This window comes from Spiroplasma endosymbiont of Dromius quadrimaculatus, assembly GCF_964031155.1.
In the GTDB taxonomy this organism is placed as follows: Bacteria; Bacillota_I; Bacilli_A; order Mycoplasmatales; family Nriv7; genus Nriv7.
In genome coordinates this window covers 865,072-922,742 of sequence record NZ_OZ035010.1, presented here as the reverse complement: position 1 = coordinate 922,742, position 57,671 = coordinate 865,072, and the positions used below count along the sequence as shown (strand labels likewise).

General features: G+C 24.9%; 70 protein-coding genes (2 of these 70 only partly in view). 42 read left to right on the top strand and 28 right to left on the bottom strand.

All coding sequences use genetic code 4. The annotated features are described in order from the left end of the window. The 31 genes from AAHM88_RS05185 to AAHM88_RS05035 form a co-directional block, all read left to right on the top strand. On the top strand, positions 1–862 hold the 3' portion of the coding sequence (locus AAHM88_RS05185; RefSeq protein WP_342262461.1) for a DNA (cytosine-5-)-methyltransferase. 266 nt of this gene lie to the left of the window's left edge; the window shows 862 of its 1,128 coding nt (coding positions 267–1,128); its start codon lies off the left edge, out of view; it ends in the stop codon at positions 860–862. Further along, the gene (locus tag AAHM88_RS05180) at positions 852–995 is read left to right on the top strand and encodes a DNA cytosine methyltransferase (RefSeq protein ID WP_342262460.1); all 144 of its coding nucleotides are present in this window, start codon (positions 852–854) and stop codon (positions 993–995) included. Before AAHM88_RS05185 ends, AAHM88_RS05180 begins: the two co-directional genes overlap by 11 nt. Before the next feature lie 322 nt (positions 996–1,317). Beyond that, the gene (locus AAHM88_RS05175; protein ID WP_342262459.1) at positions 1,318–1,608 is read left to right on the top strand and encodes an Mbov_0395 family pilin-like conjugal transfer protein; all 291 of its coding nucleotides are present in this window, start codon (positions 1,318–1,320) and stop codon (positions 1,606–1,608) included. Positions 1,609–1,650: 42 nt separating this feature from the next. Continuing rightward, positions 1,651–3,480 carry an Mbov_0396 family ICE element transmembrane protein gene (locus tag AAHM88_RS05170; protein ID WP_342262458.1) on the top strand — a complete coding sequence of 610 codons (1,830 nt, stop codon included), beginning with the start codon at positions 1,651–1,653 and terminating at the stop codon, positions 3,478–3,480. A gap of 68 nt (positions 3,481–3,548) precedes the next feature. Further along, on the top strand, positions 3,549–4,271 hold the full coding sequence (locus tag AAHM88_RS05165; protein ID WP_342262457.1) for a hypothetical protein: 723 nt from the start codon (positions 3,549–3,551) through the stop codon (positions 4,269–4,271). Between the two features lie 246 nt (positions 4,272–4,517). Beyond that, the gene (locus AAHM88_RS05160; RefSeq protein WP_342262456.1) at positions 4,518–6,740 is read left to right on the top strand and encodes a PQQ-binding-like beta-propeller repeat protein; all 2,223 of its coding nucleotides are present in this window, start codon (positions 4,518–4,520) and stop codon (positions 6,738–6,740) included. Between the two features lie 94 nt (positions 6,741–6,834). After that, complete coding sequence (locus AAHM88_RS05155) at positions 6,835–7,821, top strand: hypothetical protein (protein ID WP_342262455.1); 987 nt, start codon at positions 6,835–6,837, stop codon at positions 7,819–7,821. Beyond that, complete coding sequence (locus AAHM88_RS05150; protein WP_342262454.1) at positions 7,812–8,042, top strand: hypothetical protein; 231 nt, start codon at positions 7,812–7,814, stop codon at positions 8,040–8,042. The genes AAHM88_RS05155 and AAHM88_RS05150 overlap by 10 nt, the downstream gene beginning before the upstream one ends. 238 nt (positions 8,043–8,280) lie before the next feature. Further along, positions 8,281–8,517 carry a hypothetical protein gene (locus AAHM88_RS05145; protein ID WP_342262453.1) on the top strand — a complete coding sequence of 79 codons (237 nt, stop codon included), beginning with the start codon at positions 8,281–8,283 and terminating at the stop codon, positions 8,515–8,517. Positions 8,518–8,634: 117 nt separating this feature from the next. After that, on the top strand, positions 8,635–11,715 hold the full coding sequence (locus tag AAHM88_RS05140; protein WP_342262452.1) for an Mbov_0399 family ICE element protein: 3,081 nt from the start codon (positions 8,635–8,637) through the stop codon (positions 11,713–11,715). 160 nt (positions 11,716–11,875) lie between these two features. Continuing rightward, on the top strand, positions 11,876–14,539 hold the full coding sequence (locus AAHM88_RS05135) for an Mbov_0397 family ICE element conjugal transfer ATPase (protein WP_342262451.1): 2,664 nt from the start codon (positions 11,876–11,878) through the stop codon (positions 14,537–14,539). A gap of 147 nt (positions 14,540–14,686) precedes the next feature. Continuing rightward, complete coding sequence (locus tag AAHM88_RS05130) at positions 14,687–14,842, top strand: hypothetical protein (protein ID WP_342262450.1); 156 nt, start codon at positions 14,687–14,689, stop codon at positions 14,840–14,842. Positions 14,843–14,919: 77 nt separating this feature from the next. Continuing rightward, entirely contained in the window at positions 14,920–15,324 is a 405-nt protein-coding gene (locus AAHM88_RS05125; RefSeq protein ID WP_342262449.1) for a site-specific DNA-methyltransferase, read from the top strand. Positions 15,325–15,327: 3 nt separating this feature from the next. Then, on the top strand, positions 15,328–15,831 hold the full coding sequence (locus tag AAHM88_RS05120; protein ID WP_342262448.1) for an ECF transporter S component: 504 nt from the start codon (positions 15,328–15,330) through the stop codon (positions 15,829–15,831). Between the two features lie 447 nt (positions 15,832–16,278). Beyond that, positions 16,279–16,551, top strand: coding sequence for a hypothetical protein (locus AAHM88_RS05115; RefSeq protein ID WP_342262447.1), 273 nt, complete (start codon positions 16,279–16,281; stop codon positions 16,549–16,551). Positions 16,552–16,680: 129 nt separating this feature from the next. Next, complete coding sequence (locus tag AAHM88_RS05110; protein ID WP_342262446.1) at positions 16,681–17,427, top strand: plasmid recombination protein; 747 nt, start codon at positions 16,681–16,683, stop codon at positions 17,425–17,427. Positions 17,428–17,494: 67 nt separating this feature from the next. Then, complete coding sequence (locus AAHM88_RS05105; protein WP_342262445.1) at positions 17,495–17,893, top strand: hypothetical protein; 399 nt, start codon at positions 17,495–17,497, stop codon at positions 17,891–17,893. A 4-nt stretch (positions 17,894–17,897) separates the two neighbouring features. Further along, positions 17,898–19,463, top strand: coding sequence for a type IV secretory system conjugative DNA transfer family protein (locus tag AAHM88_RS05100; protein ID WP_342262444.1), 1,566 nt, complete (start codon positions 17,898–17,900; stop codon positions 19,461–19,463). A 248-nt stretch (positions 19,464–19,711) separates the two neighbouring features. Next, entirely contained in the window at positions 19,712–20,041 is a 330-nt protein-coding gene (locus tag AAHM88_RS05095; protein WP_342262305.1) for a hypothetical protein, read from the top strand. A 59-nt stretch (positions 20,042–20,100) separates the two neighbouring features. Next, positions 20,101–20,400 (top strand): hypothetical protein, encoded by a 300-nt coding sequence (locus AAHM88_RS05090; protein ID WP_342262443.1) that lies wholly within the window; start codon positions 20,101–20,103, stop codon positions 20,398–20,400. Between the two features lie 13 nt (positions 20,401–20,413). After that, complete coding sequence (locus AAHM88_RS05085; protein ID WP_342262442.1) at positions 20,414–20,626, top strand: hypothetical protein; 213 nt, start codon at positions 20,414–20,416, stop codon at positions 20,624–20,626. 168 nt (positions 20,627–20,794) lie between these two features. Next, the gene (locus AAHM88_RS05080) at positions 20,795–21,007 is read left to right on the top strand and encodes a hypothetical protein (RefSeq protein ID WP_342262441.1); all 213 of its coding nucleotides are present in this window, start codon (positions 20,795–20,797) and stop codon (positions 21,005–21,007) included. 155 nt (positions 21,008–21,162) lie between these two features. After that, positions 21,163–21,396: a hypothetical protein gene (locus tag AAHM88_RS05075; RefSeq protein ID WP_342262440.1), complete on the top strand. Its 234-nt coding sequence runs from the start codon at positions 21,163–21,165 to the stop codon at positions 21,394–21,396. Positions 21,397–21,438: 42 nt separating this feature from the next. Further along, entirely contained in the window at positions 21,439–21,678 is a 240-nt protein-coding gene (locus AAHM88_RS05070; RefSeq protein ID WP_342262439.1) for a hypothetical protein, read from the top strand. A 31-nt stretch (positions 21,679–21,709) separates the two neighbouring features. Continuing rightward, positions 21,710–22,699 carry a hypothetical protein gene (locus AAHM88_RS05065; protein ID WP_342262438.1) on the top strand — a complete coding sequence of 330 codons (990 nt, stop codon included), beginning with the start codon at positions 21,710–21,712 and terminating at the stop codon, positions 22,697–22,699. Positions 22,700–22,712: 13 nt separating this feature from the next. Further along, entirely contained in the window at positions 22,713–23,039 is a 327-nt protein-coding gene (locus tag AAHM88_RS05060) for a hypothetical protein (protein WP_342262437.1), read from the top strand. 2 nt (positions 23,040–23,041) lie between these two features. Continuing rightward, on the top strand, positions 23,042–23,296 hold the full coding sequence (locus AAHM88_RS05055; RefSeq protein WP_215825736.1) for a hypothetical protein: 255 nt from the start codon (positions 23,042–23,044) through the stop codon (positions 23,294–23,296). 26 nt (positions 23,297–23,322) lie between these two features. Then, positions 23,323–23,709: a hypothetical protein gene (locus tag AAHM88_RS05050; protein ID WP_342262436.1), complete on the top strand. Its 387-nt coding sequence runs from the start codon at positions 23,323–23,325 to the stop codon at positions 23,707–23,709. Continuing rightward, positions 23,702–25,582, top strand: a complete 1,881-nt coding sequence (locus AAHM88_RS05045) for a hypothetical protein (protein WP_342262435.1) — start codon at positions 23,702–23,704, stop codon at positions 25,580–25,582. Before AAHM88_RS05050 ends, AAHM88_RS05045 begins: the two co-directional genes overlap by 8 nt. Before the next feature lie 56 nt (positions 25,583–25,638). Then, positions 25,639–26,067, top strand: a complete 429-nt coding sequence (locus tag AAHM88_RS05040) for a hypothetical protein (protein ID WP_342262434.1) — start codon at positions 25,639–25,641, stop codon at positions 26,065–26,067. Positions 26,068–26,143: 76 nt separating this feature from the next. Continuing rightward, positions 26,144–27,232: a DDE-type integrase/transposase/recombinase gene (locus tag AAHM88_RS05035; protein WP_342262433.1), complete on the top strand. Its 1,089-nt coding sequence runs from the start codon at positions 26,144–26,146 to the stop codon at positions 27,230–27,232. 63 nt (positions 27,233–27,295) lie between these two features. Here AAHM88_RS05035 and AAHM88_RS05030 read toward each other — a convergent pair whose 3' ends face one another. Continuing rightward, positions 27,296–27,772 (bottom strand): hypothetical protein, encoded by a 477-nt coding sequence (locus tag AAHM88_RS05030; RefSeq protein ID WP_342262432.1) that lies wholly within the window; start codon positions 27,770–27,772, stop codon positions 27,296–27,298. 226 nt (positions 27,773–27,998) lie between these two features. Here AAHM88_RS05030 and AAHM88_RS05025 point away from each other — a divergent pair, with 226 nt between their 5' ends. From AAHM88_RS05025 to AAHM88_RS04990, 8 genes are all read left to right on the top strand, one after another. Next, positions 27,999–28,562 (top strand): type IV secretory system conjugative DNA transfer family protein, encoded by a 564-nt coding sequence (locus AAHM88_RS05025; protein WP_342262431.1) that lies wholly within the window; start codon positions 27,999–28,001, stop codon positions 28,560–28,562. A 358-nt stretch (positions 28,563–28,920) separates the two neighbouring features. Then, on the top strand, positions 28,921–29,469 hold the full coding sequence (locus AAHM88_RS05020; protein ID WP_342262430.1) for a hypothetical protein: 549 nt from the start codon (positions 28,921–28,923) through the stop codon (positions 29,467–29,469). Continuing rightward, on the top strand, positions 29,438–30,304 hold the full coding sequence (locus AAHM88_RS05015; RefSeq protein ID WP_342262429.1) for an Mbov_0401 family ICE element transposase-like protein: 867 nt from the start codon (positions 29,438–29,440) through the stop codon (positions 30,302–30,304). Before AAHM88_RS05020 ends, AAHM88_RS05015 begins: the two co-directional genes overlap by 32 nt. 243 nt (positions 30,305–30,547) lie before the next feature. Then, a complete protein-coding gene (locus AAHM88_RS05010; RefSeq protein WP_342262428.1) occupies positions 30,548–31,270 on the top strand; it encodes a hypothetical protein in 723 nt (240 codons plus the stop codon). Beyond that, positions 31,270–31,395 (top strand): hypothetical protein, encoded by a 126-nt coding sequence (locus AAHM88_RS05005; RefSeq protein WP_338968747.1) that lies wholly within the window; start codon positions 31,270–31,272, stop codon positions 31,393–31,395. The genes AAHM88_RS05010 and AAHM88_RS05005 overlap by 1 nt, the downstream gene beginning before the upstream one ends. A gap of 104 nt (positions 31,396–31,499) precedes the next feature. Then, complete coding sequence (locus AAHM88_RS05000; protein ID WP_342262427.1) at positions 31,500–32,285, top strand: hypothetical protein; 786 nt, start codon at positions 31,500–31,502, stop codon at positions 32,283–32,285. Between the two features lie 292 nt (positions 32,286–32,577). Continuing rightward, positions 32,578–33,399, top strand: coding sequence for a lipoprotein (locus AAHM88_RS04995; RefSeq protein ID WP_342262426.1), 822 nt, complete (start codon positions 32,578–32,580; stop codon positions 33,397–33,399). A 316-nt stretch (positions 33,400–33,715) separates the two neighbouring features. Then, positions 33,716–34,555: a hypothetical protein gene (locus tag AAHM88_RS04990; RefSeq protein ID WP_342262425.1), complete on the top strand. Its 840-nt coding sequence runs from the start codon at positions 33,716–33,718 to the stop codon at positions 34,553–34,555. 533 nt (positions 34,556–35,088) lie between these two features. On the opposite strand, the gene AAHM88_RS04985 is transcribed toward AAHM88_RS04990, so the two are convergent. Beyond that, positions 35,089–36,477, bottom strand: coding sequence for an Mbov_0401 family ICE element transposase-like protein (locus AAHM88_RS04985; protein WP_342262249.1), 1,389 nt, complete (start codon positions 36,475–36,477; stop codon positions 35,089–35,091). 330 nt (positions 36,478–36,807) lie between these two features. Between AAHM88_RS04985 and AAHM88_RS04980 the strand changes: the two genes are divergently transcribed. Together AAHM88_RS04980 and AAHM88_RS04975 are read left to right on the top strand one after the other, a co-directional pair. Next, positions 36,808–39,033, top strand: coding sequence for a hypothetical protein (locus AAHM88_RS04980; protein ID WP_342262424.1), 2,226 nt, complete (start codon positions 36,808–36,810; stop codon positions 39,031–39,033). A 12-nt stretch (positions 39,034–39,045) separates the two neighbouring features. After that, entirely contained in the window at positions 39,046–40,023 is a 978-nt protein-coding gene (locus AAHM88_RS04975; RefSeq protein WP_342262423.1) for a ribosome-inactivating family protein, read from the top strand. A 335-nt stretch (positions 40,024–40,358) separates the two neighbouring features. Here AAHM88_RS04975 and AAHM88_RS04970 read toward each other — a convergent pair whose 3' ends face one another. The 13 genes from AAHM88_RS04970 to AAHM88_RS04910 form a co-directional block, all read right to left on the bottom strand. Then, positions 40,359–40,805 carry a hypothetical protein gene (locus AAHM88_RS04970; protein WP_342262246.1) on the bottom strand — a complete coding sequence of 149 codons (447 nt, stop codon included), beginning with the start codon at positions 40,803–40,805 and terminating at the stop codon, positions 40,359–40,361. A 48-nt stretch (positions 40,806–40,853) separates the two neighbouring features. Next, the gene (locus tag AAHM88_RS04965) at positions 40,854–42,950 is read right to left on the bottom strand and encodes a hypothetical protein (RefSeq protein WP_342262422.1); all 2,097 of its coding nucleotides are present in this window, start codon (positions 42,948–42,950) and stop codon (positions 40,854–40,856) included. 15 nt (positions 42,951–42,965) lie between these two features. Then, a complete protein-coding gene (locus tag AAHM88_RS04960; RefSeq protein ID WP_342262244.1) occupies positions 42,966–43,172 on the bottom strand; it encodes a hypothetical protein in 207 nt (68 codons plus the stop codon). Positions 43,173–43,215: 43 nt separating this feature from the next. Then, positions 43,216–43,836 carry a hypothetical protein gene (locus AAHM88_RS04955; protein WP_342262243.1) on the bottom strand — a complete coding sequence of 207 codons (621 nt, stop codon included), beginning with the start codon at positions 43,834–43,836 and terminating at the stop codon, positions 43,216–43,218. A gap of 3 nt (positions 43,837–43,839) precedes the next feature. Then, a complete protein-coding gene (locus tag AAHM88_RS04950) occupies positions 43,840–44,088 on the bottom strand; it encodes a hypothetical protein (protein ID WP_215826579.1) in 249 nt (82 codons plus the stop codon). A 2-nt stretch (positions 44,089–44,090) separates the two neighbouring features. Continuing rightward, positions 44,091–44,411: a hypothetical protein gene (locus AAHM88_RS04945; protein WP_342262421.1), complete on the bottom strand. Its 321-nt coding sequence runs from the start codon at positions 44,409–44,411 to the stop codon at positions 44,091–44,093. Positions 44,412–44,479: 68 nt separating this feature from the next. Next, positions 44,480–45,466 carry a hypothetical protein gene (locus AAHM88_RS04940; RefSeq protein ID WP_342262241.1) on the bottom strand — a complete coding sequence of 329 codons (987 nt, stop codon included), beginning with the start codon at positions 45,464–45,466 and terminating at the stop codon, positions 44,480–44,482. 24 nt (positions 45,467–45,490) lie between these two features. Then, complete coding sequence (locus tag AAHM88_RS04935; RefSeq protein ID WP_342223597.1) at positions 45,491–45,673, bottom strand: hypothetical protein; 183 nt, start codon at positions 45,671–45,673, stop codon at positions 45,491–45,493. An 84-nt stretch (positions 45,674–45,757) separates the two neighbouring features. Beyond that, positions 45,758–45,892, bottom strand: a complete 135-nt coding sequence (locus tag AAHM88_RS04930) for a hypothetical protein (protein ID WP_338968593.1) — start codon at positions 45,890–45,892, stop codon at positions 45,758–45,760. An 11-nt stretch (positions 45,893–45,903) separates the two neighbouring features. After that, entirely contained in the window at positions 45,904–46,134 is a 231-nt protein-coding gene (locus AAHM88_RS04925; RefSeq protein WP_339024456.1) for a hypothetical protein, read from the bottom strand. 3 nt (positions 46,135–46,137) lie between these two features. Beyond that, positions 46,138–46,299, bottom strand: a complete 162-nt coding sequence (locus AAHM88_RS04920; RefSeq protein WP_339024447.1) for a hypothetical protein — start codon at positions 46,297–46,299, stop codon at positions 46,138–46,140. Further along, positions 46,299–46,520: a hypothetical protein gene (locus AAHM88_RS04915; protein WP_342262239.1), complete on the bottom strand. Its 222-nt coding sequence runs from the start codon at positions 46,518–46,520 to the stop codon at positions 46,299–46,301. The genes AAHM88_RS04920 and AAHM88_RS04915 overlap by 1 nt, the downstream gene beginning before the upstream one ends. Positions 46,521–46,522: 2 nt before the next feature. Further along, positions 46,523–46,849, bottom strand: coding sequence for a hypothetical protein (locus tag AAHM88_RS04910; protein ID WP_342262238.1), 327 nt, complete (start codon positions 46,847–46,849; stop codon positions 46,523–46,525). A 661-nt stretch (positions 46,850–47,510) separates the two neighbouring features. On the opposite strand from AAHM88_RS04910, the gene AAHM88_RS04905 reads away from it, so the two are divergent. Continuing rightward, positions 47,511–49,907, top strand: coding sequence for a hypothetical protein (locus tag AAHM88_RS04905; RefSeq protein ID WP_342262420.1), 2,397 nt, complete (start codon positions 47,511–47,513; stop codon positions 49,905–49,907). A gap of 108 nt (positions 49,908–50,015) precedes the next feature. Here the strand turns inward: AAHM88_RS04905 and AAHM88_RS04900 are convergent, their stop codons facing one another. The 13 genes from AAHM88_RS04900 to AAHM88_RS04840 all read right to left on the bottom strand — a co-directional run. Beyond that, the gene (locus AAHM88_RS04900) at positions 50,016–51,098 is read right to left on the bottom strand and encodes an integrase core domain-containing protein (protein ID WP_342262419.1); all 1,083 of its coding nucleotides are present in this window, start codon (positions 51,096–51,098) and stop codon (positions 50,016–50,018) included. 69 nt (positions 51,099–51,167) lie between these two features. Next, complete coding sequence (locus tag AAHM88_RS04895; protein ID WP_342262418.1) at positions 51,168–51,590, bottom strand: hypothetical protein; 423 nt, start codon at positions 51,588–51,590, stop codon at positions 51,168–51,170. A 201-nt stretch (positions 51,591–51,791) separates the two neighbouring features. Continuing rightward, on the bottom strand, positions 51,792–53,657 hold the full coding sequence (locus AAHM88_RS04890) for a hypothetical protein (protein WP_342262417.1): 1,866 nt from the start codon (positions 53,655–53,657) through the stop codon (positions 51,792–51,794). After that, entirely contained in the window at positions 53,650–54,033 is a 384-nt protein-coding gene (locus AAHM88_RS04885) for a hypothetical protein (protein ID WP_342262416.1), read from the bottom strand. The genes AAHM88_RS04890 and AAHM88_RS04885 overlap by 8 nt, the downstream gene beginning before the upstream one ends. A gap of 3 nt (positions 54,034–54,036) precedes the next feature. Then, the gene (locus AAHM88_RS04880) at positions 54,037–54,282 is read right to left on the bottom strand and encodes a hypothetical protein (protein WP_338967003.1); all 246 of its coding nucleotides are present in this window, start codon (positions 54,280–54,282) and stop codon (positions 54,037–54,039) included. Between the two features lie 9 nt (positions 54,283–54,291). After that, on the bottom strand, positions 54,292–54,618 hold the full coding sequence (locus AAHM88_RS04875; protein WP_342262415.1) for a hypothetical protein: 327 nt from the start codon (positions 54,616–54,618) through the stop codon (positions 54,292–54,294). Positions 54,619–54,631: 13 nt separating this feature from the next. Further along, a complete protein-coding gene (locus AAHM88_RS04870) occupies positions 54,632–55,615 on the bottom strand; it encodes a hypothetical protein (RefSeq protein ID WP_342262414.1) in 984 nt (327 codons plus the stop codon). Then, positions 55,600–55,896 carry a hypothetical protein gene (locus tag AAHM88_RS04865; protein ID WP_342262413.1) on the bottom strand — a complete coding sequence of 99 codons (297 nt, stop codon included), beginning with the start codon at positions 55,894–55,896 and terminating at the stop codon, positions 55,600–55,602. The genes AAHM88_RS04870 and AAHM88_RS04865 overlap by 16 nt, the downstream gene beginning before the upstream one ends. A gap of 15 nt (positions 55,897–55,911) precedes the next feature. Beyond that, positions 55,912–56,142, bottom strand: a complete 231-nt coding sequence (locus AAHM88_RS04860) for a hypothetical protein (protein WP_342262412.1) — start codon at positions 56,140–56,142, stop codon at positions 55,912–55,914. 164 nt (positions 56,143–56,306) lie between these two features. Beyond that, a complete protein-coding gene (locus AAHM88_RS04855; protein WP_215825617.1) occupies positions 56,307–56,519 on the bottom strand; it encodes a hypothetical protein in 213 nt (70 codons plus the stop codon). 30 nt (positions 56,520–56,549) lie between these two features. Beyond that, positions 56,550–56,876 (bottom strand): hypothetical protein, encoded by a 327-nt coding sequence (locus tag AAHM88_RS04850; RefSeq protein ID WP_342262411.1) that lies wholly within the window; start codon positions 56,874–56,876, stop codon positions 56,550–56,552. Between the two features lie 69 nt (positions 56,877–56,945). Beyond that, positions 56,946–57,269, bottom strand: coding sequence for a hypothetical protein (locus AAHM88_RS04845; RefSeq protein ID WP_342262410.1), 324 nt, complete (start codon positions 57,267–57,269; stop codon positions 56,946–56,948). Positions 57,270–57,612: 343 nt separating this feature from the next. Next, positions 57,613–57,671 carry the final stretch of a DDE-type integrase/transposase/recombinase gene (locus AAHM88_RS04840; protein WP_342262409.1) on the bottom strand. 1,033 nt of this gene lie beyond the right edge of the window, so 59 of the gene's 1,092 nt are visible here — the last part of the coding sequence; the start codon falls outside the window, past its right edge — the gene reads right to left on this strand; its stop codon occupies positions 57,613–57,615.

Here is a 57,671-nt window from a genome sequence, read left to right as displayed (position 1 = left end):
CAAGCGAAGTGGTTTAGCGTACAAAGTTGTTGATTTAATAAGCACAATGCCAACAAAACCAAAATATCTTTTAATGGAAAATGTACCAAATTTATTAAGTAAAAAGTTTTTTGTCGGATTTCAAAATCTCCAAAATCAACTTAGTGAATTAGGATATTATAACCAATATTTTACAATGAATGCCAAGGATTATGGAATTCCCCAAAATCGGAAAAGATTGTTTATGATTTCAACATTAAAGCAAGATTTTAAATTTCAATATCCCCAACCTTGTAATTTAAAATTTTTGATAAAGGATATTTTAGAAAATAATATAAATGAAAAATATTTTATTAGACAAGAATCAATGAAAAAAGCAATTGAAAACAATAAACTTAAAATCATTCAACAATGTGCTTATACAATTACAACAAAACAAATGCGATGAGGAAATGCTGGAATTATTGCAATTCCAAATGATATAAAATTTAATGCTCGCGGCAAAACGGAAATAGACTTTAATTCTTATAAACAAGAAAGTAGAGTATATGATGCTAGTAATGAAAATATATATCTAGATACATTAACTATAAATTCAAAATCAGCAAAAATAGCAATTCCAATTAAAAATTATAGAAATTTTATTGTTTTGCCACGAACAAAAGACGGTTTACTAGTTAACGGTTCATATAATCGGTTTTGAAAAACAGAAAATAACCATATGGGAACAATCGCAGCAAGTAATGTCAATAAAATCATCGTTGATAACCATAAATTACAACAACAAGATAGTAGTAAAATACTATCTTTTTTAATTGATGAAAAAAAAATACTTTTTACGAGTATTAACTCCAAGAGAATGTTGATTATTAATGGGATTTAGAAATAAAGACTTTGATAAAGCACGAAAAGTTGTTTCAGAAACCCAACTTTATAAACAAGCTGGCAATAGTATTGTTGTTGATGTGTTAGAAAGAATTTTTACAGCAATGTTTCAAATAGAAAGGAAAAATTAAAGATGCAAAACAAGAGAAAAGTTTGATGAAAATGACTTTTATATCCTTTAACAATTATTATTGGAATTTTGTTGCTAGTAATTCCCCTATCTTATTTTTAATTGTCCTTGGAATTGATTGTGATTTTATGCTTGGTAATTTATTATTGCATTTATTTTGCCTGCCTTTTGAAAGGAAAGATAGCAATGGCTAAGAAAAACAATATTAAAAATTACTTTAATAATCAACAACAATACTATTAAAAAAAGAAAAATATTTATTATCAAAAAAGAAACAAATTTAACAAAAGCAAATTTTTAAAATAACAAAGGAGGAAGAAAATATGAAAGCAAATAACACAGTCGATTTAAGTGGAATAATTGATGTTGCCATAATGTGAACTAATATTGTTTTAGGAGTTATTCTAACATTGGAGGTTATATTTGCAGGTTGAAAATTAATTATTATTTTAATCTCAATTATGCGAAATGCTGATAATCCAGAGGCAAGAGCAAATGATCTAGGCGCTTTGAAATGACCAATTATAGTAATTATTGGAACGTTGGTAGTAATTGCGGTAATTAATGTTTTTCTGCAAGCTTATAAAGGATATAATCCCGCGATCGGTGGATAGTTTTATAGTTTATATAAAAACTAAAAAAGGAGGTGAATATATATGATAATGAATGCATTATATAGGTTAATATGATCGATTTTTGTACAAGGGCCATTACAATTAATTGGATCATTTAACAACGTATTAAATTATTTAACAGGTGGGGTTGTTGGCGATTTAATGTTTGGATCAAAGCAAGAGTTTAGTTTTCAAAATATCCCAACGGCATTCTGATATTTCGTTATTACGGCTCTGTGCTTATTTTCCTTAATTTTTACAATTACCATGATTAAAATTTTGTTTCAAGATGCCACCGAAGCAAAAACAAAATTTATTGTTGCCTTACAAAATGGTAGTAAAGCGTTTGTTTTTATCTTTTTAATTCCAATCTTTTTCTTTTTGGCAAATTTTGCAATTGCTAACATTGCCAAAATGATTACATCAGGATTTGGCGGCGAAAACGGAAATATTGCAAATTACCTATACAATATTGGAAACAAATATTGAGATGGAAGTGGTGATAATATACCAAGCAATTATGCGTATCCTGATAATATTGGTGATTTTAATATGATTGCCGAAGTTTTTGGGGTGTGATTTATGCTGTTTGCAATGTTTATGATTGGAATTGCTTTGGTGCAAAAAATAATTGAATTGTTTTTCTTATTTATTATTTCACCATGAGTAATGGTCGCGATGACCATTGACAATGGTAAAGGAGCATTTATTTGAAAAGATATGGTAATTGCGAAATTTCTAGCATCGACCGCTACTTTAACAGGATACTTTATATTTATGACCACAATTCAAACGATTTTAAGTACTAATTTAGCAGGTTTAGGTATTGAAGGATATGGTAAATCATTGTTTATTATTCTGATGATGTGTGGTGGCGGAATAGCGGTGATGGAATTTTCCAATGTTGTTGCCAACTTAATTGGTGAAGCAGCTGGTGTTCACGAAGGAATGAGTTCAATGCGATCAACTGTGGCCGGCGGAATGATGGCACTTGGTGCTGCTAAAATGGCAGGAAAAGCATTCGGATTTGCCAAAAGCAAAAGAGCGAAAAGAGCGATGGCAATGGGTGGTTCTGGAATGGGTGAAAAAACCATGAACGCGATGGGTTTTAGCGGTGATGATGATTGGGGTGATGGTGAAACATCAAGCAGTAAATCTCGCCAAGAAAAACCACTTGATTATCGCCATTTCTGACACGCCACCGAGGGAATGAGTTCGCGTGCTGGCATTACTGGTTTAGCAGGCTTTGGACTTGGGGTTGCAACCCTTGCAACAAGTAAACTAGTGGGGGCTGCTCGCGGAGGTGGAGCAAAAGGATTCTGAAAACAATTTGGAACCGGCATTGCCACACCATTTGTAGCAATTGGTAAAAAAATCAATCCACAACTAGTCAAAAGTGGTAATGAAACAAATCAAGGACACACAAAAAGACATACTTGTAATAAAACTGAATCTTTAAATAAAAAACTCGGGAAAGTGAGGGGTAATTTAAATGTTAAACCAATTACAAATCCACAAACTAAAAAAGAAATAAGATTAAACAAGAAAATTAGTATCAACGAAAACAACAATGATAATGGTTTTGTTTTTATTAATCCGCAAAACAAAATGCAACAAGAACATAATAAAAATATTAAGAAATCAGTAAATTATCAAACCAAACAAAAGAATTTTGAAACTAAGATTACAAATAAAATTGATAATTTTGGTGAAAAACAAAAGTATCTTAATAAAAAACAAGATATAAAAACCAATATCAAAGATTTAAATAAAACAAAAAATATAGCAAATAGAGTTAATATTCATAATTTCAAAAATGATTTAAAAAATGCGAAAAAAGACTTTAAATCAAAAACAAAAAACAAAAAATAGTTGCAGTCAAAAAACACCTGACAAATTTTATAAATAAGGTATAATGAAAGTAAAAAGGAGTGATAAACATGGGATTATGACGATTATTGGGTGGCGAAGTCAACTGAGAACGCGTTGCCAAAATGCAAAACAGAGAACAATTAAATGCTATTTTAAATTCGATTGTTGATGCTTTGGGTGGCGGTTCTAATAACGTTTCTTTATCAATTGACAGATTAAATGATGATGACAAAAATAATGTCATGTGAGTGTTAGAAAAGTTTGGACGAAATGTTCCAACAACCGCTAAATACCCATTTTTTAAACAAGTTGATGATGTTGGTAATTTACGAGATGCTAAATATAATCAACCAAGATGAGATCAAGCCTGAGAATGATACGATGCCTACAAAAGCGGAGCAATTCCTTTTCTCGAATATCGGATTAAGATTAGAGAAAAAGACTTAGTTCGTTATCCTGATGCATATTGGAAAAAAGAACTTGATAAATTAAAAAAGGAATTGGAACCATTAAAAAAACAAGAAGAACAAAAAAATCGATTGTTAGATTTGCAAGAACAAGCCACACATTATGGGGTTCCAACACGAGAAATTAAAGAAACAATTAAAGATAAAATATTTGATAAATCAAGTGTTGATGTAATTGTCCAAAAAATTACTAAATTAATTGAGACGGAAAAACATAATAATATAAACAATAATGATTTGACCCTTGAAAATGAAAATTTACTCTTGAAAAAAGAAATTTTAGAAATGGAACTAAAATTAAAAGACGCAAATAAAGAAAGATAAAATATGCAACATCTATCATATTTTATCTTTTATGATAGTATTAACTTACTAAACAGATAATGTTTAGGTTGTTATGAATTAAATTAAAAAGAAAATATCAACCTAGTAAAAAAGCATAATATTTCTACAATTAAGTAGATCAAACAATTCTAACAATTTTATATATTTGTGGAAATAAAGGCGAATAAAAAATAAGTTATTTTTTACAATTTAATAAAATAACAAAAAGAAAGGAAGTTATACAAAATGAAAAAACTTTTAAGTTTATTAAGTACAATAACAATAGCAAGTAGTGGAATATCAGGCATTGTTGCCAATAGTCCTTATCAAAAACAACAAATTAAATTAGAAAACATAAATTATAAAAGACAAAAACGAAACGATAACGAAAATAATAAAATAAATATAGCAAAAATTGTTATCCATTCCAAAGGTGGGATTCGTTGTCCAGGTATTGTTTTAAATAATAAACTTTATTTTTGTTCAATAGATAATAATATTTATGAGTATGATCCAGCAACAGAACAACAAAAAATTGTTATTACTACAGGCGGTGTTGTTACTTCTTCAGGGGTGGTGCTCAAAAACAAAGTGTATTTTGGTTCTCGTGATCATAACTTCTATGAATATGATCCAGCAACCAACCAACAAAAAATTGTTATTAAAACAAATGGGTGAATTGGTTCTTCTGGTATAGTTTTAAACAACAAATTATATGTTGGTTCATGAGATGGCAATGTTTATGAATATGATCCAGCAACAGAACAACAAAAAAATGTTATTAAAACAAATGGGTGAATTTTTTCTTCTGGTGTTATTTTAAATAATAAATTATATATTGGTTCGTATGATAATAATGTCTATGAATATGATCCAGCAACCAACCAACAAAAAATTGTTATTACATCAGATGAAAGATTTAGCGAATCTGGTGTAGTTTTAAACAATAAAGTTTATTTTGGTTCATTAAATTATAATTTTTATGAATATGATCCTACGACAGGACAACAAAAAATTATTATTAGAGCAAATTTTAATTTTTCTGATGGGGTTATTTTAAATAATAAATTATATGTTGGTTCATGAGATGGCAATGTGTATGAATATGATCCAATAACAGAACAACAAAAAATTGTTATTAGAGCAAATAATAAGATTAATGTTAAAGGTGTAATTTTAAACAACAAATTATATGTTGGTTCATGAGATGGCAATGTGTATGAATATGATCCAGCAACCAACCAACAAAAAATTGTTATTAAAACAAATGGGTGAATTGGTTCTTCTGGGGTGACTTTAAATAATAAAGTTTATTTTGGTTCATGAGATAATAATGTCTATGAATATAACCCCGCAACAGGACAACAAAAAATTATTATTAAAACAAATGGGTTAATTTATTCTCCGGGTGTAGTTTTTAATAATAAAATTTACTTTGGTTCTGATGATCATAATGTATATGAGTATAATGATTACTATTGAGATTTAGGACAAATTAATGTTAATTCTGATACCACAATTTTAAATGAATTAAATTTTTTAGATCCTTATTTAGATATATCAAAATTAGAAATTATTGACAAAACAAATAATTCAGCTACAATAAAAGCAAAAAATAATAACAATAAATATTTTGTTAAAAATAAAGTATATTATAGTGTTGATCAACAAAATAAAATCATTAATTTGAATGAATTAATTAAAAAAGCAACACTTTTTAAGTTTCGTGATGAAAATTCTAATTTAAAGTTTAAGCAAATAAATTATATTAATATTAATAATTTAAATTTTGAAAATGTTGAAGTTACAAGAGATTCAAAATTATTACATAAGACTAATTTTAAAGAGGTATGTTTTAAGAAAAAAGAACGTATAAACAATTCTCCTGTTAAAAAAATAGTAAAAATCCCCGCATGTAATTATAATCAAAAATCAAAATTTATGTTTCAAACTATAAAAGGAATAGGTAAATATGGGCAAGAAAATACAAAAAATGATTGGACTTTAAACATAGATGATGAAAATAAATTAATAAATTTTGTAAATATTAATTATAGAGATGAAATAATAACAAATATTTTATCAAATGATTTTGATTTATCAAAAACAAATAAACAAGAACGAGAAATGGTTTTAGTTTTTATTGATCATGAAGATGAAATTGAACTTGCTCCCCATGAAAAAGCAATAATTAAATATTCTGTTCGAGAAATTAACCTTGAAACTACATTAAATTTAAAACAAAAAATTAACGGAAATATTACTGCTACAGTCATTAATGTGGGTGGAGAAAATAAAAACTTTACAATATCAATCAAAGAAGCAATGCAAATATTACAAGAACATAGTTTATTGCCAGATGAAATTACTATCAATGAAGATAATAATATAACTTTTAATGGAAAAGCAAAAATTTCTTTGATACAAGAAGCAGAACCAAAATTAATTATTAATACTTCAATAGTTTAATTGTTTGTGAAAAATAAGCAGACTATTCAAACCAGTAATTAATTAAAATTACTGGTTTTTATTTTGTCAAAATAGAAAGGAAATACAAAAATGGATGAAAAAATTACTTAGTTTGTTGACGATATTTTCGTTATCCTTTACAAACACAATGACATTGCTTAGTTGTGATAATATTGCAAATAACAAACCATTTCTGCATTCGCTCAATACAGAAAATGAGTTAAAAGTTAATTTAAAAACCAATATTGATTTAGAAAAAAGATATTTGCCCCACCCTGTTTTAATTCAACAGCGAGGTTATAAAGGAACTTTCTTTAATCAATATAAGACAGATAATATCAAACATCTAACAAATGCTTTTTTAAGCAAAGCAGATAATAATTTAGCAATTAAATTTAAAAAAGAATTTAGTACTTTTAAACAACTACAAGGTTGTTTAAAATTAGAACAACAAAATTACTGACAAAATTTACTTAATAAGATTTGTCAAAAATATCAAGATAATTTAAAACAACTTATTTTATTGTTTTATAATTTTGTTGCTAATATTTGAAATAAAAAAAATATTAATGAAATTTTAAGGAAAATAGAAATTAAAAATGTGATTGATGGTGATAATAATGTCTTGGGACAAACAAATAATCACCAAACTATTTCTATAAACAAAAAGATTTTATCTTGTACATTTGAAAAAACAATAAATAATGAATGACACAAAGGACAATTTACAACCAATAACTTTTTTCATATTTTAATCCACGAATTAGGACATATCTTTTATTTTTATGATTGAGAAATATTTAAAATCAATCATATTTTTTATTTAAAGCAATTTTTAGCACAAAAAATTAATAACTTAAATAAATTTGCAGAACTAGACAAAGAAAAAGTGTTAAAGATACTTGCCAACAGTAATTATGGATTAAGTGATGATGATGAGTTATTGGCAGAGGGATTTGCATATTGGTTATTAACGAAACAAAACATGCAAACAAAAACATGAGAATTTTGAAACGAATACTTGACAAGTTATTTACCACAAATAAGAGATAAAAAAGAAAGGAAGTGTAAATGATGTTAAACAATATAATCGGAATGGTGGGAACCATTGCTGTAATTGGTTTGCTTGGTTGTTTATGAAAGTTTCTGGGTATTAAAGTGCAAAAAATGAAAAAACAAATTGAGTTAACGAAATACAAAAAAACTTGCCAAATAATATTTTATGTTAGTATAGGTTGTTTGGTGTTGTTTGTGTTAGTGATTGGGTTATGATTTGGTTTAATATATCCAACTTTGAAATAAAGTGGAAAAAGTATTCAAATTTTTAATATGTGTTTTTCGAATTGGCAAGTTTTTAACTGGGATATACTTTTTCGCAACAAATTCAATATATTTAATTAAAAATTACAATACGAGTGAATGATTAATTTGATTTGTTATTATGCTAGTTCATTTAATACTTTTTTATTTCATAGATTGCATCTTATATAAGATTAAAAGTTATATATAGTTTTTTAAAACAGAAAGGAGGTTATATGCTATGAAAAAAACTATATTGGTGCCATTGTTATTAACAGCTACAATCGGTATAAGTGAACCACTTATTTTTAAATCAACCATCAATGATAAATTTTTGATATCAAAGCAAGAACAAATTATCAGTAAAAATGCAAAGCAAAGTTTTAACCCTACAGCCCCAAGTTTTACAAAAAATATTAATTGAAATGATGATATTTATGTTGAAACTGATGGAACTTGGAGTGGTGCTTATACATAAAAAGTAGAATCACCATATTATTATATTAATATTTTAGATTATGCCAGCAATTGAAATGATTTTAAAAATAAGTATTCCCAGATTCAAATAGATTATGAAGGATATGTTGATCATAGTATGGCAGATATGATTGATTATAATGCTTATCACTATATAAATTTAAGTCAAATAAGTGCCAATGAAAAAACATCACGAATATTTAATTCTTATGCGGGTTATACACAAAACGAGGGGAAAGGATGAGTGGAGGTAAGATACCAATTAGAAAATAATCAAATTAAAATTGATTTTCTAGTTTATGCTTATGCCGGTAATGGATGAAATTCAATGAATACATGAGCTAAAACTTGATTAAAAGTTAATAGTTTGTTTTTTAATACTAGTTTTAGTTTTAGTGAGATGAAAGATAATTTAACAAAGGAACTAAATAAAGAACTTAGTTATTATTCTAATATTGATAATAACCCACAAAGCGCTAATAATTGAAACCAAATTAAAACAGAAATGGATAGAAAAATCAGAAAAGCACTAAATGATAATAATGATACACAGGGATGAATTGAATTTTTAAACCCAAATTATCAATTAGAAAAAAGGAACAATAATTATTATCTTAAAACAAGTTTTAATATTGAAAATTACCAAAATGGCAGTTCTAAAATATGAGAATTTAAAACACCTTTAAATTTTAATAGCGATTATAATATTGTTAATGCCAAAAATAGAATCGAAAACGAGTTAAAGCAAACAATCATTTATCAAAGTGATACATCAACCAATATTTTAGATAAAACTAATTGAAATGCAATTAAAACTATCTTAGATAATAAAATATTTAATGTTTTAAGCAAAAAAGGAAGCATAATTGAATGAAAAAAACTTATTAAACCAAATTACGCCTTAATAACAGAAAATAATAATTATTATCTTAAAACAAGTTTTAATATTTTTAATCATTTAACAGAACAATGAGAAAATTGAGTTTTTAAAACAAAACTCAATTTTTCATTAAGTGCGAAATATTGAAAAAGTAAAATTCAGGAACGGATTTTAATAACACCAGGAAAAATTAGTGATGAAAAGGGCATTGAAATGATTAATGATGTTGAAGAAGTTATCAATAATGGTGAGGGAAAGGAAAATAAATATAATAAAGGAATAATAAAATATCATACAACAACATTTTTTCAATATATTGAACCAAAAGAAAACAACAATGATCCTGATTATGATATCGTTAAAATAAATGGGGTTAATTTAAACGCTGTTAATGGTTTATACACATATACTTTTGATGATAAAGAAAAAGTTAATAAATATGAAATTGAAATTATCCACAGGCCAAACCCCAAAATTGATGGAGATATTGGAGGTAATTTTAAGTTAACCATTTTAATTGAAACAATTACCCCATCATTACAATTAAAATTAATGGGATGAGGGCCAAAGAATATTGACTATGAAAAACTAACAAATGAATTTATCAAAGACCCTAGCAATGAAAATAAATCAATCAAAAATCCTAATTATGATAAAGAAATTAATAAAGAAACAGGGACAAAAAAGCAATTAATCTGAATTCGACATCAATCTAACAGCCCCTTTCCATTAGATCCAATTGACAAAGATGGAAATTTAATAAAAACTAGTAATATTAATGATTATGATATCGGTTATTTAGCAGAAGCAAGTGCCGTCGGAGCTGGTTTTGAAAATTTTTACAATAATGACAACATTGAAAAAGTTATTCGTTATTTATCGAATGAAAAGTTAAATACTAAATTCGAAAATGGTTATCAATTAGAAAAAAACAAAACTAGTGATGTTAATACCAGTGCTGGTTGATTTCATTTTATCATTCAGCAAAAACGCTTTAATGATTTAAATGGGAATACTCAAACGCCATTTTATCAACACAAATTTATCTATGTTGATAAAAATAAAACTTCAAATTATCAGTATTTTTTAAATTCAGTTGATAATAAAAATGCGAGTGATTTTTGAAATACAACACAAGGAAGACATCTAAAAAATTACATGATTAACTATAAAAAGTGAAACACAGACAATGATTTAGCAAAATTAAATTATGAAGCAGTGTTATCATATTGACGAGACTATGTTTCTGATATTCGTAATCACTTAGCAGTCAATGAAAGTATCAATAATTTTAAGTCGCTAAATGATTTAAATATTAGTGCTTTAAAAATGAATGCCAAAGATATTAAAACTATTAGAGATAAAATTAATAAATATGTTTGACAAGAAATAAATAAAATCAGTTTATTAGCAATAATAAACAAAGATTATATTATTCAAATATATAAAAATCAGCAATGACAAAAATTAACTGATGATGATTTAAATGAACTAATAACTAATCAACAAGAACAAACAAAAGCAACAATGATAAGAATTAAAACACTAAATACATCAATGATACTAATTGGGGAAACAAACCAATTTAAAGTTATTAACAACTTAAATTATGATGAAAGTAAAGTCATTGATTTAAGTAAAATTAAGTATAAAAATCAAGAATATAATTTTAAAAATAAAACAAAAGATAATATTTTTAATAATTATATTATGGAATATATTAAACAAGGTTTTAAGATTAATAAATTAGATGAAATATTAGTACAAGATATTGATTATCAAATATCATTGCAAGGATTAAATGGTAAAAAAATTAACATTAATGATAATGAATTACAGGAATTTATGGAAAAAATCAAAGAAAATAAAGGTGCTGAGTTAAAAATTACTATTTATGCTTTGGATAATAGTTTAAAAGTGATTGGGAGTGGTTCATATAAATTAACAAACAACCCAACATCAGAAAATGCCCCCAATAAACCAAATGAAATTACCCCAACAGAGGGAATTATACCTAACATTTCCAATAAACCAATGGATCTCAATAATCCCGATGGAAATAATGGTAATGGAGAGAATAATAATCCAAATAAACCAGAAAAATCAAACAAACCAATAGACCCCAATCCTAATGAAAATAATGAAACAGGATGAAAAAAGTTTTTACGAAAACCAGTTAATTTATTTTTTATGACTTTGATTAGTTGTGGGATAGTTGGTGGATTTATAACTTGAATTATCATTAAAAATCAATTAAATAAAAAAATTGGGGGGGGAAAAAAAGAAAAAACAAAAAGGAAACAAAAAAACAATAAATAATATCTATTTATTCCCCTTTTATTTAATATCCTTATTACGCATTTTAAGGGGCAAATTAACAATTAAAATTATTTTATTATTAAAAATATTTATTATAAAAATAGTTTTTAAACCGGCATTTTAAATGTCGTTTTTAATTTAAAAGAAAGAGATGCAAAATATGAAAAATGTAATACCAAAAAAACTAAAAGATGCCAAATATCGTTTTTGACGCAATATAACAATAACAGATGTTTTAATAATTGCCGTTTGAGTTGGATTAACAATTATGTTTATATTTGGTTTTCAATGAAAACTATGAATAAAATTATTATCATCATCAATAATGATTTTAATTAGCTTACCACTAATTATTACAAATAAAAAAACTAATTTAAAAGGATGACAATGCTTATATTATAAAATAAATTACCTATTTAGTTGTAAGAAATATAGTAAAAACAAAACAAGTTTACTGGTGCCATATAATAAAGTTATTGGTAATAACCATATTACAACTCACGGAATTTTAAAAGGTACTTTAAAAAAGACGCTAATTGGAGCAATTCAAATAAAAGGATTTGACATTACTTTATTAAGCGGTGAAGAGCAAAGACTAAGATTACGAGATTTGCAAGATGTTTTTAAATTTGCTAATTTTCCAATAACTTTTTTAAAGTTGGAATTACCATTAAATTTTGATGATAACATTAAATATTTACAAAAACAAATTAAAAAAACGCAAATCCGTTATAAAAACAAAGAAATTAGTTTTAATCAATTTGTAAAAATTACAAAACAAATTAAAAATAATATTGCTTTTTTAAAAAAAGAATTAATTAAAATAAACGATGAAATAAAAACCGAAAAATGTTTTTTTATTTTTGTGTACGGAAATAGTCAACAAGATTTAAATGAAAAAATATTATTTTTAGAAGATAAATTATATAAAGGAAAAATTAATTGTAATATTTTATCTAATTACGAAATAACAAAAATCTTAAAATTAATGTGAAATCCATATAAAAAACCATTAAATAAAACAGATTTTAATAAAAATAAAGATAATTTAGCAAAATTATTGCAATTTAACTACCTAAATATTAAAAAAAATTATTTTATAGCAAATGATTTATATTATTCAATTAATACAATTCAGGACTATCCTTTATTTATTAACGATTTATGAGGGGCTTGTTTATTTTCAAATGAGCAAACTATTATTTGAAATATAAATCCTTTAAATTATGATGAAACAAAAAAAGCAATCAACAGTGCCATTCAAACAACCCAAACACGACAAGTAATGACAAAATCATATGTTAATACAAATGAAAATAACTATGAATTAGAAACATACTACCATTTAATTGATGAGGTTAATGGTGGTGGTGAATTATTAAAAAATGTTAATATTTTATTTTTAAATTATGGAACAAATAAAAAAACATTATTACAGGCACAAACACGATTAACAAAAGCATTAAAAGAAATGGATATTAAACCTAATCCATTGTGATATCAACAATTTAATGGTTTAAAAGGTTTTATACCCTATAACAATAAGGTCATAATAAAAAAATATGGTCGAGAAATGCCAACAAGCACCCTAGCAGCATCATTTCCATTTATTGATATTGGTTTACACGATAAACAAGGAATGTACTTAGGAACAAATAATATGGGGAATGTTGTGTTGTGAGATCAATTTAAAATTACGAGCAAAAGAACAAACCACAACATGTTTATTCTCGGTACAACAGGAATGGGAAAAACATATTTGTTAAAAAAAATAATAAATCATCATATCATGATGGGACGGAAAGTGATTGTTATTGACCCTGAACGAGAATACAAACCATTATGTGTTTATTATGATGGAAATTGAATTGACGCAGGAGATGCTTCGATAGGAAAAATAAACCCCCTACAAATTTTAGATAATAACTTTATTGATGAATTAGAAAATACCAATTCATCACCCCTATCAAATCATTTAAGATTTTTAGAGCAGTGATTCAAAACACTTTATCCTGATTTTAACGGGCGAGAAATTAATTTATTAACAAAATATTTGAAATTATTATATCACCAATTTAACATTACAAATAATAGCGATATTAACAAAATTAATAACAATGATTTTCCAATTATGAGTGATTTTTATGACTTATTAGAAAAAGAATATATTAATAATAAAAATCAACTTTTAAAAGAATTTATGGATTTAATAGCAACCGATTTTTTAAATGATGGAAAATATCAAGCACTTTGAAATGGACATACAACGATAAAATTTAAAAATAATTTTTTTGTTTATGATGTTTATAATTTGTTTGACTTAGACGACAAAAAAACAAACGCAGCACAATTAATTTTAATGCTAAATATTATCAAAAAAGAAGTAAAAGAAAATCGTTTCAAAGATGATAATGAAATAGTGATAATTGTTGATGAGGCTCATTTAGCAATCGATAAAGATAACCCAGTTGCTTTAAATTTTATGTACCAAATGACAAAAAGGATTCGCAAATATAATGGTGCTTTGGTTGTGGCAACACAAAACATCGCTGATTTTGTAGAAAATGAAACCGTTTTAAAGAAAACAACAGCAATTATTAATAATAGTCAATATTCGTTTATTATGGGGTTAAAACCTAACGACCTAGAAAAAGTGATTAATTTATATAAAAGTTATGGCGGATTAACATCAGCAGAACAAGATTATGTTGCTCGTAGTGTAAAAGGACAAGGGCTATTTTTTGTTTCAGGATTTGAAAGATATCGGATTGAAATCCAAGCAAACAAAAAAGAAAAAGCAGGATTTGGAAAAAAAGATAATTAAAATAATGCAAAAATAACTTAAAAAATGATTAAATTTAGTTATTTTTTTACATAATTTTAATAAAAAATAAAGAAAATGTTTATTTTTGTCTATTTTTTAAAAATAGCAAAGAAAACATTTTTTTATTTTAGAAAGGTGGTGGTGTTAATGATATTTAAGACAAATTTAGGAAAATTAATAAATGGTGATGCATTAGTTTTTATTAAAAGTTTAGAAAATGATAGCGTTGATTTAATATTAACTGATCCACCTTATTTATATAATTTGCCAAAAAGAAAAAACGAGCAAATAAATGATAAATAAATATATTAATGCTATCTATGATAATAATTTGCATAATTCATTTGATATAAATACTTATTTGGGTTTATAAAAATAATATGAATTTTGATTTTTATTTTTGAGAAAAAACAAATCCAATGCCAACTAACAATTTTATTTTTCAAGATAAAGAATATTGTATGATTATTTATTCTAAAAAACACCCAATTCCAAATTATCAAAATAATTATGAAAATAAAAAAACAATATTTAAAAACCCAATAGGTTCAGCTTATAAAAAAACAAAACACCCAACAGAAAAACCATTAAATATATTTGGCGATTTGATTAAAAAACATAGCAAAGAAAATGATTTAATTTTAGATTGTTTTTTAGGCAGTGGTACAACTGCGTATGCTTGTGAACAGTTAAACCGAAAATGACTAGGTTGTGAAATAAATAATAATTACTTTGCAATGATACAAAAGCGATTAAAGAAAATACAACTTAAATTTAGTTTTTAAAAAATGAATAACTTTCAATTAATTAAAAAAATAAATTATGTGGCAGTTTTAATTGCCATGATGGTTGTATTATCGCAAACTATGCGAATCCAAATTATTCCAAGAACAACAATTCCATTATTTTTAATGTCTATTTTTCTAAGCGGATTTATTTTAAATTGATATTGATGTTTATTAGTCGGATTTATGGGCCATTTTCTATCTGATTTAACATTATGAGGTTTTACTGTGGGATCATTATGTTGAAATATCGGCACAGGCTTATTGGCAATTTCAATTAAACTAATTAATTGAATCAAAATAAATCATATTATTAAAATTATTCTAATTTTATTAGCAAACATAATTATTTATCTTCCGATTGATTTTGTGCTTTTTTGATTAAATTTAGGTGTTTTAAATATAGAACAAATAATTATCGGAATATTAATTACAAATACAATATTCTTGCCAATATTTTATTTATTAACATTAAAAATTATAAAAAGAGTAAAAATAATTTTATAGAGAAAGGAACTATCAAAATGAAAGAAACAGAAAAATATATAAGTTATCAAATTATGACAAGTAATTTAATTTTAACAAAACCTTATTATGATAATGGTCGCGTTTAGTTTTCTTAGGTATTTTTAAAAAAAGAAAAAATAATCATTTACTATAAATTATTTCAATATTCAAATTAAGTATACATTTCTTATGTATGCTTTTTGTTGTAAAAAATTATTTTAATATTGTTTTTATAAGCATTTTACTTAGTTTCTATAATCTTTTATTGAGATTATGTTTGTTAATATTAAATATTTTGTTTTATTACTTATTTTTCAAATAAAAAGGTAATCAATTTTTAGTTACTTTTCTTTCAAAATTATTTAAACCTTTTCCTACCTAACAAAACTTTATGCGTCCTATGATAATAAAGGTAGTAAATGAATTGAGTTAAGGATAAAAGATTTATTGTATCCTTATGCAAGTATTAATATAAATAATAAATATTGTAAATTACAATATAATAAGGAATATTGTTTTATTATAATTTTTAAAAATCAAAACTTTTATATCAAAAATAAAAATGGGAAAATTGAGGGCGAGGTTAATTGAGAAAAACTGCACCCTTTTTTGTTGGCGATGGATAAACAATGTTTAATTAAAAAAGCCGAGAAAAAACAAATACACCAAGAAAATTTAAAATATTTTAATGGTAATAAATTTCCGAAAAAAGACAATTAATTAGACAAAATAAAAATGAAATTTTTGATATTTTTTGGCAAAGCCAAAAGATATAATGAGTGGACTTTTGGCTTTTTAAATTTAACAAATTTTAAAGGGTAAAAATTTCCAAAAAAGGAGGAATAAAATATGGAAAAAGAATATAAATTTAGGTCATCACCGCCCATTGGAAAATATCAAAAATATATTAATGGTTCAGTTGATAAATTAATACGGCATAATTTTAGAATTAAAATACCTGAAAATGTTAACCCTGAATTTACAAAATATAATTTTTACTATGTTAATGGCATAAAAGAAAAAATAACTAATAATAAAGCTTTTGAAATTACAAAGAAAAAACGAAATGAAATAATGAAGTTATTAGAAAATGATTGAGACAAACAACAAATTAAATATAGTAAAAAACAAAAAACAAGTTTTGAAAATCATTGTGAAAAGAAAAATATTTATATAGACATTCTTTTGCCAGGAACAAGGCAAGAATGATTTGAAAAAATGGGAATATGTCAATTTACAGATATTCAAGTATGAGATCAATTTACTGGAACTCGTAAAATGGGAAAATTAATTTTTGAAAGTATTAATTGAAAAAAGTTAAATGAATGAGCTAATATTGAAATAAATTTTATGAAACAATGAATGAAAAATAATCTTGGTACAGATATGGGTTATCTATATTCAGCAGTCCATTTGGACGAAACAACACCCCATATTCATTTTGATTTAATTCCAATTAATAAAGGTTTTTCAAAAAAACTTAATGAAGAAAGATATACAATTAGTCAGAATAAACTTTTTGGTGGTAGTAATCGTTTTTTTACAATTAGACAAAAAGATGATTTACTAAACAAATTTCATCGCTACCCATGCTAATTATTTAACAAAAGCAGGTTATGAAATAGAACCTGGTGAAAATGGCGGTAAAGGTAGTTATAATGCAATGAATTTTCGACAAGTTAAAGAATTTGAACGAAATAAATTAGAAAATGAAATTAATAATCTATTTGATGAATACAAGTCAACCAAAGATAATATTAAAGAATTTAACAAAATTAAAAGTATTAGTGATGATTATGATAGTTTAATTTATGAAATTAAACAATATTTAAGATATGAAAATAATTTTACAGATTATGAAATAAACCAGTTAACTAAATATTTAGATTTAGCAGAAAAAATGAAATACTACAAAATTATAAATACTGTTGCTAACCCAAAAACAGCAGATTTTAAAAATATGAGTTTAATTGAACAAGAATTTAATGAAATGGTTTTTAAAATCAATCCGATTATGCAAAAAGGTTATGATTTGGTGAGCAGCCTAGAAAGAGAGTTATAAAAATATGTGAAATAAAATAAAAAAGAAAAAAATAAGTTTATTGATTTGTTTATGTTTTGTTCCAATCATTTTTATTTTTTGTTTAACATTATTTGGAATAGGTTATTCAATTTTTAATAATTGAAAACAAATGACAATATTTATCAACGAAATTAAGCAATTTAAAATATTATCCTGATGAAATTATATAATTAAAAGTAAATACGGATTATTAATAACAGTTGGATTAAGTTTAGCGTTTTATTGCTGATTTTTTTATTTTGTTTTATTTAGTAAAGTGAAGAATAAAGAAACTGCAATTAAAACAACCAATAAAATAGATTTTGGAGATAGTAAATGATTAAGTATAAAAGAAATTGATGATATTAGTGAAAAAGTTAATATCAAAGATAATTATAAAAATACAGGCTTTGTTTTTAATTGTAATAAAAACAAAAAATATTTATTGTTTAATTTAAAAAACAATATTCATAGTGTTGTTGTTGGCTCAACAGCAAGCGGAAAAACACAAGGAATAGTATTACCAACAATTTATTTAAACGGAAAATCAACCGCTAAACCAACTATGATCATAACCGACCCTAAGGGGGAATTATATAATTTAACCAGTGGGTTTTTAGAGGAAAATGGTTATAAAATAAAAGTTGTTGATTTTCGTAATTTAGAGAAAGGAAATACTTGAAATCCATTAAAAATAATTTATGATGACTTTATTAAAATGATAATAACAGATAATGAAAAAGATAAAATAAAATGAAAAATAAAATACCAAGATAAAATTAGAACATTTAGTCATATGTTAATTGTGAATAAAAATATTGAAAATAAATTTTGAAATAATTCAGCAAGAATGATTATTCAAGGAATTATTTTGGCAATATTAGAAGATTATGAAGATAAAATAAACAAAAATAATTTAACAACAGAAATCGAAGAAATTTTAAACCAAGAACTATTTTTTAACAAATTTAATATGGCATCAGTGGCAGCAATCGCTAGTTTTAAAAAAGATTTAGTTGAATGACTAAATAATCGAAAAAATACCAGCATTGCCAAAATCACTGCGAGCCAGGCTTTGGTTGATAGTAAAGAAAATCGGACACTAGATAGTATTTTGAGTACTATTTATGAAAGTTTAGAAATATTTAACAATGATTTTATTCGTAATTTAACATCCCAAAATGACATTAATTACAATGATTTTATCGAATATCCAACAGTTTTATACATTATATTTAGCGATGAAAATGATAATTACTATAAATTAATAGCAATATTAATTAGTCAAATTTATCAATTTTTAACAAATCACGCAAGTAAAACAACACAACGAAAATTAGAAAAACCAGTATATTTTATATTAGATGAATTTGCTAATTTAACAAAAATAAATAATTTTGAAAGATGAGTTAGCATTTCACGCGATAGAAACATCTTTTTTCAATTAATATTACAAGATATCAACCAATTAAAATTAAATTATGGTGATACAATAGCAAAAATTATTTTAAATGTAGAAACCATATACATATGACAAGATTTTGGTTTTTACAAACTTGCTGTTAATTAATAAATAAATATGAGCTCATTTATTTATTACAAGAAATATAAGGTTAAATTAATATTTATTATTTTTAGTTATGCCTTGTATTTTTTTGTGCCTTGATAATAATAAACTAAGTTAATTAGTAAACGAAGTTTACTAACAAATTTTGTTAAACATAAATGTTTAAAAAAATAAATATTTAACTTAGTTAGATAACTAAGCTAAATATAACTTAGTTTAATATAACTAAATATTGTAAGGATGGTATGTATATGAGAAATATTGAAAATATTTTTTTAAATACTGAAAAATATCTTTTAAAAGAAACACAAAATGCAGTACTTATTAAAGCACCAGCAATTCCGTGATTGTATGAATCTACTGGTATTTGGTTTTCGAAACGATTTGTTTATAAAGGAAAATATGAGAATTCTATTTGTATAGGAATAATTAGAGATGGTGAATATCGGTTAGTTTTTATTAATGATAAAGGTCAAGAGTCTAGTTTGATTTTAGGTCATGAGTTGTTAGGTTTTTTTGTTGCTGAAAAAGCATATGATAAAAAGGTTGTAAGTTTTGATTATTTTAAAAATTCATTTTAAAAATGTTTTACGGTGTTTTAAGAATAGGGGTAAATAAAAAAATATTTTAGTTAGTTTTTATGGTGTTTAAACGGCGCGGAAAGCGTATGCTCCGCCCGTTAATTATCTATGTTAGTTGAGTTTATTTAACTAAGTTATTGCAATTTTTTTGAGGAGTTTTAGAAATGAAAATGTGAGTTAATGTGGATGAGTCTGGCAAAGATTATTGTCAAGAGTTTATATATTCTATTAATAAAAAAACTGGATTAGAACAAAAAATTTGAGTGTCTAAATCTGCGGTTGAATCTGTTAGAACTGATTTAGTCGGTGATAATTGACTTTGTGTGTTGATATTGCATATTAAAAGATTAAAAAATTAAGGAGAAAAGAAAGATGAGTATATTTGGACTAGTGTTTTTTACGATTTTAACATTATTACTAGCATATTATATTGCAGTTAATATTTATCGTTTTTTTAAAGATAAAAAGAAATATGGTAGTGAAGCAAAGCAGTTGCCAAAAGATTTTACTTATTCACAACGAATATTTATTGCGAAATTTAAGAAAAATTTATTAGAAAAAGATGGAGAAGAAATTAACAAATAAAAAATATTTAGAATATTTTTAAAAGTATATAGATATGACTAAATTTAACTATAACACAAAAATAAATAAAATTAATCGAATTAAAAGTACAAAAAGGGTTAGAAAAATTAAAAAAATTAAAAAAATGTTAAAAATAGGAAAGATAAATTAAAAGGTAGGGAGAAAAAAGTGAAAGTATGGTATGGTATTGCTTCTTCTGAAGAAGAACAAAAGATAGATAGAGTATCGCAGTTATCTGTATATATTAATGGTGATAACAATACTAAACCTAATCGTGTATGAGCGCGTGATTATGGTGTTGGTCATGTAGAGATAGATATTTTTCATGATGTGTGGGTTTTTATTGATGCTATGTTATTAATTAAGGAAGTTGGTTGTTAAATGTTTAAAAAAATAATTGTTGAGTTAATTGAATTAATTTATCCAACTGCCGATTTACCACCCCAAGTTGTATTTTTGTTTTCAATTTTAATAATTATAATGCTCTTCTCAGCAATTATTTTTCTACTCTTTTGACCTTTTAAGCGGTAATTATTATGTTTTTAGCTGTTTGAAAAGATTTAAATTGAGAACAAATTAAACAGACTTTTTGAGATTTGTTTATCCAAATTACAATTATTCCGGTTCATATTACTGGAGATAAAGAAATTGATTTGACTAAGGAATTACTTTGACTTTTAATAGCAAATATTGCGTTTTGACTGGTATTAGTAATTATTGTCTTATTTATGGTTATTTTATTTTATAAAGTTAAATCTTATTTCTGTTAATAAATATAGAATAAATATTTTGTTTAGAGGGGAGGTGATTGTATGTTTGGAACTTTTTTAGTAGATGCACCGACAGTAGCTATTACTGGTGAACAAGCGGTTACTAAATTATGAAAAGCGTTAATTGGAGCGTTTGGTCACATTTGAACCGATATTATTGGTGGTAATATGCCAAATGTTGTTGATTTTTTTGCTACATATTGAGTTTTCTTGCTTGGAGTAATTATTGGTTTATTTTTAATTGCTTTTAAAATGTTTGAAAAATTAATGCCCGGTAGATAGTAATAAAAATAAAGAAAGTGTGATTTAAGTTATGCTATTGTTTAAGAAAATAAATTTAAGATTATATGATTTTGTGGCTTTAAATCGCACTTTATTTATTATTGCATGATTTTATGGTGTAATTTTGTATTATTATAATCCTCAAAGTTGACGAATGTTATTTGATATTATTTATTTATTAATTGCTTTGTATATTTTATATACTAAAATTTCTCATTTCTTTGCTCGCCGTAATTTTGTTAATTTTCTATTAAATTCACCTTTAAATTTGGTTATTGGTGCTTTAGGGACAGGAAAAACTGCTCTAATGGTTTTAGCTTCTTATTTGTTAAGTGGTTGAAAAACGATTTCTACTTTTCCGATTACAGATAAACAAATGCTTTCATTAGGGCATATGTCACTTTTAGATTATAATTATCCAATTTTAGATGAAAAACATTTACTGTTATGAGATGAAACTAACTTATTTTTAGAAGGAACTGATTATAAAGAAAATGATAGAGTAACCCAAGGTTTACAAGAATATTTCGCTTCGGCTCGCCAATTTACCCATATCGTATTAGCAAGTGGACAACGAGCTGAACATATATGGGTTAAAGTTCGTGATATTGCGAATTCAATAATTGTTGGCATTAGAAAAAAACCGGTTAGTATCTTTCGTCCTTATTTACAAGTTATTTATGGCACTTTTAAATCGGTAAGCGAATACGAGCAATGACGATTAACTTTAATTAATGCTAAAAATGATAAAAAAGGTCGCAAAATTAAGTATCGTAGCATTCCGGAATTAGACATTTATTTCTTTAAGTTGAAAATTCCGATATCAATTTTAAACCTTTATGATAATAAATATTTATCATTCTTGCGTGAATTAAGTAATCGTGCTTTGAATGATAATTATCAGCATAAATTTTGAAATGATAATGTAATGGATATTGAAGCATTAGAATATTTAAAAATGGAAAAATTCAGTAAGATACTTACTAAGTTAAAAAATAATTTGAAGAAGAAAAACAAGTAAAGGAGTTTAAAAAATGGAAAACTTAGAAAAAATGCCTAGTTTGATTGGCGATATGTTTTATAAAGTTTTTGATTTAATTTGAACTTTAACCATTCCCGGAACAGATATTCGCATTATTATTTTTCCGCTAATTATGCTTGTGATAAATCTTGTAATTGGTGGTATTTTAGGTATTCATATTGAACGACCAAAAGTTGGTTTTCGTAAAAAATATCAAAAATCAGTTGCTAATTGAGGAGTCAACAAACAAGTTGGTAATTTTCACCACAAAAAAAGCGGCCAAATTACCACAGTTAGACAAAATAAAAATTTTAAATCGTGAAATCAAAGGAGTAAATAAATGTGTTTAAATTAATAATATTATTTATTCTTGTTTCTGTTTTTTCTATTTTTGCTTTAGGTGATTTTTTAGGTTTATGAGCCTATGTGCGTGAGGGTTTAGAATATTTTAATAAAGTTTTATCAAAAAATATTAAAATTTTAGATTTGTTTAAACCAATGATAAGGTTATTTTCCCAACATCCGATTTTCCAAATTTTAGGAACGATTTGTATTTTATCAACAATATATTTAATTTTAAGAGGACCTACTGAATAAAAAAATACTTTGAAAGGAGTTAAAAAATGAAAAAGTTAAAGAAAATATTAAGTATTAAATGATTTAAAAGCATTTTAGGTTTTGTGCATTTTTTTATTATATTTCATACTGTTATGGTTATAATTTGAGTATTTTTAACAAGAATTAGAACTAACACAGATGAGTTTTTTAAAGATTTTATATTGTTTGATTTTCAAAATGTATTTTTTAAGGTGTATTTTTGATTATTAATGGTTTATTTGTTAATGACAGTTGTTAAGTTAATTATTAAGCGTTTTTATTTTAATAAAGTAGTTAGAAAACATCAAAAAGAAGTTATTAATATTTCTGAATGTCCATTATATTATGAATATAAATTTTCTCATGCTTTTAAAGCAATAAAAGAGAGTTTTAAGTCGTGATGAGATGCATAAGATTATTTCTTGATTTATTATAATGTTTATTGGTTTGGTGCCATTAGGGGTGTTCTTTGATACAAAACAACCACCAAAACCTAATATGGAACAATCCTTTATGAAACGAGAAAAACGAGCTACAAATCCCAGTCAATGTGGTAATAGTTGTGAATTAGAGTTTGCTAGCATTAAACAGAGTGCTTTTATTTATAATCCTTATTTTCAAAATAATTTTAATTCTAATCTCTTACAAGTTAAGAATCAGGGTTTAAATATTCCGTATGATATTTCAAGAAATGTTGGGGGTGGTTATTTTCCAAATCCTAGCCTTATTTTATTGGTTAAAGAAAAATCCAATGTTTATGATGAAGTTAATAATTTTTATCGTAATAATGGTACATATTCAAGTAATGCTTATGTTGTTGATAGCTTAGTTAAATTTAAAATTTCTATTTATGAATCAGAAGGTATATTTTATTTAAATTCATTTTCTGCCGAAATGCCCCCTTTACCCGAAAAAGAGAACGAGCAATTATTACCAACAGTAATAACTAAAAATGATGGTGAATATCAGTATAATCAGTTTCAAGATAAACTTGATTATTTAATGATACAACGCCGAGATTTTGATAAATTTAATTATAGTTATTTATATTGAGTCCCAATTTTTAATTTCTTTGACGATAATTTTAAATATATGAGTGAAATTTCAATTAAATTAAATGGTTTTAAACAAAATAGTAAATTTAATTTAAGTCGCAAAAACTCATATCCTAAACCTGATATGATGGAAAAAGTTATTTTTAGGGAACTTTCCTTTTCCAGTTTTGGTGATGTTATTACTATAAAAACTGAACATGGTAGCATTGTGGGTAATAACGAGTTTTTAGAAAATGGTAAATCAATTTTAAAATTTGGGTCAGTAACAAGTTTTGGAAGAGATTTTATCAACACCTTTTTCGGACAAATTAATTATTATGGTAATACTTTCCATTTTTTACGCTATGATGACAAATTAAAGGCTGATTTTAAACATTTTATACTTTATTATCAAAAAGATTTAACTATTGATTTTATTAATGGTTTATTTAACAAAATTTATAAAGTTTTAGGTGAGTTTTTTGTACAATTCTTTTATGCGAGTTTTGATACAGATACCTCTACTTATGTAGAATTAGATTACAAAGGAATGCAACAAATCCCTAAAAATGTTTTACAAATGGGTTTTTTCTATCGTTCCTTAATTACTTTTTATCCCAAACAGTATTTAATTAACTTTGGTTCAACAATGGAAAATAGTAAGAATATGATTTTTCGTTCCTATTTCTTTGTTAAAGATAAACAAATTGCCAATGGTTTTAATACTGGTAAAAGTTCTTATCAAATAGATTTTAATGTGTTAAAAGCATATGATAATCAATTATGAAACTCCACTAGTAATAAACTGCATTTTTATAATGCTAAAGTCGATGTCATGTATGGAATTAATATTTTTACACTAACTTTTCCACTATATAAAAAGAAAAACGAAAGCACTGAATATCATTATTCTTTATACGATTTTAACATTTTGAATTCAACAGCTTTTATTGGTGGCGGAATAAGCGGAAATATGGATGACTTAATTCCAACGCCCAGCTGTTCTTATTGGGGTTTATTTAGTGCCATATCGTGTGGCATTCAACATGCTTCTGTTAGCGTGTTAAATTGATTACTTGGTCTTTCTGGAATTAATCTTTTAATTCGTCCTCTTGCTGATATTGCCAAAACAACAATTAATTTTACGAAAACTGCTTTCCCAGTATTTGAAGTTATTCCGGCATTTCAGATGTTATTTGAATTTGTAGTGCCCTTAGCAATTTTGCTAATGATATTAAAAAAGTTTTCTTAAATGTTTCCAATATTTTTATATAAAATATAATTCCTTTGAAAGGAGGATTTTTATTTATGTGAAAATTTTTATCAGCTTTAAATTTAGTATGTATAATGTTTATCTCGGGATGTAGTAAAAATAGCAATGATTTAAAAAAATATGATTTAGAGTTTGCTAGCATTAAACAGAGTGCTTTTATTTATAATCCTTATTTTCAAAATAATTTTAATTCTAATCTCTTACAAGTTAAGAATCAGGGTTTAAATATTCCGTATGATATTCCAAGAAATGTTGGGGGTGGTTATTTTCCAAATCCTAGCCTTATTTTATTGGTTAAAGAAAAATCCAATGTTTATGATGAAGTTAATAATTTTTATCGTAATAATGGTACATATTCAAGTAATGCTTATGTTGTTGATAGCTTAGTTAAATTTAAAATTTCTATTTATGAATCAGAAGGTATATTTTATTTAAATTCATTTTCTGCCGAAATGCCTTATTAACTTTAGTAATTTAATAACCATTCTTGAAAATCGTATTTTTTGTAATACGGTTTTCTTAATTTAAGGAGTTTAAAAAATGAAATATATTATTTCCCAAGCTGATTTAGCAGATTTAAAAGCAAAAGTACAAAGTTGACTAAGTGCTAATTGCCGTAATCCTTATTACTATAAAACTAAAAAACGCATTACTGCCTATTTAAATTTATGCACTTATTTTTATATGGAAGAAACTACTTTAACAAAACTTATTAAAAAATATTTTAAGAATGCAACGAAAACCTTTTATCGTTGGGCGGAAAAAATTATGACTGCTTATTATTCTGATAATTTAGATTTGTTATTGTTTAAAACTACAAAACCACAAAATCTTAATTATCAATATAGTTTAAATTCTCGTGAAAAGGTATGTGATTTATATTTTGATTATAAAAATCTTCAAGCAGGTGGAATGTGGTCTTTATTTAATAATTTAAAAATCGGTTCTCACGATATTAAAAATTCAGAAGTTCCTAAAAATATCAAAACTTTTTATCGTTGAATTAAATCTGACCCTCGTTGAAAAGAATTAAAACAGCAAATCAAACAAACAAAACGCCATTTTAAGCGTTATGAAGTTTCTGAGATTGGTCTTTTACAAATGGATGCTAAAATTATTACCACATCAAATTTTCCGGTTGATAAAAAATATTACATTTATGATTTCATTGACGAAATGACACGGATAGTATTTGGTTATGTTTATGATAGTTTAGGAACCAATAACGCAATTAATGCCATGCAAAGAGCAATAAAAGATTTTAGCGAACTTGGTATAACAATTAAACGCCTTCGTACTGATAACGCTCCAGAGTTTACTACTACTAACTGAAGTAATAAAAAATCATACAAAGTAAAAGAAAGGCCTTTTACAACCTTTCTTTCGAGGAACGGAATTGTTCACGAAACCACACCAATCCGTTCTCCTCAGAGCAACGGAAAGATTGAACGATTCCATCAACATTATACCAAATTATTTTATTCTAAGGATAAAAAATTAAATCAAAATGAGCTTCAACATTATTTAAACAAATATTATTACTTTTATAATTTTGAACGCCGTCATTCATCTTTAAACAGTAAAACACCTTTTCAAAAATTGCAAAAATTTTTACTATTAGTTTCTTAAAATAAATGCACTGCCATTCGGTGATAATTTAATTTCTTAAAAATAATTCCGAGACTGCCTTTCTTAATTACTTCCAAATCCAAGGGGTATTTCAGGCTGTAATAGATGAAATGCTACCCACGCACCATTTCCATAATCATAAGAATTTAATCCTCATAAATTTAATGTTACTCATCCAGCAATTATAACCGCTACTGGTGCTAGTGGAGGGAATGCTTCTGCAATTTGTTGAGCTAGTTCAGTTATTGAATGCCCGCCTTCAATAAGGCTTTCAATTTCATTATGACTAAAATGTAGTCTGCAATAACCAAATCAATATCAATATGTTTCAAATCAAACTCCCGAATCTTTTAATTGATAACTATCAATTATTATTGGTTTATTGTAATTTTCTCTTTTATTTCTATTTAAATTTTCTAAATTATCAGCCTTTTGATAATTAATTTCATTTTTTGCTGGAGCTGAAGCGTTTCCAACAAGTCCCGCCATTCCGCTCCCTGCTATTGTTATTGTTCCTAAAATTCCTAGTAATTTTTTCATATTAATCAAATCCCTTTCGTGAATTTTTACTAATTAATAAAATTAATAACACCTTTTCCTTTCTCCAAATTTTAATCTACAGTCTTTTTACCTTGGAATTTAATTGTAAACTATTTTTGAAAATTTCTCGCATTATTTTATAATTTTTTGTCCCTTTTTTAAAAAATCTCTTGTGTTTGTCATAAGTCTGTGGTATATTACAAAAATTATTTTAAATAATTGTGGAATGCATATTTTCTTACACACCAACGATTTAGAAACAATTAAATATTATAGCGAATTATTTGGTACAAAAACAATCGAACAAATTAGTATCAATGAAAATAAAAGCAATATTAGTGTTTCAAAAAATTTAAAAAGCCATCCGCTAATGTTAACTAGTGAGTTAGCAAATTTAAAACAAAGACAAGGAATTGTTAAAATATCACGCTATAACCCAATGAAAATAACTTTAAAACTATGAAAAGATTTAAAGTTATCAGAAAAAACAAACCCATTTAAATTAAAAGAAATTGAATATATCAATTTCAATAAAGAATATTTTTATGATATTAAAAATAATAAAAAAGAAATGAAAGAAAATGAAACTAATGAATTTGCCAATTTAACAACAGAAGAAATTACAACAAATATTAATAATTTAAAAATGCAATTAAGAGAGTATGAAAATACAAATTACAAATCTATTCAAAATAAAACAATGATAAATTTACTTTTACAAAAAATCAAAAACCTTGAAATAGAATTAATCAAAAGACAAGAAACCAATAATTATTCTGAAAAGGAATAATTATTTTTTATAAATAGTAAGATTTCACAAAGTGGTCAAGCTGGAACACTAAAAAATAAACGAAGTGGGAGGATATCTGATAAGGTTAATCAACTAATTAAATTAGTACTACATGGGGCAGAAGAGTAGTCGCAAGTGATTAATTAAACCAATTCCTAAGGGAAACTATGCCTAAATGAAGACAAGCAATGAATTTATTTAACAAATAACTAATAATAAACAAAAAGAAAATAGAATAAGAAGGTTAATTAATTTCTCTCTTTCTCTCAATAAAAATATGACTATGACTGCTGACAAATTATTTGAAGCAGTATAAAATTTTACTATCATGCAATGATGATTTATAGGAGAAAAATATATGTTTTTAAATAGTTTGATAAAAGATATAAACTTTGTTGAAGAAGTAAATATTGATGTTAATTTCATAGAAAAACAAAAATTAAAAGAGAAATATGAAAACCTTGATCAAGAATTAAGAGAACAAAATTGTAATGGTAAAAATGGTTTTATTTTATGAGGAAAAAAAGATAAAACTATGAAAACTCCTTTTGGTAATATTATAATTAAAGTTTCTAGATTCCGTTATTATGATGATGAAAAAAATAAATTTAGAACAACAACTTTATTAAATAAATCAATTGGATTAAAAAATAATCAAACAATTATTTTAAGTGTTAAAATATCAATTTGAAAAGAAATGGATAGTGCTAAAAGACAAAGAGATATTAAGGATATGTTTCCGAAGTTAAAGATATCTAAGATGTCAATTACAAATATTAATAAAGAAGTTGATTTTGCTAAATTATTTAAAGAACAATTAAAAACAAAGACAGAAAAAATCAATGTTCAAACACCATATTTATATGCTGGTGTTGATGATTCTTTTAGTAATTTTAACAAAATATAAAAAAATAGAAAAAAACATGTTTAGAGTAGCGTATTTCCACACTGGATATGATGAAATAAAAAGCACTAAAAATAAAAATGTTTTAAGAGATAAAAAGATTTTTATCGTAATGAAATCAGTAAAAAATAAATATTATCTTATTAAAAAATATAAAAAAGAATTTTTACATTTTTTACATAAAAATTATAATATTGAAAATTGTAAATTAACTCTTGCAGGAGATGGGGCAACATGAATTCAAAAATTCGCTAATGAAATTGGTGCAATTTATATTTTAGATGAATTTCACCTAATGAAAGAATTAAAAACAATAGTTCCTTATCGAAGAAGAAAACTTACTAAAAATTTAACTGATAACGAAAAAATAAGAAAACAAATTTATTGAGATATGAATAAATTATTTAAAAGTGGCGACCCTGATGAAGCGATAAAATATTTAAAAAATTTAATAAAAATTAAGAACATTAAAGAACATCCATTTTTGAAAGATAAAAAAGAAGATATAAAAAAATTTATTAATTATATTAATAAAAGAAAAGATGGAATTAAGGTTTATAAAGAAGATTGATATAAAGGGTCATGCACTGAATCACAAATTTCGCATAATGTAAAATGATTAAAAGGATATGGCTCTAAATCATATAGTGAAAAAGTTTTCAAAAATATGATTGCAATGAAAATGGCGAAAGAAAACGGGGTTAATTTAATTGAGTTTTATCTTAATAAGTTAAATAAAAAACTGCAAAAAGAACATAGTTATTATTTTAAAAATAATGATAATTACCAATTTTTAATAAATAATAATATTTCTCGACAAGCACAAGCATTTATTTAAAATTTAAAAAAATTCAATAAATATTTATTAAATAATTTTTGGGATTATTATTTTTCGTTTGCAATTTTGTAATTTTGTGTTATGATAAAAATGGTTAAAAAAGATAAGTTTGTCTTTTTCTTAGTTAGTTTTATTTTAATAGATAAATATTTATTTAAATAAAACATCACCCACCGAATAATTTATGCCCTCTAATACCCTAATCAAGCTTTTATTATTGTTTTTGGTGATGTTTTAGTAGCAATGATTGCGGCGATTACAATTTTTGCTGGTATTGGAAACATTGCTGTTTTAGAAAATAAGAATTTTGAAGAAGTATTTGGTGCTGGTGAAACTTCGTTAGTGTTTAGTGTTTTTCCAAAGATATTTGCGGAAATTAATAATGTTACTTATGGTCTTGGTAATTTTCTCGGGATTATTTTCTTTTTAACGGTTTTCTTTGCTGGAATTTCATCATTAATTATGGCAACAGAGGGGGCAACATCACCGCTTCATTTAGATTTGAATGTTAAACGATTACCAGCAACAATGATTGTTGCTGGGGTGGCGATGGTGTTAGGATTTGTTTTAGTATTTAAAAATTCAGCATTGTTAATTGATGGCATTGCTTCGTGAGTTGCTGGTTTATGACAATTAATTATTGGTATTATTGAAATTATTGGAGTATGTTTTGTTTGAAAAAAAATTCAAATTATCTGTGATTATAATAATAAGAATTCTTGAATTAAATTAAGAAAGTTATTTAAGTTAACATTATTTGTTGTTGCACCGTTAGTGTTAATAATTAGTATTATTATGAATTTCTGAGTTTTTGTTAATAACATTATTAGTCAGCCCTTTATTTTTGCAGCAGTTGGTGGTATAATTGGTATAACGGTAGTTGTTATGCTTGCTTTTATATTAGCTTTTAATAAAGAGATTAAACAATTATTTCAAAAAATATGAAGTGAAAGGAAAAAAGGGTAATGTCAGGATTAGCTATTAGTATGATGGTATTTATTTTAACAAGTTTAGTTTTAGGATTTTTATTCTTTTTGTATCGTCAATATCAATGTCAAAAGCAAACAAAAAAAATGAAAGATGGTAATTAGTAATTAATTATCATCTTTTTATTTTATTTATGTGCTAAAATAAATTTTAAGAATGATGAAGGAGGTATATTTTACTAAAGATATTTTGTAAGGAAGGTTACTTAATGAATAGTTTTATATCAGTATTAAGTAGTATCACTATTGGATTAACAAGTGTGACGCAAGTAGCTTCTAGTAGAATACAATTAGTTAATCAAAAAAGTAATGTAGTATGTTTACAAACAATAAAAAAACCATCGCAAATGGATATATCAAATTATGATGCTACTGTTAAAGCAATATTTAATTTTGATATTAAACCATTTAGAGATGCGAAAGTATGAACAGAATCTTATAATGCTGGTTGAAAATTTTGAAATTCAGGTTTAAAAATTGTTTTTAATAAACAAACAGTACAAGCCACAAAAGAGGTTTTACGATTTAAAAATATTTCTAGTTATTCGGATATAAAAAATACTTTGACAATATTTTTTAGTAAATATAATAATCTTAAACAAATAATAAAAAATCATTCGCAAAACTTTCATATGATTCAAAAGGCGTTTAAAGATTTTTTAATTGTGCTTTTTGATATTGTTCCGCAAGATAAAAATATTGGTATGAAATTAGTTGAAGATTATTGACCATTTTTAAGTGAATATGCTCCTAACATTGTTAATTTATTATTAAAAGAACAAGTTAGTAGTATTATGAAAGTATTAAATCAGATTAATAATGTCTTTAATAGGCTTAATAGCATTTTCTTTTTAGGAATACCTACTGTGATTTTAGGAGCGATTTATAAATTAGCATCAAGTTTTTTTATAAATATGATTAAGATCGATCAAGGAAAGGGAGTATATTTCTTTATTAGGTTGTATATTTATCCTGAAGGTTTTGAACCGTTATAATAAATAAAAAGATTTTCTTGAAAGGTAACAGTTAGTTTAATTGTTACCTTTAAATTTAATATGAAAAATTGGTAATCTTGTAATATTTACATATCTTGGACACCGGTCAAGAAAAATTATTTTTAGCGAAAGTTTGAGAAATGTTTTATAATTAAATTCCAAACCAAGAATATTTTAAATTAAAATTTGGAGAAAGGAATTTTTATTGTTTAATTTGCTTTGTATTAATTTAAATATCTTTGCACATATAAATGTCAATATATTAATAACAAGTAAAAAGGAGTATACAAGATTGAAAAAAATATTAAATTTATTAGGTGCAGTAAATTTAGTTGCCATTGGATTAATTTCAGTTGTTAGTTGTGGTAGTAGCAGAGCTAAAATTAACCCAATTGCTAAACCAAAATCAGCAGAAGAAACAATTAATGATGACCCGACATTAGGTGATTCTAATCCTAATAACTTCAAATTTGATCTAAGTAAAATTAGTCAAAAAAAAATATTATTAGATGAAACATCTAATGATGAATTTTTAACAAAACAGTCAATTCTTGAAACAGACATTAGTGAAAAAGTAAAAAGGGCAGTTTTAGAACTTTTAAAAGAAAATGATAATTCTTTAACTGAAAATGATTTTATTGTTGATTTTAGTCAAAATTTTCCAGTTGACATAAGAAATGAAACAAATATTAATATTAAAGCAAAAGTTAGTGAAAAAAATAATAATAACAATAATGCCGAAATAATAATAAATATTAAAAGAGGGTTTTATACAGATGTTAAAATTATATCAATTGAATCTCCTCAAAAAATAATTGCTAACGATCCAACAAAAGTTACTAAAGAAGAATTAAAAACAGCATTATTGCCAGAAATTTTAAAAGCATTAGAAAAATTAAATCCTGGATTTCCTAATACTGTAAATAAAAATTATATATCAATCAAAAAATTTGAAATAGAAGATATAAATTTTCCCCTTGATTTATCTTCTGAAAAAATATTAACAAAGTTTAATATTAATTTTGAATTTATAAGTGGTGTGCTACCAGTTTTAGTGTTTGCTCCAAACATAAATTTAAATAATTTTAAATTACCGATGGCATTAAAAAATTAGTTAAATATAAAGAAGGATTGTAAATTTTGATTTATTCTTAGAAAGAAAGGTTATAAAAGACCTTTCTTTTTATTACTTTGATTAGTAGTAAATTTTTTAGTTGGATTTTTTATATCTTAGAGAGGAACTTATTTAAATAAAAGTGGTTAGTTAAGAGTATAAAAAATTAAAAATCTTAAAATGATAAATTAATAATGATTAAATTTAATTATGTAATAATGTCTAGAAAAAAAAGAATTTTTCACTTTATTTTATATTAAAATAAAAATGTTTTTAAAATATTAAATTATTTGGTAAGGAAAGAAGGAATGTTAAGGTGAAAAAAATATTATCAATTTTAGGAATGACTAATTTTACAGTAATATGAACAAGTTTAATTATTTCTTGTGATGATAAATTAACAAAACCAATAGAACAACCAAAACCAATAGAACAACCAAAACCAATAGAACAACCAAAACCAATAGAACAACCAAAACCAATAGAACAACCAAAACCAATAGAACAACCAAAACCAATAGAACAACCAAAACCAATAGAACAACCAAAACCAATAGAACAACCAAAACCAATAGAACAACCAAAACCAATAGAACAACCAAAACCAATAGAACAACCAAAACCAATAGAACAACCAAAACCAATAGAACAACCAAAACCAATAGAACAACCAAAACCAATAGAACAACCAAAACCAATAGAACAACCAAAACCAATAGAACAACCAAAACCAATAGAACAACCAAAACCAATAGAACAACCAAAACCAATAGAACAACCAAAACCAATAGAACAACCAAAACCAATAGAACAACCAAAACCAATAGAACAACCAAAACCAACTAATGAGTCACTAACTAATACTAAAATTAAGATAAATAACATATTTGTAAAAAATCCATCTAATGTTACTCAAGAAGAATTAAATAAAATATTACTACCGGAAATTACAAAAAAAGTTAAAGAAATTGATAATGCAATAAATGAAAATCATATAAGTTTTATTTTTAAAGATGTCTTTTGAAATGAAAATCATATAAGTCTAAAAGAAAAAAAGGATATTAAAATTGATCTTTTGGTTTTAACAAAAGATAAAATGAATATAAATTTATACAAAAATATAACTATTAGTCTTCCAATTGCAGAAAAAATATAAAGAAAATAAATTAAGGGGAAATTAATTTATAGGTTTTTGAATGCAATCATCGTGATTTTCTAAGTTTTTAATATGCAAGCACCAGCGACATATTTTATAATTTGTCGTTTCTTTTAAAATTAAAAATCGTTTTTATCACAAGAATTGCAGATTCCAATTGTATGGTTTTAATCAATTGAACACTAAACATTATTTTCTATCTCCCCAAAAATTTATTTTTAATATCAAAAAACTAACCTCCCAAAAATTTTATAAAAACCATTGTACGAAACATATATGGTTTCTACATAAAATTAGCAATCTTGTAATATACCACAGACTTATGACAAGCACAAGCGGTTTTTTAAAAAAGGTCGCGTTTAGTTTTCTTAGGTATTGCTTTGAAGAAGTAAAACAATCAGCTAATTATATTATTTAATTACTAAACTAACCATACCTTTCTTGTTGTTGTCATTTTTATTCGTTTTCATTTTATCACATTATTGAATTTTTACACAATAAAAAATTATTAATTTTATTAAATTAACACTAACTTATCTAAATTTATGTTTTCTATATTTATTTGTATATACAATACTACCCTTATTAATTCAACTATCATCATTTTTATCATTATATTTATTTCATAATGAATTTTTATATATTTCTTTTCTGATTTCTATTTCTGAATTAATATTTTCATTAATGTAATGTAATACATTTAATTTGTTTAAATTTGCCATTCTTAAATGTAATAGGTTATTTAAATTCTTATGATTATATATTTTTGCTCCATATCCTAATTGTTGTTTTATTAAATGTGATACATCACTTTCAATGCTACAACCGATATTTCACTCCAAATTTTGATTATGAATACCGTGCTTATTGTTTTTGAAATAATTACTCGCCTTTCTTAAATTTGTTTTAATAACTTTATTTAATTCATTATTAGCAATATCACGAATGTTTTTCACTAATTTTTGATGATTTCCATTTTTATATAATTCAATTCAAATATTTAGTGTTACTTTACGATTTTCAAAAACAATATTAAATGCAGTTTGTTTTAATTTTTTAATAGTGTGATAACCATCTAAAATATATCTAACATTACCAAAACTATTAGCAATTTCTCTAATTCAAGTATCACCATCGCCACAAACAATTATTTTGTTATAATTAATATTTACATAATATTTTTGTAATTCCTTAATTAATAAATCACGATAATCCATCGTATTTATTCGTTTGCCAACTTTTAACATTAGAAAATGACCTCGTTTGTTTTTTAATTCTCTACGAGCATTTTTATAATTTTTTTCTTTATGTCCGGTATGAAAAGTAACTAAACGAATTCTTTGGTCTTGTTTAACTTTCTTATCTAATGTCGCTAAAAATGTCTCATCTAGTTGAATATATAAATCCTTATTTTTAACATCAATTCTAGTTTTAGTTTCTTTTTCTGCTAGTTGAAAATATTCAACAATATCATATTTATTTAAAATATTCGAAATACTAGCTTTTGAAATATAACAATGATTTAGAGCATCTAAAACATCACGATAGCGTTTGCCATCACCCAGAAGACTTAAAACTTTAAATTGGACATCAAAATAAATGCGTTGTTTAGGCAATAAACCAATTTCTTTATCTAATAAACATACATATTCAAATTTACCTGATTTTTGATTTCAATATTTATATCGGCGTCGCTTAAAAACAACTTCACCAAAAATTGTAATAATTGTTCTTGTTGCAAAATGAACTACTTTATAACCTTGTTTTAACCGATAATGATATTTATATAAGTATTCATCTAATTTTTCATATTCATTAGCTAATTGTTCACATTTGTTAGTGTACATATTTTTATGGGTTGCGAATAAACTGAATCAATGCTTGTTTTCTAAGGTTTTTACATTATTATTAATTTCTAACATAAAAATTCACCTTTCTTGGTAGAGTAATTTTAATAAAGTTAAATTTAGTTAACTTATTTTTCTTTTTTAAGGATAAATGATTTTCTAGAATTAGTATTCAATATTCTGAAAAAATGATAGAAATTCTTATTTGATGATATATAATCAAATTCCAAAGTGAAAAAATTGTAGACTAATATTTGGGGAAAGGATGTTAATTATTTAGTAAATTTTATTAATTTAGTAAAAATTTAAGAAGAGGATTTGATTAATATGAAATAATTACTCGCTATGTTGACAACAATTACAAGCTTATCAAGCATAACACCAATAGTCTTGGCAAATGCTCCAGTGAAAATACAAGAAAATAAAAATTTAGTAACATCAATACGTACTAAAAGACAAGTATTATTAACAAATTATTACTCTAAACAAAAAATTACTGGGATAAGTGATATTGAATCATATTATGGTAGTACAACCGATAAAGAGGGCAATTTTTATTTTGCAACAAGAAATGGGTTTTATGTAATAAAAAGTGGTACAATAATCGCTGAAAAAGTTGTGGGTATAAATGATAGTACCATCGGTGGATTAATTATGGCTGATAAAAATAATAATGTTTATTTTGGAACAACACAGGGTGTATATAAATTAAAACCAGGGATGATAATACCAGTAAAAATCGATGGAATTAATAATGGAATGGTAGGAATTATTGATAGTAATGATAATGTTTATTTTGGGACAAATAATGGTAGCGGTGCTTATGTTTTAAAATATGGTGAAAGTAGAGCAAAACAAATATACGGGATGTCTAATAAAACATTTTTTACCGTTAATAACGATAAAGAAAATAATACTTATTTTGGAACAAGCGATGGAGCCTATATTTTGAAACTTAATCATACTACTGCCACAAAAATAGTTGGAGTATATGGCCATGTTTATTATTTTGTAGTTGATTCAAAAAATAATGTTTTTATTGGAACACAGAATGGTTTGTATATAAAAAATGGTGAAATGAGTGCTATAGCATTTGAGGGAATGTCACATAATATTCGTTCTGTTTTAATTGATGATAATGATAATTTTTATTTTGGGACAAATAATGGTTTTTACTTGCTAAAATGTGGTGAAACAAAATCTAAAAAAATTAATGGTGTAACTGGAGAAGTTCACTCGATTGTTTTGGGTCACAAAAATGTTTATTTTGGAACTAGTAGCGGTGCTTATGTGTTAAAGAACAATGAGTTGTCAGCAACCAAAATTAATGAAATAGGCAATAAAATTATTGGAGTTAATAGAATTATTTTTGATAAAAATAATTCTAATATGTATTTTTTAACTTATAACGATGGTATTTTTAAAATTAAAAATAAATATCAATTAAATGATGTTATTAAAATAAATAATTTAAAAATTGATAATAATTCTGATAAATCTATTTTAAATGAATTTAATTATTTAAATCCTAGTTTAGATATTTCACAATTAGAAATTAAAGAAAAAGATAACATATCAGCAACAATTAAAACTAAAGAAAATAGTGATAAATACTTTGGCGAAAAGAAAATATATTATTCAATAAATAATCAAACAAATAGAATAATTAATTTGGATGAATTAATTAAAAAAGGTATATTTTTGGGTTTTAGAGATAAAAATAAAGAAAATATTGTAAAAGAAATTAAAAATATTAATATAAATAATTTAATATATTCAAATGTAACAGTAACAAAAAATATTGAACCAATAATTAATAAAACTAATGAAAATATTTGTTCTGGTAAGACAATTTTAAAAAATGATTTACCAACAGAACAAAAATTAAGAACATCAAATTGTAAATATACAATTCAAGAAATAAAAAGTTTACAAATTACAATAGGTTTAAGTAAAACAACTGGATCACAAACAAATTCAGAAGTTAGTTCTGGTTTTGCTAATTCTAATAGTTCAACTAGTAGTTCACAAGTTGGACACAGTAAAATTGATTCATCCTCAAAGTCATGAGAAGCATCAGGTAATGCTGGTTTTAGTTTATTTGGTTTTAGTATAGGTGGTTCTGGTGGCGGAGGTGGTGGAACATCTTCTACAAGTGAAACAAGTTCATTGACATCATATAGCTCTACTCAAGATATTACTAAATCAATTCATAATTCTTTTTCAAATTCAATTTCATTATCAAATAGTTTTGACTTGGGAAATAGTCAAGAAATGCAAAATATAAAAATTTTTGAATTAGAATTACCTTTCCAAGAAATTAATGTTGAAGGTAATCAAACTATTGAAGTTAGTACTTTTTTAGATAAAGTATTAGCACAAATTATATTAAATTTAAAACAAAATATTAATGGTGAGATTAATGCAGAAATAATAAATGAAAATAACGAAAAAACTATATTTGAAATTTCAATTAAGGAAATTATGCAAAAATTAAAACAATATAATCTTTTGCCACAAGAAATTATTATAAATAACGACAACAATATAACTTTTAATGGAGAAGCTAATTTGTCTTATCAAGGTTCTACTATTGGAAAAACTAAATTAACAGAAATTGAAACATTTTAAAAGGAAGGAAGGATGTATATTATAAAAAAACTATTAAGAATACTTGGTTCAATAACATTCTTAAGTACTGTACCAATACCAATTATGGCTGTAAAAATAATATCTTTAAAAAATCAAAATAAGCAAACTGATTTAGATGTTAATTTAAATAATGATAAAAATTCAAAAAAAATCATCCAAGGAAGAGTTAAAAAACCAATTTCTAATATAACTAGAAGATCAAGCAGTTTAAAAAAAGTATTTGCTAAAATTAAAAAATCTAGTAATTTTTCTTCTAAAAATAGAACACACCCGGCTTCAAAATATGGAACTTATATAAACTTTTTAAGAGAAAGCACAAATTATTTTGAAATTACTAAAAATGTTGAAAAATTAGAAGGAGTTATTAATACAAATTACCCAAACAAAAAAGTATTTAAATTAAAAAATGGTATTGATAAACATAAAATTATTCCATTAAGTAATGAAAATCATGAAATTGAATTAGTTTTTGATACAAGTAATTTATATTTAGAGGGAATTATTAATATTGATAAAAATCATAATAAAACATATTGATATTTTTCTGATTCAAAAATAAAAAATTTAGATAATAACATTACTTCAGAATCTCTTCATTTTTCAGGAAATTATAGCAGTTTAGTAGGTGAAGATACAATAGAAATTAGTAGAAAAAATATTAATAACTCTATTAGTAATTTAAGTAATATCACCAAAGAAAATAGGCATACTATTAAAAATGATTTAGTACGAACTGTTTTTATAACATCAGAATCAATGCGGTTTTTTTCTGTTAGAGATAGTATTAAGAAAATTTTAATTGATGATAATAAAAAAGTTATTTGACAAGATCATAAAAATACTCTTAACGATTGGGGTAAATATAGCAAAAAATATTATGAAATGATAGAAACAGGAATTACTCCAGAAAACGAAGAAGAAAAAATAATTAATATTGCCGTTTTAGCTCCAAAAGATTACGAAAAATAAGAGACGGGTCAAAAGAATAATCAAAAAATGAAAAAGTTATTATTAATTTTAGGTCTAATTGGGGCAAAGGCAAAAGTATAATCAGTTTAATTTCTCGTGAAAAATAAGCAAACTATTCAAACCAGTAATTTCAATTAATTACCGGTTTTTATTTTGTCAAAATAGAAAAAATGAAAAAGTTGTTTAGTTGTTCAAAGGTGTTTTTATCGTAAAAAGCCATCTTTCTTTGGGTAGTTTACAGTTTTTAAAATATTGAACGATGCCAATTCAAAATTGGGGTAGTGTGATTTCACATTTAATGATAAAATTTGAGAACAGAGCAGAGTGAATTTAAGTTAATTACTTAGAGACACAGTTAATTGTACAGTCCCTTTAAAATTATGTTGAAAATTAAATTCTAATCAATTATAAAAATTCCGTGTTTTAATTATTTTACCTTTGATATTTGTTACTTTTAAGTCACCGTTTCTTCCAAGATTATCAGTTTTTAATGTGCTTATTCCTTCTTCATCTAAATAAATATAACTATTTTTCATAGCTAATGTATTTTTAAAATCAATTGGTAATTTATTTAATCCGCTTTCATTTTTATCAAATTCACTTAAGGCTATACTAAAATTTTGTCTAAATCCGTCTCACATTCAATTAATTTTTGCTTTTAATAAAGTAAATTCGTATGTTTCATTCTCAACTTGTAATATTGTTTTGTTTTCCTTTTTAGAACATCCACCTATTGACAATGTTGTTAGCCCCAAAAGAGCTATTGTATTTAAAAATTTCATAAATTTAACTCCTTTATTTTATTTTTTCAATATATATATATATATATATTATACAAAAATTCTTAAAATCATTAGAAAGATGGCGAAACCGATTAAAAATTGAAAGGTATGGTAAAAAGCTGGTACCGTTTTAAAAACCGGAAAAATGGTGGTTGAAAAGTTAACTGTTGCTTTTGCAATAATTGCTAACGGGCGTAAAATTGTAATGATTTGTGACGCCGTCAGCATTCAGTTTAGCATTTTAATACCAGCATTTTGAATGGCACAACCAATATCATTAAATGTTGGTATTCATCGTCCAGAATATTTGCAATTTGCCGGCGGAATTAAGTCATCTCATTCTGAGTTGGTTGAACCGTCAGGAATAAAGACTGTGGAATTTAAGACATTAAAGTCATAAATTTTAAAATTGTAATTAGAGATATTGCCTTTGTGATAAAGTGGAAAAGTTAAGGTAAAAATATTAATACCATAACGAATATCAATGTCGGTGTTAAGATAATTAATACTATTAGCAGTTTTGGTGGTTGGTAAGGCAATGAGTTTATTATCATAGGATTTAAGGACATTAAAATCAATTTGATAAATGCTATTGGTATTATTGTTAATAGCATTGTAATTCTCTTGGTGCATTTTTTTGTCAAAAGTAAAAAAATAACTTCTTAGTAATAATTCCGAATTACCAGTAACATTGATTAAATATTTTTTAGGATAAAAGGTAATTAATGAGCGATAAAAAAAACCGATTTGAATAAAATAATCCTTCTTATAGTTTTCTACACTTTTAAAATCAATTTCGGTATAAGTTTTCTCGTCCATATCAAAAGTAGCATAAAATAAACTAGCAAAGAAATTTCCAAGAATTTCGTAAATTTCATCAAAAGTATTTTTATAATTATTACTGTTAATACTAGGAATGTTGTTTTTAAAATAAAGGTAAATGTCATTTTTTAATTCAGGGTCGTATCTCAAAAAACTAAATTTAACATTAAGATAATTTAAGGTACCAAAAAGATACTTAATTAGATAATAATCGTTAGCATTTGCAGTGTTATATTTTCAGATCTCGGTTTCATCGTGTAGCAATTGTAAATAGTTATTTCCAGCAATTAGGGTTTTATTAAATGCCTTAATTTTAAGGATATTATCGTTGGTATCCTCTTGTTTTGGAATGACAATTTTAATTGTATTTGTTCCTTGCAATTGTGTACTTGTTTCAGTTGCAATGACTTTAATGATAAATGTTCTGTCAGCGATATTGTTTGTTGTTAAATCAAAAGTAGCTCTATCATCTAAGTAATTGTTGTCATTGTCTTTAATTTCTGTATTATAGTCAATGCCTTCAATTGCATTATTTACGCCAGCAAGATTGTTAATTTTTTCATTAAGTATTTTTTTAATTATTTTGATAACTTCAATTTTGGTTGCATTTGTCGGATCAATTATTTCTGAGTTTGGTAAAATAGTTGAATTTTTGTGATAAAAATAGCTTTCATTTTTAAAACCATGATTTTTAATCGTAAATTCTTTGTAATAATCTTTTTCTAAGGTGTCAATAAAATTAAAAACTGGTGTTCAATAAAGATAAGAGTAATTGAATTTGTCAAAATCACCACGATGAACCATTAAATAATCAAGGTTATCAATAACATCACTGTATTTATGGTTACCGTCAAAATTAGTGGTTGTTGTAGGTAATTCAATATCGGTAGTTTTTTTATGTTGAAAATTAAATTCTAATCAATTATAAAAATTCCGTGTTTTAATTATTTTACCTTTGATATTTGTTACTTTTAAGTCACCGTTTCTTCCAAGATTATCAGTTTTTAATGTGCTTATTCCTTCTTCATCTAAATAAATATAACTATTTTTCATAGCTAATGTATTTTTAAAATCAATTGGTAATTTATTTAATCCGCTTTCATTTTTATCAAATTCACTTAAGGCTATACTAAAATTTTGTCTAAATCCGTCTCACATTCAATTAATTCTTGCTTTTGATAAAGTAAATTCGTATGTTTCATTACTTTGTCTTTTATTTCTAATTAGTGGTTGTGATGTTGCTTTGTCATTGTTAATGTTTTGGGGAATAGTAAAAATGTTATTGAAACTAATAATTAACACGGTAAATATTTTCATAAACATTTTTATCACTCCTTTTTAAAATATTTTATTTTTCATTGTTCTTTTTTCTTTAATTTTTTTAATAAGTCACTCAATACCACAATTTATAATTACCGCTATTGTAATGCATATATCTAAATATCCTAGTATCATAAGTGAAATTAATGCTTCAAATTTTTCATATAATAATTTCAAATCATTAATTTCCAATTTTAAAAATGGAATGAAAAAGATAATAATCATAAAAATGTAAGGTAAAATTCTCCATCAATATTTTTTTAAAGAATTAATTAGTTTGTTTGATTTCATTTTTCAAGACTCTTTTTGCTTTAATTTTCTGAATAATAAAGCGGATTAATTTTTCAAATTTAATTGCAAAATATATTGCTCCGCCTCATCAAAAAACAAATATTCCTGCTAACATAATACTACTATTGAACTTGCCAAAGAAATCAACCATTTCTTTATTCATAAAATCATTAAATTCGCCACTTGTTCCGGTTATTCATTTAGTATCGAATGCTGTTAATGCACAAATTAATAAGCTTATAAAGATGAAAATGATACTTAATACTATTTTTAATCACTGTTTTTTAAAAGAATTTTTAATTCTTAATTTTAATGGCATTTTTTCTTTTGAATTATCTTTTTTAAATAATTTTCCTAAAAGTTTTTTCATTTTTATTCTCCTTTTGTGTTTAAAAATTTTTAATTTTTGGTTTTCAATTATTAAGTCTAATTTTTGATTAATATGAATAGTATTTCACTTTTCTAGTTCTAAGATTTCTTTATTTTTTTCCATTATTATGTATTTAAGAGTATTAACACTATTTTCTAATATGACATTAGCAATTTTTAATTTGTCATTCTCTATTTCTAATTCTTGTTTTTTAGTTCATTTTTCCATTTTTTACCTACCTTTAATTACAATAAATAAGGCAATAAGTACACAAGTAACACCAAGAATGGTAAAAATTGGGTGTTGCGAAAATGTTCGTGCCATTGGTTTAAATAGTTCTAAAATTGTTAAATTGCTAGTAATAAACTTTTGGAAATTGGCAAGTCCTTCGCTAATATAGTTTGTTAAAGTTTCAAAATGACTACCAGCCAGAAGTCCAAGAACAGTTATTAAGATAAAAATAATAATTAGTTTGAACATATTTATTTACTCTTTTGATTTCACGATTTGAAATTTTTATTTTGTCTAACTGTGGTAATTTGACCGCTTTTTTTGTGGTGAAAATTACCGACTTGTTTCTCTTGTTTGTTAATTCTAGCGGATATATCTTGTTGGTGTTTTTTAACTTTTCCTCAGGCACTTAAACGGCCACTATTTTTAACGGCATATCGGCGTTCTTGTTCTAAATTAACTTGTTGACTACCAAAACACCGAGAATAATTGCCATAAGAAATTCTACTGCAAGCATTAAGAATAAAGGAAATATTAGTTGAATTTTTGTTCCTGGTACTTCAAGACTTCAAATTAAATCAAAAACTTTATAAAGCATTTGGGCGAGAAAGTCGGCCATTTTTGCAAGATTTTCCATTTTTTATTGTTCCTTTTCTTTCATTTTTCTTAAAAAGTTGCTAAATTTATCCATTTTTAAGTATTCTAAGTCTTCTAAATCAATTGCCGTATCAGTATAGTATTTGTCTTCATAATCAGGATTTACTTTTGAATTTAAGTAATCTCTTAAAAATGCTAGATAAAAAGAATTGTAAGTGTTAAGTATTGGTAAAGGAATTTTTAGTTTAAAAAAATAAATATCAAGTTCAGGAATATCACGGTATTTAATGCGACGACCCTTTTTACTATTTTTAGCATCAATTAAGGTGTTTCGTCAGCGTTCATATTCTTCAATACTAGTAAAAGTACCATAGATGACTTTTAAGTAGGGACGAAAAATATTAACGGGTTTTTTGCGAATTCCCACAATCACATTATTGGCAATATCACGAACTTTAACTCAAATATGTTTATCTCTTTGACCGCTAGCGAGAACAATATGACCAAAATGCCGTGCTAAGGCGAAATATTCTTGGATACCGGTTTCTTCGTTTTTGGTATTATTTTTTTCTCAATCAGTTCCTTCTAAGAATAAATTGGTTTCATCTCACAAAAGTAAGGTTTTATCTGGTAATACCGGATAATCAAAGTCTAATAATCCCATATGTCCTAAACTTAATTTTTGGGTTTCTAGTAATGGAAAGGTTGAGGCGATGTGATATTTCTTCTTTTTTAGTAATTTTGATGCGTATACTAGAAAAGCAGTTTTGCCAGTCCCTAATGAACCAATCACAATATTTAATGGTGAGTTTTTTAAGAAATTAATAACTTTGTTAATTTGTGTTAAATTATCGATTTTAAAAAGGAAAATTAAAATGCAACCTGCTAAAAATAAATAGCTCACAATGTTTTTAAAATAACCGTTGTAAATATATCAAATTGCTCCTCAATGTCATAAAATTAAAAATGAGGTGCGATTCAATTCAATAAAATGGTTATTTTTTTCTATTATTCATTTGCAAAATTTCATCTTGCACCTCACTTTATTTTTTTGTTAGCGTACCGCTCCAAGTAATTTTTCAAACATTTTAAAGCAAATAAAGAATATTGCCAAAATAAATGGGAAAATGAAGATTCAGTAGTCAGCAAAGAAGTTACCGACTTGTGGCATATTAACAGCAATAATTTCTCACATTTTAGTAAACGCTGTTATAATTGCGTTTCACAATTTAGTCATCGCGTCACTAGCTGTTATCTTTGTTACTGCTGGTGCATCACATCAACTAAGAAAGTTCCAAACATATAATCACCCCCTTTCTTTTTAAAACATTCATCATTTATATTCAAAGTTTTTCTTAAATTTGTTAAAACCACGATTAACCTTAACACGATTGTATTTTTTCCTAATTAATTTTGAATTTCTTTGGGAATGCATCACAATGTAACTTCTTGACATTAATTTTGCCTCTATCTAAATACTGATATGGTTTTTCAAAGTAACATTAGAATAAATCACACCATAATCGCTGTTAGAAGTCAAAAAGCAATGTTTGCTATTAAAAGTCAAAGTGGTGCTTCGGTTAATTTAATTTCTTTACTACCAGTAATGTGGGCCGGAATAGTTGTAATTTGAATAAATAAATCTCAGAAAGTTTGTTTAATTTGTTCTCAATTAAATTCTTTTAAGTTTATTGTCATTTTTTATCTCCCAAAAATCATTTTTATTGGTAAATACATAATTGAAATTAATGCGAAAAGAAAAGTAATAATAATAATTAATCCGGCAATAAACGCAACCTGTGCAGGCATTTTTTCTATCGGAATAAACAGTTTTAAGAATTCCATAATAATTTCTCAAAACATTATTTTTTATTCTCATTATTTTCTTTTGAATTAGGAGCTTTAACTCATTCTTCAAAGCGGGCAATAAACACTTTTTCATCTTTTGTAAAATTACCAGTATTATTTTTAATGGCATTTTTATATTTAATTCTAATTTTTATTTTGGCATAAATTTTATAAGCAAAATATGCTAATAGCATTATGCAAATGATAATAAATATTATTCCAATCGCAATATTCATTTTTAAACTCCTTTAAAATAGTTATAATTTATATCTTTTTTGTTGTTTTCTTTTTCTGCAATGAAGAAACCTAATAATTCTTGTCCATTAATTAATTTGGTTTCATTTTCTTTTTGATTAATTGAAATTATTTGATATTTACTATCTTTTATTATTCCGATGCAAATAGAATTTTCATATTTTCCTTTATAAACAAATCGCTTTGGAAATCAAATGCCGATTTGTTTATTAAATCACGGTATTTTTGGTGCTTTAATAAACATTGCGTTTTGTGTTTCTTTTAAGAGATATTTTTTAGTATTTAAGAAAATGTTTTCAATGTTTTTCATAATAAATTACCTTTCTTATAAATAAACTAAGTTATATTAACTAAGTTAGTTAACTTAGTTTTTTAAACACTTATATATCGTAGATTTAAGTGTTTAACAAGCTTTGTTATTAAATTTTGTTTTTTTAATTAGATAAAGATTTTAATAATTTTAAACTTAGCATACCCCTATATAGAAATTTCTACACTTTAATGTCCGCATCCTACCCTTGGAACTAATTTAATAGCGTGTATATTTTTAGGAAATCCACCCATTCATTTTTTTATTGCAAAACGAAACAAATTGCTATAGCTAATAGGATGTTATCTATTAACTGGTAAACTTCTTTTGGTTATGGCGACCACCCACAATTTATCGTGCTTTAATACATACCAACATTATTAACTCACTTGTATTTAATTTTCAAAGAACAAATTTTTAACACCTTATAAAATAAAAAGACAATCATTGCTGACTGTCTTAATACTTATTCAAATATTTTCCCACCTAACAAAACTTTATGCGTCCTTTAAAAAAAGGACAGATTTAATTTAGTAGACATTTTTATTTAATTATTTATAATTAATTTGTATTAATTAGACTGTACAAATTTGAGAAAGGATTTTGATTGTTCGATAAATTCTATTAATTAGTAAAAATTAACGAAAAGGATTTGATTAATATGAAAAAATTACTACGAATCTTAGGAACAATAACAATAGCAAGTAGTGGAATGGCCGGGATTGTCGCCAATAGTCCAATGTCATTAAAGCGGGAAGAAACACTACAAGATAAAGATAAATTAACTGTTTTTCAAATAAATAATTTAGAAATAAATACAACAAAAACAATTTCTTTAAATAATTATTTAAAATTTATCAACAAAGATTTTAAAGAAATTGATGAAATTAATAAACCAATACAAAATATTGCAATTGATAGTCAAAATAATATTTATTTTAATACTATAAAAGATTCTTATAATGAGTATCTTGATTCTCTTTATATTTTTAAATATAAAGAAAAGAAAATAATATCAATTAATTTTTCTGATTTAATTCCCGATTCAAACGAAGAATTAATATCATTAGATATAAAAAATGATGATGTTTATATTTCTTTTGAAAACGATAAAATTTATTTATTAAAATCAGGTGAATTAACAGCAACAAAGATTGAAAATATTCCTAATAATCTCATTCACTATTATATAGATAAAAATAATAATAATATTTATTATCAAACAAAAAACAAGGATTTGTATATTTTAAAATCAGATGAATTAACAGCAACAAAAATAAATGGAATAAACACCGATGATATAATTTGAACAATTTACATAAAAGAAAATATAATTTATTTTGGTGATTCAAATGGGGCTTATTTTTTAAAAAACGGTGAAACAATAGCTACAAAAATAAATGGAGTAAAAAACAATATTTTAGCAATAGCTGTTGATAGTCAAAATAACATTTATTTTTCTAGGTGACGTGATGGACTGTATTTATTAAAATCAAATGAAACAAAACCAATAAAATTTAATAAAAAACATTTTGACCCCAGTTCAATTATAATTGATAAAAATGATAATATTTTTTTAGGTGAGGTTGATGTTAGTGTTCGTTATCTTGATAGTGGAAAACTTATAGATATTTTAGGTAAAAAAATGAATACATATTTAGATTTTATTATTGATAATAAAAATAATATTTATTTTGGAACAAAAAATTATGATATATACACTATCAAAAACAATAATAATGTTATACAAAAAATAAAAAATTATGTTAGTACTGATGTTCATAATATTGGTTCATCAGCTCTATCTCCTTTCTTTGTTTCACCAACAATACGAGGTTCCCAAGAAAGTTTTTCTGAGCGAAAAGGCCCAGGTGTTTACTTATTAAAAAATGGTGAATCAATAGCCATAAGAAATGAAGAAATTAATAATATAATAGTTAATTCAATAAATATTGATAAAAATAATAATATATTTTTTGCAACTAATAATGGTATATATTTTAAAAACTCATTAGTTGAAATTAATAATAATTTTAATTTAGGAGAAATTTATAGTAATGAAGATAAAATAATAATAGCGAATTTATTTTTAGAAGATCCTCTTATTTTTAAAAATAAGAAAATAAAAATTATTAGTAAATCTTCTATATATTCAAAAATATTAATAGAAAATGGATATAGTTGATCAATAATTAATGTTAATTATCAAATTACTAATGTAATTAATATTAATTCTTTTGAAAATCTATTAAATAAATTAATTAATGTAGAACCCGATGTATTACAATTTTTATTTCCACGGTGGTCACCGGGTGCAACAAATGTTTCAATTTCTAAAATAAAAAGTTTTGTTATTAACATTAATAATTTAAATTTTGGCAATGTTGAAGTTACAAGAGATTCTAAATTATTACATAAGACTAATTTTAAAGAAGCGTGTTTTAAAAAAAGAGAACGCATTAATACTTCTTCGATTAAAAAAACAGTTAAAATACCTAAATGTGACTATGAACAAAAATCAAAATTAGTATTTCAAATTACAACAGGATTAACTAAAACAAAACAAGAAAATAAATTAAATGGTTGAAACATAAATCCTGATGATGAAATGAAATTACATGACTTTGTTAATTTAAATAATAAAAATTCTAAAATCATTAATGTATTATCAAATGAATTTGATTTATCAAACACAAATAAACAAGAACAAGAAATGATTTTGTATTCTTTTAGTGATGTAGGAGATGAAATAGACTTGGCACCTCACGAACGCATAATATTTAAATATTCAGTAAGAGAAACCAACCTTGAAACCACATTAAATTTAAAACAAAAAATTAGCGGAACAATTAGTGTCAAAATAATTGATAATAATAATGAAGAACAAATAATTACATTGTCAATTAAAGAAGCGATGCAAATATTAAAAAAATATAGCTTATTACCAGATAAAATTACTATCAATGAAGATAACAGTATAACTTTTAATGGAAAAGCAAAAATTTCTTTGACACAAGAAGCAGAACCAAAATTAATTATTAATACTTCAATTATATAAGTATTAAATTTAGGAAAATAGTATAAAAAATACTATTTTCCTTTTTTGTAAAAAATAGTTAAAAACATTAAATATTTTGTAAAAAATAATTATTCAAACTTCTATAAATTATTTTGTTAAAAGTTTTTGTAATGTTTGAAATGGAGATTTATTTTTTAATGATGAATGACGGCGTTCAAAATTATAAAAGTAATAATATTTGTTTAAATAATGTTGAAGTTCATTTTGATTTAATTTTTTATCCTTGGAATAAAATAATTTGTTATAATGTTGATGAAATCGCTCGATTTTACCGTTACTCTGTGGCGAACGAATCGGCGTGGTTTCGTGGACAATTCCGTTCCTCGAAAGAAAGGTTGTAAAAGGCCTTTCTTTTACTTTGTATGCTTTTTTATTACTTCAATTAGTAGTAGTAAATTCCGGAGCATTGTCAGTACGAAGGCGTTTAATGGTTATGCCAAGTTCGCTGAAATCTTTCATTGCTCTTTGCACGGCATTAAGGGCATTGTTAGTTCCTAAACTATCATAAACATAACCAAATACTATGCGTGTTATTTCGTCAATGAAATCATAAATATAATATTTTTTATCAACCGGAAAATTTGATGTTGTAATAATTTTGGCATCCATTTGTAAAAGACCAATCTCGGAGACTTCATAACGCTTAAAATGGCGTTTTGTTTGTTTAATTTGTTGTTTTAATTCTTTTCAGCGAGGGTCAGATTTAATTCAGCGATAAAAAGTTTTGATGTTTTTAGGAACTTCTGAATTTTTAATATCGTGAAAATCGATTTTTAAATTGTTAAATAAAGACCACATTCCACTGGCTTGAAGATTTTTGTAATCAAAATATAAATCACATACCTTTTCACGAAAATTTAAACTATATTGATAATTAAGATTTTGTGGTTTTGTAGTTTTAAACAATAACAAATCTAAATTGTCAGAATAATAAGCGGTCATAATTTTTTGTGCCCAACGATAAAAGGTTTTCGTTGCATTCTTAAAATATTTTTTAATAAGTTTTGTTAAAGTAGTTTTTTCAATATAGAAATAAGTACATAAATTTAAATAAGCAGTAATGCGTTTTTTAGTTTTATAGTAATAAGGATTACGGCAATTAGCACTTAATCAACTTTGGATTTTTGCTTTTAAATCTGCTAAATCAGCTTGGGAAATAATATATTTCATTTTTTTAAACTCCTTAAATTAAGAAAATCGTATTAAAAAATACGATTTTCAAGAATGGTTATTAAATTACTAATTTTTATTAGGCATTTCGGCAGAGAATGAAACTATACGATAAACACTTGAAACTTTTTCAAATGAAATTTTGACATTAACAATTTCTTCGAGTCAATAACTATCAACATCGTAAGTAAAATTATAAATACGATAACCATTTATTTTTTTATAAACACCATTTTTGTTATAAAGATTAGTAAATTCTGAACTATACAAATAAAATTGTTTTTGTGGTAATGGAAAATCAGGTAATAAAATATCACTTTTGGTAAAATCAAGCAAAACAGCACCAGTATCTACACTAGGAATTATAACTAAACCACTATTCTTAACACTAGTAAAGTCTAAATCATATGATTTAAAATCATTACTATTTTTATTACACCCAGAAATAAGCATTACACATAATAAATTTAAAGCTGATAAAAATTTTCGCATAAAGAAAAACCATCCTTTCAAAGGAATTATATTAGACTTGGTACATAACTATAACATTTTATGCCTATTAGACTATAAAATTCGTTTTCGTCTTTGTATTTATCTAATATTTCTGCCTCAGCTAGAAGATAGTATTATCAAAATAGTAGATAAAATTAGAGGTTATGTACCAAGTCTATTATATAAAAATATTGGCAATATTTAAGAGAACTTTTTTAATATCATTAGTAAGATTGCTAATGGAACTACAAACTCAAATAACATTTGAAATGCCGGAATAACTTCAAACACCGGAAAGGCGGTTTTGGTAAAATTAATCGTTGTTTTAGCAATATCAGCAATAGGGCGAATTAAAAGATTAATCCCAGAAAGACCAAGTAATCAATTTAACACACTAACAGAAGCGTGCTGAATGCCACAAGATATTGCACTAAATAAGCCCCAATAAGAACAATTGGGCGTCGGAATTAAGTCATCCATATTACCACTTATTCCGCCACCAATAAAAGCTGTTGAATTCAAAATGTTAAAATCGTATAAAGAATAATGATATTCAGTGCTTTCATTTTTCTTTTTATATAGTGGGAAAGTCAGTGTAAAAATATTAATTCCATACATTACATCGACTTTAGCATTATAAAAATGCAGTTTATTACTAGTGGAGTTTCATAATTGATTATCATATGCTTTTAACACATTAAAATCTATTTGATAAGAACTTTTACCAGTATTAAAACCATTAGCAATTTGTTTATCTTTAACAAAGAAATAAGAACGAAAAATCATATTCTTACTATTTTCGATTGTTGAACCGAAGTTAATTAAATACTGTTTTGGATAAAAAGTAATTAAGGAACGATAGAAAAAACCCATTTGTAAAACATTTTTAGAAATTTGTTGCATTCCTTTGTAATCTAATTCTACATAAGTAGAAGTATCCATATCAAAACTTGCATAAAAGAATTGTACGAAAAAACCACCTAAAACTTTATAAATTTTATTAAATAAACCATTAATAAAATCAACAGTTAAATCTTTTCGATAATGAAGCATAAAATCTTTAAAATCAGTTTTTAATTTATCATCATAGCGTAAAAAATGGAAAGTATTACCATAATAATTAACTTGTCCAAAAAAGGTATTAATAAAATCTCCCCCAAAACTTGTTCGCGAGCCATTTCTTCAAAGTGATTTACCATTTTCTAAAATCTCATTCGAACCCACAATGCTACCATGCTCAGTTTTTATAGTAATAACATCACCAAAACTAGAAAAGGAAAGTTCTCTAAAAATAACTTTTTCAATAAAACCGGGTGGATATGAATTTTTGCGACTTAAACTAAATTTACTATTTTGTTTAAAACCATTTAATTTAATTGAAATTTCATTCATATATTTAAAATTATCGTCAAAGAAATTAAAAATTGGTACTCAATATAGATAAGAGTAATTAAATTTATCAAAATCTCGGCGTTGTATCATCAAATAATCTAACTTATTTTGAAACTGATTATACTGATATTCGCCATCACTTTTAGTTATTTGGGTTGGTAATGGTTGCTCGTTATCTTTTTCTGGCAAAGGGGGCATTTCGGCAGAGAATAAAACTATACGATAAACACTTGAAACTTTTTCAAATGAAATTTTGACATTAACAATTTCTTCGAGTCAATAACTATCAACATCGTAAGTAAAATTATAAATACGATAACCATTTATTTTTTTATAAACACCATTTTTGTTATAAAGATTAGTAAATTCTGAACTATACAAATAAAATTGTTTTTGTGGTAATGGAAAATCAGGTAATAAAATATCACTTTTGGTAAAATCAAGCAAAACAGCACCAGTATCTACACTAGGAATTATAACTAAACCACTATTCTTAATACTGGAAAACTCTAATTCACAACTATCTCCACATTGACCAGATTTTGTAGCTCGTTTTTCTCGTTTTATAAATAATTGTTCCATATTAGGTTTTGGTGGTTGTTTTGTATCAAAGAAAGCCCCTAATGGTACCAAACCAATAAACATTATTATAAATCAAGAAATAATCTTATGCATTTCATCACGTCTTAAAATTCTTTTTTATCGCTTTAAAAGCATCAGAAAATTTATAATGATTATGTTGTGGACATTCACAATTAGCAACTTGCATTTGATGCTTTCTAAAAACTTTATTAAAGTAATAAACCCTAATAAATAACTTAATAGCAGTTATTAACAAATAAACCATTAATAATCAAAAATACACTTTAAGAAATACATTTTGAAAATCAAATAATATAAAATCTTTAAAAAACCCATCTATATTAGTTCTAATTCTTGTTAAAAACACTCAAATTATAACCATAACAATATGAAATATAATAAAAAAATGCATAAAACTTAAAACACTTTTAAATCATTTAATGCTTAATATTTTCTTTAACTTTTTCATTTTTTAACTCCTTAAAATTAAATATATTGTTGATAAAATGCAAATAGTTCCTAAGATTTGGAAAATCGGATGTTGAGAAAATAACCTTATCATTGGTTTAAACAAATCTAAAATTTTAATATTATTTGATAGAACTTTATTAAAATATTCTAAACCCTCACGCACATAGGCTCATAAACCTAAAAAGTCATTTAAAGCAAAAATAGAAAAAACAGCAACAAGAATAAATAAAATTATTAATTTAAACATTTTAAATACCTACCTTTTTATTCGCCGTCCATGTTGGTCAACTCACGGTCTATTTTTAGGACTATTACCACTAAATTTCTTAGTTGGACCACTAGATGATTTTTTCTTAGCTCCTCAATTAGCAACTGATTTTCGATATTTTTTACGAAAACCAACTTTTGGTCGTTCAATATGAATACCTAAAATGCCACCAATTACAAGATTTACCACAAGCATAATTAGCGGAAAAATAATAATACGAATATCTGTTCCCGGAATCGTTAAAGTTCAAATTAAATCAAAAACTTTATAAAACATATCGCCAATTAAACTAGCCATTTTTTCTAAGTTTTCCATTTTTTAAACTCCTTTACTTATTTTTCTTCTTTAGATTATTTTTTAACTTAGTAAGTATCTTGCTAAATTTCTCCATTTTTAAATATTCTAATGCTTCAATATCCATTAAATTATCATTTCAAAATTTATGTTGATAATTATCATTCAAAGCACGATTACTTAATTCACGCAAGAATGATAAATATTTATTATCATAAAGGTTTAAAATTGACATCGGAATTTTCAATTTAAAGAAATAAATATCTAATTCCGGAATGCTACGATACTTGATTTTGCGACCTTTTTTATCATTTTTAGCATTAATTAAAGTTAATCGTCATTGCTCGTATTCGCTTACTGATTTAAAAGTGCCATAAATAACTTGTAAATAGGGTCGAAAAATACTAACCGGTTTTTTTCTAATGCCAACAATTATTGAATTCGCAATATCACGAACTTTAACTCATATATGTTCGGCTCGTTGTCCGCTTGCTAATACGATATGGGTAAATTGGCGAGCTGAAGCGAAATATTCTTGTAAACCTTGGGTTACCCTATCATTTTCTTTATAGTCAGTTCCTTCTAAAAATAAGTTGGTTTCATCTCATAACAGTAAATGCTTTTCTTCTAATATCGGATAATTATAATCTAATAAAGACATGTGTCCTAATGAAAGCATTTGTTTATTGGTAATCGGAAAAGTAGAAATCGTTTTTCAACCACTTAATAAGTAAGAAGCTAAAACCATTAAAGCGGTTTTTCCAGTCCCTAAAGCACCAATTACTAAATTTAAAGGTGAATTTAATAAGAAATTAATAAAACTACGACGAGCAAAGAAATGAGAAATTTTAGTATATAAAATATACAAAGCAATTAATAAATAAATAATATCAAATAACATTCGTCAACTTTGGGGATTATAATAATGCAAAATCGCACCATAAAATCACGCAATAATAAATAAAGTGCGATTTAAAGCGACAAAATCATATAATCTTAAATTTATTTTTTTAAACAATAGCATCACTTAAATCACACTTTCTTTATTTTTATTACTAATCTGCCGGGCATTAATTTTTCAAACATTTTGAAAGCAATTAAAAATAAACCAATAATCACACCAAGCAAGAAAACTCAATATGTAGCAAAGAAATTAACAACATTTGGCATATTACCACCAATAATATCAGTTCAAATATTACCAAATGCTTTAATTAATGCTTTTCATAAATTAGTAACCGCTTGTTCACCAGTAATTGCTCCTGGTGTATTTCCTTCTACTAAGAAATTTATTAACATATAATCACCCCCTTTCTAAACAAAATATGATTTAACCTTATAAAATAAAATAACCATAAATAAGACAGTGAATATTAATACCATTCAAAAGGCAATATTTGCTATTAAAAGTCAAAGTAGTTCTTTGGTTAAATCAATTTCTTTGCCAGAAACTCACGCCGGAATAGTTGTAATTTGGATAAATAAATCTCAAAAATACAATTTTGTCATTTCTCAATCTAAATCTTTTCAAGCAACTAAAAACATAATAATTACCGCTTAAAAGGTCAAAAGAGTAGAAAAATAATGGCTGAGAAGAGCATTACAATTATTAAAATTGAAAACAAAAATACAACTTGGGGTGGTAAATCGGCAGTCGGATAAATTAATTCAATTAACTCAACAATTATTTTTTTAAACATTTTCTAAACCTACTTTTTAATTTCTTTTTCATCTTGTTCTAATAAATTTCGCTTAAACTTTGCAATAAATATTCGTTGTGAATAAGTAAAATCTTTTGGCAACTGCTTTGCTTCACTACCATATTTCTTTTTATCTTTAAAAAACCGATAAATATTAACTGCAATATAATATGCTAGTAATAATGTTAAAATCGTAAAAAACACTAATCCAAATATACTCATCTTTCTTTTCTCCTTAATTTTCTAATTAATTTATTTTTTTAAACAATTATGTTCAACAAAATCAACACAAAGTCAATTATCACCAACTAAATCAGTTCTAACAGAATCAACTGCAGATTTAGACGCTCAAATTTTTTGTTCTAATCCGGTTTTTTTATTAATAGAATATATAAACTCTTGACAATAATCTTTGCCAGGCTCATCCACACTAACTCACATTTTCATTTCTAAAACTCCAAAACTATTTTTTACTACACCAAATCAAATAAATTGCAATAACTTAGTTAAATAACTCAACTCATCCATAACTAGCGGGCGGAGCATACGCTTTCCGCACCGCTTCACCACTATAAACATCAACCAAGATATTTTGGTGGAATTTTTTATTTACATCTATTCTTAAGGCGCCTTAAAACACCTTTAAAATTAATTTTTAAAATAATTAAAACTTACATCCTTTTTATCATTCTCTTTTTCAGCAATAAAAAAATTTAACAATTCTTGTCCTATAATCAAATTAGACTCCTGCCCCTTCTTATTAACTGAAACCAACTGATACTTACCATTTCTAATTATTCCAATACAAATAGAATTTTCATATTTGCCTTTATAAACAAATCGCTTTGAAAATCAAATACCAATAGGATTACTAAATCACGGAATTTCTGGTGCTTTAATAAGAATTGCGTTTTGTGTTTCTTTTAAAAGATATTTTTTAGTATTTAAAAAAATATTTTCAATATTTCTCATATACATACCATCCTTACAATATTTAGTTATATTAAACTAAGTTATATTTAGCTTAGTTATCTAACTAAGTTAAATATTTATTTTTTTAAACATTTATGTTTAACAAAATTTGTTAGTAAACTTCGTTTACTAATTAACTTAGTTTATTACTATCAAGGCACAAAAAAATACAAGGCATAATTAAAAATAATAAGTGTTAATTTAACCTTATATTTCTTGTAATAAATAAATGAGCTCATATTTATTTATTAATTAACAGCAAGTTTGTAAAAACCAAAATCTTGTCATATGTATATGGTTTCTACATAAAATTAGCAATCTTGTACTATAGCACAGACATATGTTAGTTTCAAGAGGTTTTTAAAAGTTTGTTTAGAAAATTGAATGGGATGTCTTTTATTG